The sequence below is a fragment of the Ruminiclostridium sufflavum DSM 19573 genome (assembly GCF_003208175.1).
GTDB classification, from domain to species: domain Bacteria; phylum Bacillota; class Clostridia; order Acetivibrionales; family DSM-1351; genus Ruminiclostridium; species Ruminiclostridium sufflavum.
The window spans coordinates 230,687-288,357 of record NZ_QKMR01000002.1 but is presented as its reverse complement, the minus strand read 5'-3'; the positions used below and the strand labels follow the sequence as shown (position 1 = coordinate 288,357).

Genomic DNA, 57,671 nt, shown 5'->3' with positions numbered 1-57,671 from the left:
CCCTTGTCCTTACAGCTTAACACATCAATTCCCACAGGACATGCTTTTGTGCATAGCCTGCAGCTTACACATTTATCCTTTTCAAACGTCACATACTTGTTTTTTAAACCCGACATAATTTTTGTAACATAGTATGCCATCGTCCCCATAGGGCAGAATACACACCAGGTCCTTTGATTAAAAATAATTCCTAAAATTATTGTTATAACCGTGGTTATTAAAATCATTCTTACAAATACTCCCCCGATTCTTGCCGCATCCCCCCATGCAAATGTCAGCTGTACAGCAAATGCACTCATCAGTATAATCAGAAACAGGTTTCTGAACCAATTGCTCTTCATAAATACGGGTATATTCTTCCGACGGCTGAGCCTGAACAGAATATTGTCGTTAAAGCTTCCTCTGGGGCAAAAATTTCCGCACCACATTCTCCCTCTGAAGAAAGCAACTATTGACGGAGCCAGCATACAAACCAAAGCAGCAATACCTATAACCGGATATATCACCCCGACTATGCAAAAGGCTATCAGAGCAATCCATACCCACTTGTGTACAAACCTCTTAAAATCTGCCATTCCTTACTCCTTCCAAAATTAAATTCCCTAATATAAATTATAAACACAAGCTTTATATTTGTCAAACTATATATTCAAATATTACAATATTTATTAAAAAATTCTGTATCTTATTAATATATTTATTTGTTTCTTAAAAAATCAATAAAATTATCGGTAAATTCTATTTGCCCATGCTCAAAATAAATAAAATTGAATTCACGCATAATCTTAACGCCTTCAATAGGTATAATTACCATTGTGCCAGACTCCGCCTCTCTTTTCACAGCCTCTATTGATATGACCGTATAGCCAAGGTTCGCTTGTACCAAAGACTTTATGGCACCGATACTTCCCACCTCCATATAAATTTTCAAGTCAGACAGGCTTATACCCAGCTCAAGAAGCTTATTCTCAAATACAGCTCTTGTACCAGAGCCTTTTTCCCTCATAATAAGCCCTCCGTCATTGAGTATGTCGCTTATGCTAACCCTTAATTTTTGTGATAGGCTGCTAAGAGGTGAAACAGCCAGAACCAGCTCATCCTCCTTGTACTTTTTATAATTAAATTTACTTTTATCAAAAGGGCCTTCAACTATACCCAGATCAAAATCTCCGTTTTCAAGCCTTTTACATATCTCCTCCAAATTGTAGACATGCATTATAACATCAATATTTTCATGCTGCCTTTTATATTCGCCAAGCAAGCCCGGAAGTACAAATTCTCCGATAGTAAGAGTTGCACCGATATCATATCTCTTTGCAACGGCAGATTTGTTTCTTAGCTTTCTTTCCAGCAGAAATGAATTAGCCTCCAGCTCCTTTGCATATTTAAACAAAAGCTTTCCTTCCTCCGTCAAGGATAATTGTCTTCCGTTTCTGTTTATCAGCTTTACATTATAATGCTCTTCCAGCTGCTTTATATGCTGAGACACTGCGGGCTGTGTCAGATTCAGCATTTCTGCCGCTCTGGTATAGCTTTTTAAAGCTGCTACGTTCAAAAATGTGATAAGCTTTGAATCTATCATGTGTAAACTCCTCAGGGGTTATATAATATCAACTCTAATAATACTATAATTGTACAGCAAATAAAAACCCCTCGGCGCACTTTTTTAATGTACACCAAGAGGTTTTTTATCAGCTTCATCTTTGACCATATATATTCTTAACAAAATACTCCATAGCTGCAATATTTTCATCGGATATTTTAATACACTCTTTCCCCATTGATCTTACCATATAATAAATTTGTGCGGTTACCTCAAGTACCGTTGATACTTTGAAGGCCGCTTCCATTGTCTCGCCCAGGCATACAGCTCCATGGGACATCAGCAGGCAGGCGTTTGCTTTATCTCCGAGTGCCCGTACACAATTATCCGCCAGCTCCTGTGAACCCGGAAGTGCATAAGGAGCGGTTTTTACAATGCCTCCAAGAGTTTGAGCCGCTTCGTCAATAACAGAAGGAATATCCTCACCCGCACAGGAAAACACTGTTGAATATATAGGATGTGTATGAACAATCGCATTGACCTCCGGACGTGCCTTGTATACTCCTAAATGCAGTAAGGTTTCTATTGTGGGCTTCCTTGTTCCTTCAACCGTATTACCGTCAAGGTCACATACTACAACATCCTCCTCAATAATCTTTGAATAGTCCATTCCGCTTGGAGTCAGGTATACAAGATTTTTCTCCTGATCTCTCACGCTGATATTTCCCCATGTTCCCACTGTATATCCCGAATTAAGCATACGTAATCCGGAGTCTACAATTAATTTTTTATAATTCATAACTAAATCCCTTCCCGGTTAATTATTTGTGTAAAGCATATACTGTTTTTATTAAAGCCGGTGGCTGTCCCTGTCAAAGCAACAGCCACTGCGGCTTCTTACCAAAGTCAATTACGGTTCAAAGCCTTCGCGACGATATTTATATCCGGACGATATTTATAATATCGTTTATTTAGCCGATTGTAATTGACTTTATTTATCTGCATGACTACTCGGCATATTTTTTACAATATTCCTGATGCTCTTTCACGTTCTCCGGTAAAATCAGTTTTGCTCCGGTATCTGTGCTTTCTTCCACCTTTTCACCCTTTATAAGCTTAAGAGCATTTTCAACACCCAGAATTCCCATTTCAGCAGGGAATTGAGCAACCGAAGCATACATTTCACCTGATTCTATCATATTCAGAGCTTCGGAAGTGCCGTCAAAGCCTATTACCTTGACCTGACTTTCCTTCTTTGCTTCTTTTATAGCACGGACCGCACCTATTGCCATTCCGTCGTTGCCCGCATATACCAATTCAATATCCGGATTGGCAGTAAGTATATTCTGTGTTGCGGCATAGCCCTGATCCACTTCCCAGTTTGCAGACTGTTCTGCAACAACATTAATAGCATCTCCCGCGCCTTTAATAAAGCCGTCTCTTCTGTCTGCTGCATTCTGCTGACCTGCTATACCTGTAAGAATGGCTGTCTTTGTTCCAGCCTTGAAGTTAGCCTTGACATATTCGCCCGCACTCTTCGCTCCTTCGTAATTGTTGGTGCCGTAAAACGGTACTGTTACACCGGCTTCCTTAAGAACGCTCTCATCCAGCTTTGTATCAAGATTGATAACGGGAATATTTGCATCCTTACATTTTTTAAGTGCAACGGCAAGACCTTCTGATGAGCTTGGGACAATACATATAGCATCCACACCGGATGTTATCATGTTTTCAACAATTGTCAGCTGATCTGCCGCACTTGCATGCTGATCTCCGGCCTGGACATTAAGCTCGACTCCAAGCTCCGCTGCTTTTTGCTTTGCTCCGTTTACCATTGTTATGAAGTACTCATTGTTCAATGTCATAGGAATAAAGCCGACAACGAATTTATCCTCTCCAGACTTTGCAGCACTTCCCTGATCAGAACCTGACGCAGCACTTGTCTCTCCTGAGGAACCGCTTGTGGAACAGCCTGTGAGCATTACAGATACAGAATACACCAGAACAAAAATCACCGCTAATAACTTTTTCATAGTTTTATTCCTCCATTTTTTTTATTTTAACACCAACTAAGCAGGTGTCAGAAACAACTGTTATTCTGCCTTTCTTTCCTTAGCCTTGTCCATATATACTGCTGCGATAATTACAACACCTATGATAATTGTCTGATAATAAGTAGGAACATTTAAAATCTGCAAACCGCATTTGAGCATACCGAGTATCAAAGCCCCCACCAATGTGTTAGCAACCTTTCCCTTGCCTCCCGAAAGTGCTATTCCTCCGATAACAACAGCTGCTATTGCATCCATTTCATACCCTGAACCGGCATTGGGATCTGCGTAGGACAGTCTTGACAAAAGCATCAGGCCTCCAAATGCCGAGAACAATCCTGCCAGCATATAAGTCAGCATTTCTATTTTATTCACCTTAACACCTGAAAGCTTTGCGGCATTTGGATTTCCTCCTATAGAATATATCCTTCTCCCGAACTTGGTTTTACTCAAAGTGAAAACAATCAATACATAAAATATAAAGACATAAATTATAATTATAGGAATACCGAATATCTCGAAGGAGGACAGCTTTGAGAGTGCTTCCGGGAACCCTGACACCGGCTTTCCCGAGGTCAGAACCTTTGTAAGCCCTCTGATAATCTGCATTGTACCCAAAGTAACAATGAATGCCGGCACCTTGCCGAAGCTTACGAAATAGCCGGTAGCCAGTCCGATAAGTGCACATACCACGCAGCAAATAACAATTACCGCAAATAAAGGTACACCGCTCTTAATCATTATTCCGCCGAAAATTCCCACAAAGCCCACGATAGAACCAACCGACAGATCAATTCCTCCCGTCAGTATGACAAGTGATGCACCGATTGCCACAACTGCCATAACCGAGGATTGGGAAATAATATTCTGAATATTTGACGATGTCAGAAAATCCTTTCCGTTAGCCTTGCATATAATTGTAAAAGCAAGCAGGATAACAATTGCTCCGATATAAAGTGTTATTGACTTGAGGTCTATCTTTTTTAATTTATTCACTGTATTATTCACTTTTTTCCCCTCCTGTAAGAGCATAATGCAATATTTGTTCCTGGGTCAATTCATCGGTATTTTCCAATTCCCCTGAAATTCTCCCTTCCTTTAACACAATAATCCTATTGCACATTTTCTGCACCTCAACCAAATCTGAAGATATCATAATTATTGATGCTCCGTTCTTTATCAGATCAATCATTATATTGTATATCTCATCCCGGGCACCGACATCTATTCCTCTTGTAGGCTCATCAAAGATGTATACATCTGCGTTTGAATACAGCCATTTTGCAATAACCACCTTTTGCTGGTTTCCTCCGGACAGGCTTCTGACTTCTGCCGTATGGGAGGATGTCTTTATCCTTAACCTCTGTATATAGTCCTTTGTAACATCACACATCTTTACACTTTTAAGCATAAGCTTTCCGAATTTCTTAAGATTGGGAAGCACCACATTGTCGGTAAGCGAATGCATTAACACAAGGCCCTCATCCTTACGGTCCTCACTGAGATAAACAATTCCCTTTCTTATGGAATATTCCACATCATTATCCTTAAGCTTTTCACCCATTAATTGAACAGAACCTCCTGTTCTTCTACAGGCACCTATAATACACTTTGCAAGCTCCGTCCTTCCTGCGCCTACCAGTCCGGCAAGACCCAGTATTTCGCCCTGCTTCAGCTCCAGATTAATATTTTTAAGCAAATTTTTGTAGCACAGGCTTTTAACATCCAGAACCACCTTATTCTCATCAATATAGCCGTTATGAAATCTTTTAAAGCTGACCTCCCTTCCCACCATAAGCTTTGTAAGCTCATCTATATTAGTTTCGGCAAGGCCTATTGTCTTAACGTATCTGCCGTCTCTCATTACGGTGCAGCGGTCACCGATTTCAAACAATTCGCTCATTCTGTGAGAAATATAGATAATTCCCATACCCTTCTTCTTGAGATTTCTTACGATTTCAAACAGCCTTAGAGTCTCTTTATCTGTAATGGCAGCCGTAGGTTCATCCAGAACCAAAAGCTTGACATTTGTTGAAATAGCCTTGGCTATCTCCACCATTTGCTTCTGAGCAACGCTTAATTCACTTACTAAGGTCTTAGGGTTAATATCCAATCCTATAAGATCGAGATATTTTTTTGCTTCTTTTATTGAAGCCCTTTGGTCTATCACTCCATAGCTTGCAATTTCCTTGCCAAGTAAAATGTTTTCATATATCGGGACATAGGGATTTAAATTGAACTCCTGATAAATAACGCTTACTCCCTTGTCAATCATCTGCTTCGGTGTCTGAGCACCAAGCTCCTCACCGTCAAGCACAATCTTTCCTGTTTCCTTCTGATAAGCACCTGATAAAATTTTAATGAGTGTTGACTTACCTGCACCATTCTCACCAAGCAGAACATGTACTTCACCTGACTTGACTTGAAGCTGGGCATCCTTCAGGACCTGTACTCCATAAAAACTTTTATTGATGCCACTCATATCAAGCATAAGCTTTTCCAATTATCTATCACCCCTTCTATAGCATTTTCTTATACCTTTCAACAATTTCCATGCCATTTTTTTCCCCTGAGTATTCAATTACCGGAAAAGAATTCTTTATAACCTTCCTGATTCTCTTTAAATCCATATCATTGTCAAAAAATTTAATTTGGGCTGCAATATTACCTAAAGCAGTACTTTCCTTACTGCATGCTATGACCTTTTTACCGGTTCTTTCAGCAGTAAGCCTGTTCACCATTATATTTTTTGAACCGCCTCCTACAATATAAATTTTGTCAAATTGTTTCGATACAGCCTTTTCAAGCTGTTCAACGGTTACTGCATAACAGCAGGCCATAGATTCATGAACAGCCTTTATTATTGTTCCCCAATCAAGTCCACCGCTAACCTGACCGGTATCACAGAGATAGCTCCATATCTCCCTGCTCATTTTCAACGGATTGAAAAACCTTGAATTGTTAACATCAAAGAGGGGTACCTCACCCTCATACAAATCCGCCAGAGTGTCAAGCTCGTCCCATGTGCTGGTTCTGTTCATCTCAGCATCATATTCCTTTTTTATTCTTTGAATAATAAACATACCTGCACTGTTTTTTAAAAGGGTTATTTTATTAAAGGCACCAACCTCATTGGTAAGAGAGGCTTTAAGAACCGTATCATTTATTACAGGCTCGTCAACCTCAGTTCCGATAAGAGACCATGTCCCCGAGCTTATAAAGGCATATTCGCTTTCCTGCGCAGGAATAGCAGTTACCGCAGACGCCGTGTCATGAGAAGGCACACATACCACCGGGATTTCATAGTCTGCTCCTATTTCCTCCAATATACTTCTTCTGACCATACCAATTCTTTTTCCATGCTCACCTATCTCACAAAACAGTTTTTCTGAAATATCCAGCTCCTTGCAGATTTCAGGGCTGATTTTTCTTGTTTTCGAGCTCATTAGCTGAGTAGTACTAAGCTCACTGGGTTCATTAATCATTATGCCGGTCATGAAATAATTCAGAATATCCGGTATCATTAAAACCTTATCGGCAATTGAATATATTTCAGGCATAATTTCTTTCATTGCAAGCAGGCGGTAAACAGAATTGATCTTATCGCACAGAATACCGGTTTCCTCAAACATTTTTGACTTCCGGGCTTCCGTAAGGCCATTCAGGTAAATTTCACCTGCTTCATTCCTGTATGAAAGCGGATTTCCAAGCATATTGCCCGATTTATCGAACATTGCAAAATCAACACCCCAGGTGCAAATTCCTATGGAATCAATTCTATTGACTGCCTGTACAGCTTTTTTCAGAGACACCTTAAAGCCTTCGAATATTTTCAGCATATCCCAGTAAAAATAATCTCCAATCCTTATCATGTCATTCTGAATCTGGTCAATAACCTCTGTCTTTATTGCTTGCCCGTCATATACACCAAGTAAAACCCTGAATGATGAATTTCCGCAGTCCAAGCCGACAATATTTTTAACCGACATAATATACCGACTCCTTTATTTTTTTTGAATACTCATATGCTAAACCTTTATAGAAATGTTATACTTTGCTTCATAGTCTTTTAAATAAGAAATATCCTTAAATTTTAAAGATTCAATTTCAGGCATTTCGTATTTTCTGCCAAGTCCTTGATATTTTGATTCTCCTAGCCTGTGATAAGGCAAAAAATAAACTTCCTTTACATTTTCAAGCCTGCTGACATAGTCAAGGAAGCCTTCAATCTCCCGCTTCTCATTATTGCACCCCGGTATGACGGGATATCTTACGGATAAGCTTCCTCTGAAGCTGCTGTTAAGCCATTCCAGATTTGAAAGAATAAGCTCATTTCCCATACCGGTCAAAAGCTTATGCTTTTCGGTATCAATATGCTTTATATCATAAAAGATATAATCAATACTGTCAGAACAGGCTTGAAGGTTCTCAAGGGGAATCTGTCCGCAGGTCTCAACCAGAACCGTTATTCCATAGCTTTTCAGCTTTTGGGAGCATTCCTTAATAAAATCATGGTGAAAAAACGGCTCTCCGCCGGTAAATGTTACACCTCCCCCCGACATTTTGTAATACTCCTTGTCTTTAAGCACCACATCAATTATCTGATCAACAGAATAATCCTTCCCTACTAATGAGCGGGCGTTGACGTAGCAATTATCTGCGCATTTCCCGCAATGACTGCATTTACTGCCGACAGTGATAAACCCATAGCCTTCAAGATATTCTATGCTGTTATTAGGGCAGATGCACAGGCATCTGCGGCAGCCTGTGCACAAGCTGCTTTTAAACATGACCTGCTTTTCAAAGAGCTGCGATTCAGGGTTTGCACACCATTTGCATCTTAAAGCACAGCCCTTCAAAAATATTGCTGTTCTGATACCCGGTCCATCTTCAATTCCAAAACGTTCAATATCAAAAACAGTCGCTTTATTCATATCAGTCTCCTACAAATCAATTTCAGCCCTATTTATAACATCCATCTGGCAATCATGGGCAAGAGCCGTAAACAGTGCGCTATAGCCGGATACTCTGACCATCAAGTCCTTGTAGCTTTCAGGATGCTCCATAGCGTCCTTATAGGTCTGGTTATCCACAATATTAAATTGAATTTGCTGCGCATACTTTTCAAAAAGAACCTTAATCATTGCTATAACACGTTTACGCTGTTCAACAGTGGAAACGGCATTTTTTGTCAATCTCATATTGAAGATTGCCCCTTTTTGGAACCAAATGCTGGGAAGCTTTCCAATAGAATTGCAAACAGCAGTTGCACCATTTTTCTCCGAACCGTTTGCAGGAGAAATACCGTTGTTTACAGGCTCGCCATTTTTCCTGCCGTCAGGTGTGGCGCACACAGACCGTCCGAAGGCAATATTTCCGGTTACAGGGCTCTGACTGTATGAATAGCAGCATGGGACAGGGCCCTTTCCGTATTTTGAGCTCTTATACTCATAGCGGTATCTGGAGCCTATAAAGTCTTCTATATCAACCACCCATTTATCCGCACTCTCATCATCATTTCCGAATTTTGGAGCCTTATTAAGCATAATCGCTCTTATTTCAGGACCTGCGGGCTCTGTTGACATATCCTCATAGTTTGTTTTGCAAGCATGAAGCACCTGCTCCAGCGTAAGCATCCTTTTGTTGAATACTATGTCGTCAAGGGCCGCCATTGCATCCCCTGCACTTATTGTTCCCGCTGTCGGTCCCCCGTCGGCCGAATACACCGAGCCGCCTTCCACAAGGTCAAGGCATCTTCCGATACAGTCCTCCACAAGGGATGAGCGGAAGGCATTTATATCATATATGCAATGATAATAATCATTGATATGCTCCGTAATAACCTGCAAATCCATAAAATAGGCCAGCATATCCTTGTATTCCTTGTAAATTTCATCAATGCTCGTACATTCCTCAATATTTTTACTTGTCTTTTTATGCAGTATTCCTGTATTTGGATCATAACCGTTATTCAAGGTAATATCCAATACCTTTTCGACACTCAGCCAGGGACCTTTTGCAGCAAAATCCCATTTCCCCGGAATTGATGCCTCAATACAGCCGTCCGGCGACCATTCAATCAAATCCTCCTCCGCGATTCCCATATTTCTCAGGGTTCTTATGAAGGCCAAATCATTGTAAAATGCCGGCATTCCGCCCTGATGTATTATTGCGGTCTCCAGAGCCTTTAGCATAAAGTCATCATCGGTCTTTTCAAACCATTTAACCGAAATAGAAGGTGTTACAAGTTTCAGTTCTCCGCATGCTTCCACGCACAGGTTGGACACCTCATTTGCCGCATCCTCACCATCCTTTGTCTGTCCGGCAATTGCAAGATTTATAAACATCTGATAACCGAGGAAAAATTCTGTATCAGGCCAGGAACGAAGCTTATTGAGTTCATTGCATTTTATAAAAAAGCACTCTATTATTTCCAAAGCCTCTTCACGTGTAAGCCTTCCTTCTTCAATATCTTTCTTATAAAACGGATATACATACTGGTCGAACCTGCCTAAAGATATGGCATGACCATTGGATTCCAAATGAACAGCCAGCAGGATAATATATATCGCCTGCACAGCCTCATGAAAGGTTTTTGCAGGATTCAGAGGAACATTTCTGCAAATATCACCGAGCTTAAAAAGTTCCTCCCTGCGTTTTTTGTCAATGCTTTTTTCAGCTTCCTTCAGACACTCGTCCGCAATCCTGTTTGAAAAATTCACTACTGCCATATTCCCTTTTAAAGCAGCCTCAAGAAAGAACTTCTTCTTTACATTGCCGGGCTCCCGTAAATCCAGCTCTGCCATTCTCTTCTCAATCCGGTCGATAACATCTCTCAGGCCTTTTGTAACAACCAGTCTGTAATCAGGGATTTCATTACCAAGACCGGCTGCGCTTACCCATGTATCATCTATAACTCCTGCATCCCACGCACTGTTAATTTCATCAGGCAGGGATTTTCTCAAATAGTCATATAATGCCTTGTCTTTCCAATATTCAATGCAGTCCAGCAAATCCTCTTTCACATCATCATCAATATAGAACTTATCTCCCGGTCTTTTGTCCCACTCATAAGGCTCACCGTTGATTTCATCCACTATCCATTTATTTGAGTACTCAGGATATATAGGAGCAGCTTTCGGCCATTTTGCCTGATTGCCGGCAATCAGCTCATCCTCCTTCACCCAGACAGTCATTTTATCTAAAACATTATAATATGCATTTGCACGTTGAATTGAAGTGGGCAGCCCTATATCATTTTTCATTGACTCCGTAAAAATTTTACACCGCTCTGAGCACACTCTAGGCTCCTGCTCGAATAATCTTTTTCTCAATCTCGAAATTCTGTCATTCACTATTCATACCCCCCTTTATTTTTTGTAACAAGTTTCATACTTATATTTTACTTCATATATTTTATTTGTCAACAGAATTAGACAAATTTTTATTAAAATTTAATGTTTTTTTGTGCATTTTTAATATTCTTATAGCTTATATTTCTTGAATTTACATTTTTTTAAAAAAATAATTATTTAAAATTTCATATTCAATGTAACATTTACACAATAATTTTAATAAATGTTGCTTTTAAAGCAAAAAAATATTATTATAGTATTAATAATGTAACAATAACTATAGGAATAATAAGCTATGTGCACTCAAGATCGGTTATAAAAGCATAATCCTCACTAAAACGGCAATTGCAATTAACTTTTAGTAACAGTTACACCTTAACAAATAATTGACAGTCGGGAGATTTAAAACATATTTATGAATAAAAAATATATCGGGATAAGAGAAATAGCTCAATTGGCCGGTGTTTCAATTGCAACTGTTTCACGTGTTATTAACGGGTCTTCAAAAACATCCGATGAGGTACGTGAAAGAGTTAATTCTATAATAGAAAAATATAACTACGTTCCAAATATAACGGCTAAAAACATGTTTTCCAATACCTCAAAATCCATAGCCCTGTTCATTCTTGATTTGGACAACCCGTTTTTTGTATCTCTTGTTAAATCAATAAATAAAATTGCATTTGAAAATAAGTACACCCTATTGATTTGCAACACAGAAAATAATACTGAAAAAGAAATAGAATATTTAAAGTATTGCGAGGGGATAAGGACAAAGGGTGTTATCTTTACAGAGGGGCATATTAAAAACATATCTTGGAACAAGTTACACAATCAAACCTGTGTTTTTCACGACAGACAGATGTCTGAGGCATTCTCATCTGTAAAAAGTGACAATATAAAGGGAATCAGATTGCTTGTTGACTATCTGTTCAATCTGAACCACCGGCAGATTGCTTTTGCAGGCTACGACAAGGCCACAAAATCGGTCACCGAAAGGAAGCAGGCTTATGTTACCGCACTTGGAGAAAAGGGTATAACTGTGCCTGATGAATATATTTTCAGCGGCGATTTAAAAGCTAAAACAGGAGCAAACGCTTTTGACTATTTTTGTTCATTGCCAAACCGTCCGACAGCTATTATATGCGCAAATGACCAAATCGCAATAGGCTTTAATCAAAGAGCAAACATGATAGGAATGCGGATACCTGACGATTTCTCATTGGTTGGCTTTGACGGATGTAATACAGAGTATTTTTATCCTAAGATAACTACCATTAAGCAGGATATAAATCTTATCGCGCAAAGACTGTTTGAATGTGTTGTTTCTCCGGCAGACCAGCCAAAGCATTACATTATAGATGTATCACTGGTAATAGGAAATTCCTGCAAAAAGCTGAATGAATAGTACCAGTATAAAAATCCATGCTTTTACAATATCCTTATTCAATCAGCCATTATAATTGGCTCCAGAAAGCGTTCCATAAATTTTTCTTATACAATTATAACAAATCATAATTTTTATTTATGGCAATTATACTTTATAATAATATTGCGGGCTCAGACAAGCCCGCAATACAGTAAACTAACAAAGCTATTGGAGGCATTTATATGGACTGGCTGCGAAAAAACACTGCAGGAATATTATTAACCTTTTTAATTGCACTCTTTTCTACCTTTCTGGGCAGTAAATTTCCCATTATAGGCGGATCGGTATTCGGCATAATAATAGGAATAATCATAAATAATACTATTGGCAAACCCTCATATACGGTTAACGGAGTAAAATTCACCTCAAAAAAAATTCTTCAGTATGCCATAATACTTCTGGGTACAGGTCTGAGCCTTGCTCAGGTATGGGAGACAGGTCTTGACTCTCTGGCTGTAATGCTGTGCACGATAGTCTCTGCTTTCATTGCCGCCTTTGCCCTCGGAAGACTTATGAAAATCCCCTTCAACCTTACCAGCCTGATAGGCGTAGGTACTGCAATATGCGGCGGTTCTGCAATTGCCGCTGTCTCCCCTGTCATTGAGGCAGATGAAAAGGAAGTAGCCTATTCAATATCAACCATATTTTTCTTTAATATCATAGCAGTATTGATATTTCCGCCTCTCGGACACTTGTTGGGCTTTTCAGACAATGCCTTCGGTTTATGGGCGGGAACGGCAGTAAACGACACCTCCTCGGTTGTGGCCGCAGGCTATGCTTTTAGCAACGCAGCCGGAGCCTATGCCACCATTGTGAAACTGACACGCACCACTATGATAATCCCTATATCCTTAATTTTTGCAGCGGTTACAATATTCAAAAAGAAGAAAGCCGCTAAAGCCGATGAAACAATTAATTACAGCTTCAAAAAAATTTTTCCCTGGTTTATAATGGGCTTTTTGGCAGCATCTCTTTTAAATACCTTGGGTATATTCAACCAAGGTGTTGCAGACTTTTTGTCCTCCGCAGGCAAATTTATGATTGTGATGGCTTTATCTGCCGTAGGCCTCAGTGCAAATTTCAAGGATATGATGAAAACAGGCTTCAAGCCTCTTTTCATGGGTTTACTGCTATGGTTTACTGTATCATTGGTCAGCATAGGAGTTCAGCTTGCCACAGGACAAATTTAAAAAGCCTGTTTTACTACATTAAATTTTGTTATAAGCAGAATAATAATATAATTGTGCACAAAGGTAAATATATTTTTTTGGAGGTTGAAATTTTATTATGGAACAGTTTCTATGGCTTATTCCCTTGGGCTTTATGGTTGGAACCTTCGGTACATTAATAGGTGCGGGAGGCGGTTTTATATTAGTACCGGTTCTTTTGCTGCTGTATCCTGATAAAAGTCCCGAAACTATTACAAGCATTTCTCTGGCTGTTGTATTCTTCAACTCACTGTCAGGCTCAATTGCCTACGCAAAAATGAAGAAAATAGACTATAAATCAGGTCTGCTTTTTGCCCTTGCCACACTGCCCGGCTCAATATTAGGAGCCCTCACTACTTCAATAATACCAAGAAATATTTTTAATATATTATTCGGAGCATTACTCATTGCAGCATCAATATTTTTAATGGCTAACCCGGAAAACAAAAGAACCTCAGGGAATACCCCTTCAAAAAAGCGGGTAACGCGTACCATAACAGATATTGAAGGTGTTGTACATACCTTCTCATATAATCCTGTGCTGGGTGTGATAATCAGCATATTTGTGGGATATTTATCCAGTGTTTTAGGAATAGGAGGAGGAATTATACATGTGCCTGTATTGGTACATTCTCTGAACTTTCCCGTTCATATAGCAACAGCCACTTCCCACTTTGTTCTGGCCGGAATGTCCTTATCGGGCACAATAGTTCATCTTTTTTCAGGAGCTTTATCAAAAGGAATTATTCAGACAATTGGCTTATCCATAGGAGTACTTTTCGGCGCACAGCTTGGAGCGAGGCTTTCAAAACGCTTTGGCGGCAGCTTCATAATACGGGGGCTTGCAATTGCACTAGGAATTGCAGGCATAAGAATTTTGATGCTGGCAATTTTTTAAGAAGAGACTGAAATTGCATATGTCACTAAAAGTCAATTACTATCGCCTAAAGAATCGATTATATTATCCTATAGTTTGGCAAAACAAAGTCAAATAATAGGAGCAAGCCCTCCTGCTGTCAGCAGAAGACTTTGCTCCTATTAAAAGCTGCTGTTGCCTTTAGATTAAATATTTCTGTCTAAACAGGCAGCCTGTCTATATTGCCCAGCAGATACTTCTTAACGATTGCAAAATCCAGAGCATCCACACTGCCGTCTTGGTTTACATCTGCAAGCTTCATGCCGTCTTTGCCCGGAAAAGTGCTTATCTGCCCGATAAGGTACTGTTTGATTATTGCAAAGTCAAGCGCATCTACAGCATTGTCACCGTTAACATCCCCGTAAGTTCCCGAATCAGTTCCTCCGACAAAGGTAGTTACTGAGTTCGCTGCCAAAGTAGCCGAAAAGCTTGTTCCATTAAGCGCTATTTCGGAGCCTTCGGCTAAATTCTGAGTTGCCGAAGTCGTATAAGGTGTTACCGATGCGGCTTCGAAGCCCTTCAAATTGTATGTGACAGCTTGGCTTGATGAACCGTTGTTTATAGCAACAACTGCAAACTTACCTGTTTCCGGGTCCTTGTAAGCAGTTACATATACACCTGATACCGGATTTTTAGTAGCCTCGAATCTTTTCCAGTCAGGTCTTATGAATCTTGCATATTGTCCAATGGTATACAGCCTTTTAGCAATCTTATAAGTTTTCGCATTCATATCCATCTGTATCAGGCCTTCGCCGTTCCATGTCTTATAGCATGCACCCCACCAGTAATTCCATGCATTCCCCTGTGTCACCGTCATGAAATCATAAACCTGCTTCGCCCAGTTCAAGCCGTCAGTAATTGTAAGATCATTGCCGTTCATATCCGATATTTCGGTTTGCCATATTCCTTTTCCCTTAGCCTTTGTAGTAGGGAAGGCTGCATAGGAAGAGCCATAATTATGGCATCCTACAATGTCTGTCCTTGTCAGCGCAGCAGCATCATTCAGACAGTCTATTGCCATTGCTTCGGAGCATGTCATCTTTTCTCCCATAATAACCTTTGCCGTTATGCCCTCTTTATCAAATGTAGGCACCAGATAATCCTTCATAAAGGTTTTGAACTGAGCCGCAGTCCATACACATGAGGAATAGGCAGTGGTCAGATCAGGCTCATTCTGTATTCCGATATGAGTGATTTCAATTCCGAATTTTGCTTTGTAATTTTTAATATGCTCAGCCAGATATGTGGCATAAGCCTGATATTTATCAGTGCTCAGCGAACCCCCTGCAACAGAGCCGGTTGTCTTCATCCATGCCGGAGGACTCCATACAGTATACTGAATTTTATCAATCCCGTAATCTGCCTGAATAGTCTTAATCATAGGTATCTGATCATCATTGGATTCCTTCCAGTCCCATGTTGAGGCAGAAGGCTGCATTGTCTTGTTCGGTCCGTCCTGTGCATCTCCCCAGGTTCCTCCGTCACCCAAAATTGAACGGAATATTGAGAAACCGGCTCCCTTTTCAGTTGAAAATAACAAATCATAAATTTCCTTCTGCTTTGCAGTTCCCAAAAGAGCAATATTATTTGACTGATGAAAAGCTTCCGATACACCGAAGCCGTCAATTGTCTGATATTCGGTGTCCCAGTCAAGAGTAACTGACGATGCGGCATACGAAGCTGAAGGCGCAAGCATTGTCACTAAAAGCATCGTCACTATTGCCAAGCATGTGAAACGAGTCATTCTTTTCATTGCAAAAATCCCCCTGTTCTAATAATAAAGACATTAATCAAAATACTGCGCTTCCCCTTAATTTTCCGCAGTTAATTTAATCCTTTGTTCTTAGCTCTGCTCATATTTATGTCTCTCTGCTTTAATTATGAGCGCAAATTTTTCATATGTATTTAAGTCTGAGATATCAGCAAAATGATATTATTCCGTTTTTCACTCCCCTGCAAATATTCTTAGGCCTTAAAAACACCTATGAAAGCACAGCGGCATTATTTAGGCAATGAAGTGATGCTGCCTATTAAATAACTTTTTAAAATAGCAAAGTCAATAGCATTTACGTCACCGTCATCATTTACATCCGCCGCCGACATATTTGCATTGTCGGGCTTATCCCCCAGCAATATTTTTTTCAGCAATGCAAAATCAATTGCATCAACACCGCCGTCATCGTTTATATCACCGTAAGTAAATTGCGGACTGCCTCCTGCCGGTTCTTCACCCCATAAAAGCCGTCCGTTGTCATATACCGGAATATATGGCGTCAACCCTGCGAAAGAAGTGGCATCATAGTCCGGAGGGCCGGTAAGAGTCTTATAAGACCAGTCATTTTCATTTGAACCAATACTCGCATCCTTATACTTTATGGACACCGTGGCATCCTTCTCGCATAATTCCCATTCCGCCGGCATAAGCTGTGTTCCTGTAAAGTCCACCGTAAAGTAATAAATATTGTCCTTATACTGCTTTAATCCTATAAGCTTTGCTCCCTGATTGTCTCCAAGTGTTATGGATACATCCTCCAAGCCCTTTCCTGCCTCAAATAATTCCGAAAGATCCATATAATACCGGACAGACAGCTTGTCCTTCATTGTAGGAGGCCATGACGAACGGTTATTCAGCTGGAACATGATATTTGTTGCTCCATAACCTTCATAGATTATCCAGCCTCTGCAGAAATATTCGGTTATGTCATCCTGCGGAGCTTTAAAATCCTCAGGCTGCGGCCAATTTTCCAACGGATCTCCCCCGTACATATCATACATTTTGGCTAAAGAACCGACAAAGCCGGCATTGTAGTCAGTAGCCACCTCATTGAGCATATAATCCTTGATATCATCCTTCCAGCTGTCATCCGAACCGGGGCCGCCAACCAAAGCACCATACAGAATATGCCTGTGATAATCAGGTGTTGTAAGCTGGCTTGTCCATGAACCGTGAGCCGTCCTGTGATGAGGATGTTCCGGCGCATTTTCGCCGAATCCCACTACGTAGCTTCCTTTGCGTGGATTATCACCAAGAGCGTAGTTTACCTGACTCTCTGCGAAATTATGATACTTCTGCTTTTTAGAAGCTGTGCATACAGTATCGTCATCAGACCATACAAAGGCTAAAAATGCCGCTGTTGTTGCATATCGCAGAGAACCCCACTGGGAAAGCCAAGCCAGACCTCCCGGAGTATATGTAATACTTCCGTCCGGCATCCATGAATCCAGATTCTTTTCAACCGCCTTTATATAACCCTCCTCATGAGTCAGCTGGGCCAGCTTCAGTGCGGCACCGTAGCTGACATCATCCCAGCAGTGAGTATGCCCTCCGCCTAATACGGTGGTAGGCAGTACTGACTTTGCTTTGTCCAGATAAGAAGAATCATTGGTCTTAATGTAAAGCCAAATAGCACCCCAAGCCAGATCATCCATATAGCCGCCTGACGGATACAGTGTATCAAGAGGATTTTTACCTCTGTACTTGTCACCAAAAGCAAAAATCTGCTTTGCATGTGTCAGGCATTTTTCCGCATATTCCGGATCTGTTTTCTCGAAAATAAGAGATGCAATAGCTAACGCCGCAGCAGTTGAGCCTGCAACGTCAGAGCCTGGCACCTTTGAGTTAAGTACAAAGGATTTTCTGTCAGTTCTGTAATCCAGAAGCTCATGAGGTATCCAAACAGAATGATCCGATGCCTCATAGCCGCACATGTAATATAATACCTCCGGACTCGGATGCGCTTTGATAAAGAAATCTGTAGCCCACTTAATTTCGTCAAGGATGTCATCTATCTGCCCTGACTCTTCAAATGCATCACGGTACTCATATACAGCCCATCCCAATTGACCCGCGGCATATGACATAGGATGGGTAAACTTGATACCGTCTCCTGCATCGGCCCAGCCTCCTGTCAAATCAAGACCTGCATCCTTTCCGTCAGTCATTGCGGCATCAGCCCTATACGGCAAAATATAGTCATCAGGCAAGTCTCCCAGACGGTTTGCTTTGTAGAAAAGGATAGCCTTTTGCATTACTTCACCATAATTGTAGTAAGACCCTCCGGTTCGCGGTGAAGCGGCAGATTGTGCTTCCTGAACAAAAGCAAATAAAGTCAGCACTAAAGAAGCCACAAGCATTAAAGCAGTTGATCGGAAAATTTTTTTGTGTACAAGCTCACATTTCATTTTCCCCATAATTAACATCTCCCCCTTAAAATTATTTTTTATTATAAAATTGTAAAATAATATAATAATTAATACTATTATGTAATAATCACGGGTACGAAAAATAGCATTATATATTATCATGATATGTAATAATATGCAGGTAATAATATGCAGGTAATATTATATAAAGCAATTACGGTCAGCCGCTAGCTTGAAGGGCATAACAGGCTTTAGTAATAATATGTTTATACTGTAAATCATTATTAAATTACCATTTAATTATACAATGCTGCGAGAAATCTGTACAGGCAAATCTTGCTGTATATTAAAATCTTTTAGTGAAAAATAGGATAAAATTGAGTCGTTTTTATTTGTTGGATAAATTATGTAATTAATGTTAACAATACCTATTAGAAATATGCTGAAAAATATATTGTTAAGATGAGGTGACTATAATGCGAATACCCGCACATATTGGAATTATTCCTGATGGCAACAGAAGATGGGCTGTATCCAACGGAATGAGCAAGGAAAAAGGCTATGCCACCGGTCTTGAACCAGGATTGGCTGTTTTTAAGCTATGTGAACAAATTGGTGTTAAGGAGATAACCTATTATGGCTTTACCACAGACAACAATAAACGCCCCATGACACAGCGCCAAGCCTTTACAGACGCCTGCGTCAATGCGGTTAAGCTGTTATCCGGTGAAAATGCCTCATTGCTGGTGGTAGGAAATAACGAATCAAAAATGTTCCCGGAGGAGCTAAGCAGCTATACCACCAGAAGAGCCTTCGGTAAAGGAGGAATCAAGGTTAATTTTCTTGTTAACTACGGCTGGGAATGGGATTTAGGCCACTTGGCAGCAGCGGGTACAGGAGCTTACAGAAAAAATATAATTACGGGGATGAAATCCAATGCTATTTCACGAATTGACTTAATAATCCGCTGGGGCGGAAGAAGGCGGTTAAGCGGCTTCTTACCCGTGCAATCCATCTATGCGGATTTTTACGTGGTTGATGAATATTGGCCGGATTTTAAACCCGAGCATTTTTATCAGGCCTTGGATTGGTATGATAAGCAGGACATCACCTTGGGCGGATAAAGCCGATAGTTTGGGTTTGAGGCTGCTGCGTTCAAACTTGGCTAAAAAGCTTAATTCGCCTAAAAAACAATATTATAAATATCGTCCCGAAGGCTTGAACGTAATTGGCTTTCAGCCTTCTCCTTTTATCTCTCCCCTAAGAATTCTCTCATAGGAATAGCCCCTGTCGCTTTTCATTTTCGTTTTGCTCAAATCAAAATAAATAACCCCGTTTGGTTTCAGCATAAGACTAATTTTTATCTTTGATTGAGAGCAGGAAATTCTTTCTGATTTAATAAGAGGTACGGAATGCCTCTTCAAAAGTGCTGTCTGAGCCTGTGTTAAATTAAACGGTTCCCCCATATCATGCCATAGCTTTAGAGGATTACAGCACTCCTCATCAACAGTTTCAGTCACCAGACAATATCCGGCAAACTCAGCCGGCAATTGAATTTCCAATTCCAGCGGTCTGCCTTCATATCCGAAATCTGTATTCCACAAAATTCCCCGATAGCTTCCTTCAGGCCTACGGATAATTATTGCTTCATCCGAGCGGTGAACGCATCTTCCCTGCAGCTGCTTATAAAAAGCAAAGGTCCAGAAAGTGGGCTTTGGTATACAGTTATTGGCTACCATACCGAAGCCGCCGTAAAACGGAGTATATGGCACCCCTCTCTCCTCAAAAATATCTCCGAAGGTCCAGTATGCATATGATGCATGCTTATCTCCGAAGCGTGACAGCAAGGCCGCTGTGTAGGCCGCATTTAAATTGGTATCATGAAGGGGGCAATCAGGTACATATGACGTGTTATATTCTGTTACATGTATATCCATCCCTCTGAATTCTTCAAAGCTGTCTACAAGCTCTCTTGTTTTGTCCAACGGCTGAAACCAATCATCGATACTGCTTAGCTTCACATAATTATAGCGGCCGTCTTTTTCCGGCGGATGTGATATATAATTATGTCTTGATATAAAATCCAAAGGAAGCTTTTTATATGAAACATATTCAAGAAAAGAGCGCATGCATGCCTCATCAAGTCTGCCGCTTATAGAAGGTCCGCCGATTATAAAACCCGGGTCTGTTCTCTTTACTGCAAGAGCAGTATGTTCATACAACCTGAAGTATTCATCCATATCGGCATCCTTCCAGAAATCCGGCTGATTGGGTTCATTCCATACCTCAATAGGCCACTGTATTACATTTTCTCTGCCGTATCGGTCTATCAGATGGCGTAAAGCCGCCTGCACCATATCGGTCCAGTCCTTATAATCTTTGGGGGGTGTAACATTCGCCTTCCAGTAAAATACTGTCTGCTCTCCCGAAGCCATGTGCTCAGGCATAAAGCCAAGCTCAAGAAAAGGCCTTATGCCCAAGTCTATATAGCTGTCTATTACCCTGTCCAGATATGTAAAATTGTACTCAACTGCCTGACTTCCCGATTCATCCTTATAGGTCTGAATAAGAGACATATCCGCACAGAACAGTCCATGCCCGCGTATATATTTAAAACCTATCGCTTCCTGCACCATTTTAAGCTGCTCATAGTACTCTTTATGAAGTGCCAGTCCCATTCGACCCGAGCCAACACAAAAATCCATTCTGTTATAAAAAGGTATCTCTGCTCCCTTATCAACCAAAATCTTTTTAACTTTGCTCATAATAACCTCCACGCCCAATTCAGGCACAAAAATTCAGTTAAAACTTCGTGGAGGTACGCCAATTTTTTTCACAGCTGCCTTATCTGTAAAAAGCCATTTACGGCTTTTTACAGCTCGAAAATGCACTATGTTTGTACAAACTCTGTTTTCGAGCTTTTCAAGCTAACCTCCACGCCCAATTCAGGCATTAAAATGCACTATGCTTTGTTTTCTGGCTGCAACATAATTGATTTTTATATTATGTATTTTAAAGCAATTATTTTTTCTTAAGGCTGATTACTTTTTGTTCATCAGCTTCAGATTTTCCCTTTGAAAAAGCATCCTTTGTCCAGCTCGCAATCTTTTCATATTCGTTCATATTCAGCTTTCTGACCTTCGAGTTTCCGTCATAATCCTTCTCAGTAAGATATATAGCAATTTCGTCGCTTGATAAAGCACCTTCATCAATAAATTTCACCAATCTGCGGATTAAATGCTCACTGTGGGTTTCAATGAAGAAGCTCTCATTCTCCTTCTTAATGGTCTCCACAAATAAATCCGCCAGACAGTCCTGAGACGAAGGATGCAGATAAAGCTCCGGCTGTTCTATAACAGTTAAATTCGGAGTTCTGCTGAGTCTGGAGCATTCCTTGTTATTTTTAGTTATGAAGGTCTGAACAAGAATAGGAATAAGCTGGGACAGTCCCTGTCCCATGTCTGCAAGATTATTCCTTGCATTGGTTTTTAAATCCCGAATCATTATTTTAAAAAGCTGGCCTTCAACATCCTCAACATCCAGCGCAAAATTCATATGTGACGATAACCAGTCAGATACCTTGTTTATTATATTCTTGCCGTGTCTGAATTCCTGCCCCAATATAACCGGTGCATACTCTCCGCATTTCCCTACAGAATCGACAATGCTGTCTGTATATCTATAGAACCTTTCGGGTGTTTTTCTCATAGAATCAATATAAAAAATCTTATTTGCCAGCATATTAAAATAATTCTGAAGCGTGTTGCATATCTGAGAGGCCAATTCCAAGTTGCTGTTATATCTGGCGTTATTTATCCTGTCAGTATTTGAATTATCAAGCATACATCTGATATCCGGGATAAACTTGTCAAAGAAATACTCCTCCGGATCAATCAGATGTTCCTCATATCCGTTAATATTAAATATCAAGCTGCTGGTATAATCGTTTGAGGTAAACTCAACAATGGGCTCTTCTCTTGAGGTCAAGCTGAGTACAAACCCATTCACAGCCATTTTGCCATCCTTGTGAATTATGCAGGTTTTTAAAATCATGTCTGAGTCCATAAACTTGTCAAATTGATCATCCGCAATTAACGGTCTGAGACTGGACCTTCTGAACTCATTGTAGCTGAACGTCACTTCAAACTCAATGACCTCTCCTTTTCTATGATTGAAAACCACATCCTCATAATTTCCATAATCTGTCAAACTACCATAAAGCAGTATAGGTACTGATGCCGCATCAAGAAATGTTTGCTTCAGGACTAATGGAAATCTGGAAATGCTGCTTTTCCCAGAGCTGTTTTCACCTACAATAACTGTAATAGGCTTAATTTCAATTTTGCCGGTATCTACAAAGCCTTTAATATTTTTTAGCCTAAAACTTTTCATATTGATGTTCTCCTTTTAAGTGTATAATTTTAAGTATTCAACTTGACATTATTAGTATAATTGTGAGTGATACACATAATTTCTCTGACTAAAGTCAATTACGGTTCAAGCCTTCGGGACGATATTTATAATATCGTTTTTTAGGCGAATTAAGCCTTTAAGCCAATTTTGAACACAGTTTGGGTTTGAATTTGTTTTAACTTTAGGAGGCTTCAGCCTCAAACCAAAACTATCGTCCGATATCATCGGTTCTTTAGCCGGCAGCAATTCACTTTATATTCCTACTCAGACAATTCGACATAAATGTTCAATTTCCTTCTATAAGTGGTATTAATTTATAGTTATATTATTACATAATAAACGAAAAAAAGTAAGCTCTGTATTAAAAAACAAAGCTTACTTTTTTATTTACAAATTTTATTACTGCGTGATATTAAAAATCACCTGATTTCAACAGTATACTTCCGTCGCTTGCAGACTCCGTTTCAATTCTCATGCTCTGCACTCTTTGTACCGGCAGCTTGTAACGTTCCTTCAAGATAAGCATTTATAGCCTGGTCAATATCTCCGCTTACACCTGATATAATTTCTATATTATTTTTAATCAGATTATTTTTTGCACCGTCACCCATGCTATCAGCTATAACCGCATTTATTCCTTTTACAGAAAGGAATGTCGGAAGCAGTCCATGCAGATTCCCTTCCGTACTTAGCATGGTTTTGCTTTTAATTACGGAATTCTCAATATCAAAAACCGTAAAGTCTTCACACTTTCCAAAGTGTAAAGATATGTTTGTTCCATCGGTTGGAATTGCAATTTTCAATGTTTTTATCACCTTTCCGACATCCAGTTTTTTTTCTATTGTTGAAACAGCTTCTGCAAGATAATCATTATTGAGCTTTTCGACCTCTCCCCGGTCACACAGCTCCGCCACCGAAGGATCAATCGGCATCTTTCCCAAAACCTTTATTCCCAGCTTTTCAGCAATGGAATCCACTTTACTTTCTCCAAATATTTTAATATTCTTGCCGCAGTCAGGACATCTTAAATAGCTCATATTTTCAACAATACCCAAAACAGGTATATTCATCGCCTTAGCCATATTATAGGCTTTTTTGACTATCATTGAAACAAGATCCTGCGGTGAAGAAACAATTATAATACCATCCAACGGTATGGACTGAAAAACTGTCAGCGGCACATCTCCTGTACCCGGCGGCATATCTAAGAACAAATAATCAATATCCCCCCAGATAACATCCGTCCAAAACTGCTTTACAACTCCCGCAATAACCGGCCCTCTCCATATAACAGGAGATTCATCCTTGTCCAGAAGAAGGTTTACCGACATTACAGAAATTCCTTCGGCCGATTTCTGAGGATACATCCCAAGGTCGCTTCCCTGAATCCTGTCATTAATACCAAAAACTTTAGGAATAGAAGGACCTGTAATATCAGCATCTAAAACACCCACATTATATCCCCTTCTATTCATCATCACAGCAAGCGTAGAAGTAACTAATGATTTGCCTACTCCGCCTTTTCCGCTGACAACACCAATTACTCTTTTAATAGAATTTAACTCATGAGTCTTTTCAATAAAACTCTGAGGCTCGTTTCCGCAGCCTCCTGACGAACAAGATCCTCCACAGCTTTCACTTTCGCAATTTGTCCCTCCACAGCTGCAAACTTCATCACTCATTATCTCACCTCATATTTTTTATATTCATTCAACCTGTATATTAAAACCTGCAACCTTGCCCTTGAAAAGAACTTGGTATAATTCCACCATCCTTAATACAATACTACTGTTATTTTTTACTTGTCAACGTAAATCTACAAGGTATTATTAACATTTAACATATTATTAATTACCCAAATCTGGATGATTTAAAACAAAATGGGGTGAAAGCCCAGAACTTTAATTGCCTTTAGTTAACTATGCGCCTCTGGGTACAGCCTTGAACTTATCAGAATTCATGGACTTCAATAACTTTTCCAGCTCACTTTTGGGCAGGGGTCTTGAAAAAATATATCCCTGCATCTTATCACACCGGTATTTTTTAAGATATTCCAATTGCTCCTGCATTTCAACACCTTCAGCAACAATAGATAAACCCATGTCTTTACCCATTGAAATTATATGCTTTGTAACAACAGTCTTTTCATTCTCAAGTGAAACATTATCTATAAAGCATTTATCAATTTTCAAGGTATGTATGGGCAGCTGATTCAAATAATTAAGAGACGAATATCCCTTACCGAAATCATCAAGTGCAATTCTTATTCCCATATCGCTTAAAAGCCTCAGCTTATTGTACACAGTATCAAAGGCTTCTATCAGTCTTGTTTCTGTTATTTCCAGTTCAAGATATCGAGGCTCAATATTAAAGCATTTCAAAATTTCTGTTACCCTATCCGTAAAATCCTCCTGCAAGATTTGAATTGAAGATATATTGACTGACATAACCATTTTGGGATAACCGCTTTTAAACAGGTGGCTCAAGTAATCACATGCCTGAATTAGCACCCATTCTCCTAAAGGAATAATCATATGCGTATCCTCTGCCACCTTTATAAACTTCATTGGAGAGACATTTCCCAATTCAGGGCTTTTCCACCTTACCAATGCCTCAAGGCCTATTACCTTGTTACTGCTCAAATCAAGCTGCGGCTGAAAGTATAATTCAAATTCATCCCTTTTCATTGCTGTATGAAGATACTTTTCAATATTCATTCTTTCACTGAATGCAGCATTCATACTATTATTGTATTCTGAATATATACTTTTCCCATTCTCCTTCGCCTTATACATAGCAATATCGGCAGCCTTAAGCAGGCTGTTTATATTGTCTCCATGCTCAGGATACATTGCTACTCCAATGCTGAGGCTTATATGAACAGTTTCTCCATTTATAACAAGCTCATCCTTAAAACCGGCTATTATATTTTCTAAGAAGCCTTCCGCCTCACTTTTATCAACAGCCGTCAATATAACAAATTCATCTCCTCCAAGCCTGTAGAGAGTGCCTTTCCCGTTAATAATATGCAATAGCCTTTCACTTGCCTGCTTAATTAAGTCATCTCCGAATTCATGTCCCAAAGTATCATTTATGTATTTGAAATTATCCATATCAATATAAATAAGTGCTGCCGTTCTTGTTTCTTTTTCTGAAAAAATCACCCCGGCATCATTTAGAAGTGCTTTCCTGTTAGGCAGCCCAGTTAAAACATCATGTAAATATATATATGCATATCTGCTCTTATATTCTCTCAGTTCTTTACTACAATTTGAAAGCCAATTGCCCATATTTTTCATTTTATTTATGTATTTTATTAATATAAGGAGTGTAATCAAGAACACTGCAAATATTAAAATACTCAAGCTATGCGGCTTAAAAGCTTCAAAAACAGATACCGGCTTATTATCAGCTTCGCCTTTGGTAACTCCCATGTCAAACACCTGATCACTATTTATCGAGTAATTATTCCCCTGTTGCCTGATTTGTGAAACTGATAAATAAATCATAGCAGCTAAAATAGATATTGTAATTACAGCTATAAATAGCTTAAGATTATTTTTTATTTTCATAATATTTTACCTCATGTTCCTATAATAGTCTACTTTGTTAAACTTAGAAGGATGAAGTATTACGTAGATTAGATAATTTTACTATTATTTTATAATTTTATACCAAATTCGACTTATTATCAACATAAATTCGACATTTTTCATATAATTTGGACTTTTTTTCGACAATTTATAGGTCTTGTAAAAAAAATTAAAAGCCATGTATACTCAGAAATAAAATTTCTTTATATACATGACTTTTAATTTTAAAATTTATAATATACGCTTTGAATATTACTTCAAAATCTCTTGCATATATAAAGCTAAACTCCTTTGATACTGCCTTGCATTAATCACTTTTTTACTTCCAGTCCATGAGCCTTGGCAATAGCAGTAAGTTCATTAACAAAAGCTGTGTATTCCGTATTTGCTTCTGATATTATTTGACTGCCGCTTGTTACCGCCTTCTCATTATTATTCTGAAGTCCTTCCAGCATCTTGGCCAATCCGCTGTTTTGCTTTGTCATTGCTGATATATACTTGCCATGAAGAGCCTTTATTTCTTCTGTTGCAGGAATAACCTTTTCTGCCGCTTCAATAAGCCGGTCAGAAAGCGGAATAACCTCATCCTTTAATTCGGAGGCCACAGCTTTAGCGTCACTTCCTCCTGCCTCACTGATTGTATTCAAAGCTGATAAATATTCGTTCTGCAATTCAATAACAGACGGCATCTGATTATTCATATAGCTTGTTATATCCTCGGCTATAGGATCGGCACCGCAGCCTGCAAGCATAAAAAAAACAATTCCAAGTATTGCAATAGCACTAATGAGCTCCAATTTTTTTATCATAACAGCTACTATTCCTTTCTCTGTGCTTCAAGCACAAAAGTGATGAATTTATCCCAAGTTTTACGGCCTTTTCTATTTCCTGCACACATTATAATTTTCCTTATGTTAAATACTACTCTGCTATAGCTCCTGTTCCGGCACCTATAAAGCTTATCAAATCCTGAGGCGGCAGCTCTACCTGAAAGCCGATCTTCCCTGCGCTGAATATAATTGTATCAATATTTTCACAGGAGCTGTCTATTACAGTCTTATAATCCTTCTTCATACCTATAGGTGAACATCCTCCTCTGATATAACCGGTTACCTTGTTTATTTCATCCATTCTGATCATTTCAATAGACTTTTCACCCACAGACCTTGCCGCAGCCTTCAAATTAAGTTCCTTGCTTACAGGAATCACAAAAACAAAAAAGCTTTTGCTGGCTCCCCTCGTAACAAGTGTTTTATAAACCCTTTCAACCGGCTGCCCTATTTTATTGGCTACAGACACGCCGTCCACCGCTCCGTCCGTATTTTCATAAGTATATATATTATATTCCATATGGGCACTGTCCAAAATCCTCATAACATTTGTTTTTACTGCTGCCATTGCTGATAACCTTCTTCCTGATGTTTAAAATGTTAAAGCCTTTTCTATTATAATATGTTTTTATCTTAAGAAACAATAAAATATTAGAATCTTGCCAAAAATACTTATTCCAGCAAAGCCTCCGGTACTGGAAAACGGAAATGACCGATAATCCTTTTTTCCTTGCTCCACTTGAGCAGTAAATCCTCTTCCATAGGATAAGTACTTGAATTGTGTATTATATACGGAACTCCGTCTTTTCTTCTTCTATCCGACACAACCGCAACATGATCGCTTTTATTTAATACCACGATATCCCCTGCCTGCCATTTGTACAAATTCTTCTTATTATACGGCTTGACCTCTGTTGTCAAGCTGACCGCATACTTATTAAAAAAAACATATTGATTTTTGACACGTCTGAAGTCGATATTTGAATCAGGAACAACTACACCTTTAATGTAATCCTTTGTATTCTTTAAAATATCCTTATCCATATTTGCTTTCAGATCATAACCGGCATTCTTGAGGGCTCTCCATATGACATCGGTGCATACTCCTTCGCTTTTCGGAGGATAGCCGCCCTCATAGTAATTGCTGCAATATTTTGTATGGTTTAAAACCTCCAGCCATGCTCCCTGAAGAATATCATCCATATCACAAATCCCGTCACCATCCATGTCTCCTTGACAAATCACCTTATCAACAGTCACTTTCCCTTTAATAAAGAAAAAAGCGTCTTGAAAAGCAATAAAGTTGTAGCTTAGCAACACTACTATACCTATTGTTATTGCAATTGACGCTATTAATAATTTTTTATTCATTTAATCACTCCAACTGCTTTACGACAGCTAAATGCCGATGCTACATAGCAAGAATAATTTTAAACATAATAATTATTATAAGCTTAAAATTGGTGCCTTACAATATACAATAATTTCTTCCCGATATTTTGCCGAGGCTCTTGTTACTCAATTATCTGTCCCTCATCAATATAATATATCCTATCCTCTATGCTGCTTTCTTCATATTCAATACTTGCTGCTTTAATCCATGAATTACTTCCAATAATAGTTCTGTTAATATCAACATTATCTTCCACCCTGACATTTGACATTATAACGGAATCCTTTATATGTGCTCCCCTTCCAATGAAAACCCCCGGAAATATTACTGAATTAGTTACCTCCCCCAGAATATAGCATCCCTCTCCAATCATAGAAGAATTGACCTTAGCCGTATGATTTATATATAAAGGAGGTACGGCAATATGTTCACAATAAATTTTCCATGTAGGGTCATAGAGGTTTAATTTATTATTCTCTTCAAGTAAATCCATATGTGCTTTCCAAAAGCTGTATACTGTACCCACATCCCTCCAGTACCCGTCAAATTTGTATGCATTAAGTTTAGCACCTGAATTCATTAATTTGGGAAGTATGTTTTTCCCGAAATCGTTAGCTGAATTTTTATCGTTTTCATCCTCTATAATGCATTTCTTTAAAAATTCAGTATTAAAAATATATATTCCCATAGATGCAAGATTACTCTTGGGCTGCTTTGGCTTTTCTTCAAATTTAACAATCCTTCCTGTATCCTCCACCTCCATAATACCAAATCTGCATGCTTCATCCCAATCAACACCTGTAACAGCAATCGTAACATCTGCCGCCTTTTTGACATGCTCATCAAGCATTAAGGAATAGTCCATTTTATACACCTGATCAGCTGAAAGTATTATAATATACTCCGGATTATACATATCTATATACTCAAGATTCTGGTATATGGCATTTGCCGTTCCCTTATACCAGCAGCCTCCGTTTTCATTCATATAAGGAGGAAGTATGGTTATTTGTCCTCTGCCGTTATGCATATCCCATATACCTCCGGAATTAATATGTGAATTTAAAATCAAGGGCTCATATTGAACAACTATTCCAACTGTATATATTCCGGAATTAATACAGTTACTTAAAGCAAAATCAATAATCCTGTATTTACCGCCAAAAAGCACTGCCGGTTTTGCCAACTTCTTTGTAAGAGGCTTTAGTCTTTCACCCCCGCCTCCTGCTAATACCATAGCCAAACATCTTTTATTCATATTCACTATCTTCCTTTGTAGTTATTTTTTAATCCGTAATTGACTTTTAGTCAAATAAAAATTTATCTCCCCAAAAAATAATTTCCTTAAGAAAATAAATTTTATATATTATAAAAGTCAATTACTATCGGCTAAAGCCCCCTAAAGTCAAAACAAATTCAATACTCCTTATTAGTATTTCTGATCTTGTTATTTAATGTATTGCAATTTTCAACACCTGCTAATTGCACCGGTTTTTCCGAACAGTGATTTGCATATTTATAAAGCACCTTTCGGTCGCTCTCATTCAGTACTGTACTCTTCTTCCGTTTTTCCGTTTCATCCATATACTTTAATCACCTCGAAACATTATATGTTCTGAAATTCTAAACTATTACTTTTAAAATTTTATTCCCTGCGGTTTTGCTGCTGAACTACTTTTAAGATTTTATCTATTTTCTATTTCATTATCCCCATTAAGAGTAGAAAACAATTTTTAAAAATTTGTCAGCAGACATCAGACTTTCAAAAAAAGACTGCCGCAAAAGAACAGCTTAATTACATATAATGAACGGTTATTAATAACCTGAACCTTTATTGTAACTAAGCTATACTATGCAGCAGTCCCTGTTTTTAAATTAAAATGCTATTAACAAGTCTGAATAACAACATATATCGTCACGAAGCCTTTACAGCTCGTATATATTCTGTTCAATACAAATTCTGGCACGCTCGGAAGTTTTACAATCTGATTTAAGTGAATTGTCCAAGAACTCGGGATGCTCTTGCAAGAAGGCCTTCATAGTTCCTGTGGGATCCTCCAGATATTTCATCAGCATATGATGCTGCGGTGCTGTTATACAGCCTTCCTCCAAGGCACCATCAAACAAATCTCCATTAACCTTCATGAGAGCATATGATTCCACCCCTGCATTTTTAAGCTTATCAGCTCCGCCCTGCAGCCTGTCAACAACGACAAGACTGTATTTCAAATTACCGTTAAGCGCCTTTACAGCCGGTATCCACGCTCTTATATAGCTTGATGCCTCAGTAATAATATCGGCTATATGTAATACATTTGCATTTTTTATGTCTGTTATTTCTGAAGAAATCCCGTCACTATACATAACGGCTGATAAATCCTTAAATATTGTAATATGGGGTAATTTGAGCATATTTGCAATTATTAAGGAAAAGAACCAATCCCTTCTCTCCCCCCCGGATATATAGCCAATATTTTTCAGATCAATATTTTTTCTTATGTACTCACACATTGACGTTATAAGACCTCTATAAATTTCATCCGACTCAAAATTCTTATATGCCAGCTCAAGAATAACCTCCGAGCACTCCATTATGTTTTCCTTGCAAACATCAATGACCTTCAGCAGACTGTCAGCTTTCTCTTCACTGCCATAAAGAAAATGAGTGTTTATATAGTAAGGGCCTATTTTTGATGAGGTATACCAAAAAGGGTTATTTTCAGGACATACTTTAACTGCCTTTGTCTTGAAAAGCCAGGTTATCAATTTATTATTATCCATTTTTTCTCTCCTCCCGGACAACTCGCCGCTTTCACAAATTAAAACTTATCAATCTTCTTTTGCTTTCTCTTTTCTTCCATAAAAGCCTGCCACCATTCCTGATTCTGAACGGTACTTAATTCAAAATCAAGATGCTCGGCGTCACCCTCCATTAAAACCTCAAATCCATCCTTTTCATCATCATAGTCCACAACAGTAACCGATGTGTTATCATGCCAATAAATATTTTTCATATGCTCAAGAGAGCATCCATAAAATCTGCATAGCATTGTTCGTATTGCTCCGCCATGTGTAACAATGCAAATGTTTTTGCCTGAATTTTTTGATATTATGCTCTTTACTTCTTTTATAAGCCTGTCATTTAATTCAACGGTGCTCTCACCGTTTGGCATCTTGTGCAGATGCGGTTCATTCTCCCAGGTATAATTTTCCTTTGGAAATAATTTGGGAATATCATCAAATGAAATATTTTCCCAATCTCCCCCGTTTATTTCCTTCATTTTATCTGTCCTTATTACAGGAAGCTGCTTTACATCAGCAATATATTGAGCAGTTTGCAGCGTGCGCGTCAAACTGCTTGAATAAATTACATCAATAGGTATATCCGCCAATCGCTCCGCTACCTTCTTGGCTTGTTTATGTCCTTTTTCCGTAATGCTGCTGTCATACCATCCATGAAATACTCTGTTCAAATTTCCCTCTGCTTCCGCATGGCGTACAAATATCAGTCTTGTTTTCATATTACCTCCGCACCGACATATATACCGGATTTTAAGTCAATTGCCATCACATAAATTAATTTAATTCCAGCTTTCCGATTATATCATTTATACTATTATACTTATATCTTTTAAAGTATTCCTTAATTCCTTTTAATATTTCAGCAGGAACTGCAGGATTAACAAAATTAGCAGTCCCAACCATCACAGCTGATGCGCCTGCCAGTAAAAATTCAATTGCATCATCACCGGAAGAAATTCCGCCCATCCCTATAACAGGTATTTTAACCGCATGAGCCGCTTCATATACCATTCTGAGTGCTATCGGCTTAACTGCGGGGCCTGACATTCCACCAAAATTATTTGCCAGAACAGGCTTTCTTTTATGAATATCTACCGCCAAAGCCAATATTGTATTTATCAGCGAGATACTGTCGGCTCCTGCCGCTTCAGCCGCCATAGCTATTGACCTTATATCGGACACATTAGGAGTAAGCTTGACAATCAGAGGCTGCCTGCAATACTTCTTTACGGCAGAAGTTATCTCCTCTATTCCCTTTGGCGTGGTTCCGAAAGCCAGACAGCCGGCTTTCACATTCGGGCAGGAAACATTCATTTCAATCGCATCTATTTCCGAAGCACCCAGAATTTCTGCCATCTGACAATATTCCTCCACTGTATTTCCGGCAATATTTGCAATTATTTTTGTTTTATATTTTTTCAGAAAAGGCATATCCTCATTGATAAAAGCATGAACACCCGGATTTTGCAATCCTACGCTGTTTATAATACCGGCAGGAGTCTCGGCAATTCTCGGCGGCGGATTTCCCTTTCTTTCCTGCAAGGTCAGACCCTTGACCGATATGCCCCCAAGCTCATTCAAATCTATATATTCAGCGTATTCCTTCCCAAAGCCGTATGTGCCAGATGCCATTATAAGCGGGTTTTCAAAACCGATTCCTGCTATATCCACACTTAAATCTATTTCATTCATAATTTTTATTCAGCCTCCCATGACATAGCCAAGCTTGCATGGCATGTTTATTTTTCTCAAAGCCTTACCTGCCATAATAATTTTTAACGGTTTATATCTATTCCCAGCAGACATCCGTACTCCAGAATACCGGTCCGTCCTTGCAAACATGGCTGAATCCCCAGTCATCATTGCCGCCTTTCTTTGTTTTGCAGGCACATACCAGACAGGCACCGATGCCGCAGCCCATTCTCTGCTCCATAGACACCTGGCAAGCTATATCACTTTTTTCTGCAATGGCAGCAACCTTCCTCATCATTGGCGCAGGCCCGCAGGTATAAACTATATCGGGCTTTTGCTCAAGTATGCGCTGTTCAAGCAGCTCCGTTACAAAAGCCTTCTTTCCGTATGTTCCATCATCAGTGACCACTTCAACGGTATTTGCCGCAGCCTTAAACTGTTCCTCCAGCACTACAGCGGATTCTGACCTGAAGCCCATCAATGCTGTTTTTTCAGAAGCTGTACTGCTTTTCAGCAGATACAGAAGAGGAAAGGTACCTATTCCTCCGCCAACCACACATATGCTTTTATATTTGTCATCAAGGGAAAACGGGTTCCCCAAGGGAGCCATTATATCAACCTCACCGGCACATTTATGGCATAGCTTTTCCGTTCCCTTGCCCTTTATCTGAAATACTATGTCAAAGGTGTTATTTTCCCTGTCAACATCACAAATGCTTATAGGCCTTCTCAATAAAGCATCTATGCCGCCGCACCTAATATTTACAAATTGACCGGGCTTTGCGTTTAAGGAAACATACTCCGATTTTATCTTCATCCTGTATACATCCTCGCAAAGCATTTGCATATCAGAAATCTGCTCTTTTAAAAGTTTAGACATACTAACCTCCATTTGGGCACAAAAAATTTGGTAAAGCCTTTCGTTAAAAATCTCTGTCTCGCAAAAGCATTATGTTTGTACAACTCTGTTTTCGAGCTTTTGAAGCTATTCAAAAATGCTTAAGTTCAGCACCTCCAGCTCATCCTCGGTTTTGCCCAGCTTGAGGCACTTTAATATCGCATTTGCCGTATCAAGAGAAGTAAGGCAGGGTATTGAAATTTCAGCAGCCTTTCTTCTTATCTTAAAGCCATCCCTGTCAGGCTTTCTGCCCTTTGTTGGAGTATTAATTATCAAGCCGATTTTTTCTGACTGAATTAAATCCAAAATATTCGGTGAGTCCTCATCAAGCTTTTTGACCGCATTAGTTGCTATTCCCTTGTGATTGAGCATATTTGCCGTCTTACCGGTTCCATACAGTGTGAAGCCCAGCTTTTCAAAGCCTTCTGCAATTTCTACCAATTCAGGCTTATCAGTATCCCGGACTGTCATTAATATTCCGTCACCCTTTTTAGGCAATTTTATTCCAGAAGCAATTATACCCTTGTACAGAGCCTCCGGAAAATTATCAGCTATACCCAAAACCTCGCCTGTAGACTTCATTTCAGGGCCAAGAGTAGTATCCACTCCCTGCAGCTTTTCAAAGGAAAATACCGGAACCTTTACGGAAACATATTTCGGCTCTTTAAACAAGCCTGTTCCATATTTAAAATCACTCAGCTTTTTCCCCATCATAACCTTTGTTGCCAGATCCACCATAGGAATGCCTGTAACCTTGCTTATATAAGGTACTGTACGGCTTGAACGCGGATTAACCTCAATAACATAAACCTCATCATTATACAAAACATACTGAATATTTACCAAGCCTATAACATTAAGAGCCTTTGCCAGCTTTTCGGTATAATCAACGATAACGGCTTTTGTCTTATCACTCAGTGTCTGTGAAGGGTAGACTGAAATACTGTCACCCGAATGAACTCCGGCTCTTTCCAGATGCTCCATTATTCCCGGAATCAGCATATTTTCTCCGTCACATATTGCATCCACCTCAATTTCCTTGCCCATCATATATTTGTCTATAAGTATCGGATGCTCCTGCACAGTCCTATTTATAATTTCCATAAATTCAGTGACATCCTTATCGCTGAAGGCTATTTCCATCCCCTGTCCGCCCAGTACATAGGACGGCCTTACAAGTACGGGGTATCCCAATTCATTTGCAGCCGTTAATGCCTCCTCAAGCGTAAAAATTGTTCTTCCCTGAGGTCTTGGGATGCCTGTCCTTTCGAGTATCTCGTCAAACTTCTCTCTGTCCTCTGCAGCATCAACATCCTTTGCTTCTGTTCCGAATAATTTTACACCGATATCATCAAGAGTTTTTGTCAGCTTGATTGCAGTCTGTCCTCCAAACTGTACTATGGCACCCTTTGGCTTTTCCGCCTCGACAATATTGATGACATCCTCCGGAGTCAGCGGCTCAAAATACAGCCTGTCCGCAGTATCAAAGTCTGTACTTACCGTCTCTGGGTTGTTGTTTGCTATTATGGTCTCATATCCCATTTCTTTTAACGCCCATACCGAATGAACAGAACAATAATCAAATTCTATCCCCTGACCGATTCTTATGGGACCTGAGCCTAATACCAGAATTTTTTCCCTGTCCGAAGGCTTTACCTCGGAATAATTATCATAGGTTGAATAGTAGTACGGGGTCTGGGCTTCAAACTCAGCCGCACAGGTATCAACCATCTTGTAGGTGGCAACAATTCCAAGCCTTTTCCTTATGGCTGTGATCTCATCCTTTGATGTGCCGGTAAATTTTGCAATCACTGCATCAGTAAAGCCCAGTTTCTTTGCTCTTTTTAAAGCTTCCTTATCCGGCTGCTCACCCTTCATGGATTTAAGCTTTTCTTCCATAAGCACCAGTTCCTTTATCTTGCAAAGGAAGAAGTAATCTATCTTAGTTATATTATGAATTTCTTCAAGCTCAACTGAACGGCGGATTGCTTCCGCTATTACAAAAATTCTTTCATCATTTACATCCTCAAGCTTTTTTACAATTTCATTTCCGTCAAGCTGCTTGTATATATTCTGTTCAAGTGTATATATCCCCAGTTCAAGCGAACGGATGGCTTTCATAAGAGCAGCTTCAAAGGAGCTGCTTATAGACATTACCTCACCGGTTGCTTTCATTTGCGTGCCTAAAGTCCTCTGTGCCTTTACAAACTTGTCAAAGGGCCATTTCGGTATCTTTACCACCACATAGTCCAAGGTAGGCTCAAAGCAGGCATAGGTCTTGCCTGTAACAGCATTCTTTATTTCATCAAGCCCATATCCTATAGCTATTTTTGAGGCAACCTTTGCAATAGGATACCCTGTTGCCTTTGATGCCAAGGCCGAGGACCTGCTTACTCTTGGATTCACCTCAATAACCGCATACTCATAGCTGGTAGGGTGCAGTGCATACTGTACATTACAGCCTCCCTGTATTCCAAGTGCGGAAATTATTTTCAGTGCCGAGCTTCTGAGCATTTGATACTCCTTATCAGCCAAGGTCTGTGAAGGAGCGACAACTATACTGTCTCCCGTATGTACACCCACAGGGTCAATATTTTCCATGTTACAGACAGTTATTACATTTCCCTTGCTGTCCCTCATTACCTCATACTCAATTTCCTTCCAACCGGATATGCACTTTTCGATAAGCACCTGATGAACGCGGCTTAGCCTCAGTCCGTTCCCGCCGATTTCTCTAAGCTCACACTCATTATTTACTATACCGCCGCCTGTTCCGCCTAAGGTATAGGCAGGCCTTACAATAACCGGATAATCTATCTCCTTTGCAAAGGCTATTGCATCCTCAATAGTTGTTACCACCTTGCTGGCAATACAAGGCTCACCTATGCGTTCCATTGTATCCTTGAAATCCTGTCTGTCCTCAGCCATTTTTATAGCCTCGGTTGCAGTACCCAAAAGCTTGACACCCTGTTCCTGCAAAAAACCTGACTCAGCTAATTCCATCGCCAGATTCAAGCCTGTCTGGCCTCCAAGTGTAGGTAATATACTGTCAGGTTTTTCAGCTATAATTATATTTTTTACAACTTCAGCCTTAAGAGGCTCTATATATACTTTATCAGCTATATTTGTATCTGTCATGATTGTTGCAGGATTACTGTTCACCAGCACAACCTCTATTCCTTCTTCTCTGAGTGCTTGACATGCCTGTGTACCGGCATAGTCAAACTCCGCGGCTTGTCCTATGATAATCGGGCCTGACCCGATGACAAGTACCTTGTGTATATCTTGACGTTTAGGCATTTATATTTCCTCCAACCTTAAAAGTTTATTATATATAAACGTATCCATTTCCCGAGCATTTTCAAAAACATGGATTCAATATATCATGAATTACGCACCCTTTTTATGCTTTTTAACCATCTCTATGAATTCATCAAATAGGTATGCGGTATCACCGGGTCCCGGTGAAGCCTCCGGATGAAACTGAACTGTAAACAGGGGCGAATTTTTATACCTGATGCCCTCAATAGTTCCGTCATTCATATTAATATGGCTTACGCTCATAACCTCCTTGTCAAGGGAATCCTCCAAAATGGTATATCCATGGTTTTGTGATGTTATATAGGTCATATCCTTTTCTACATCTTTAACAGGATGGTTGCAGCCTCTGTGGCCGTATTTGAGTTTTTCCGTATCCGCACCGTTAGCCAGAGCTGTCAGCTGGTGTCCCAGACAGATTCCAAAAATAGGCCTTTTGCCTATCAGCTTCTTTATATTATCAATTTGAAACCTGCAGTCCTTAGGGTCTCCGGGCCCGTTAGACAGCATAATTCCATCGGGATTGACAGCCAGTATCTCCTCTGCGGTTGCTGTGGCAGGAAAAACTGTCACATCGCAATTTCTCCTTACAAGTGACCTTACAATGTTTTTCTTGAGACCATAATCTATTAGGGCTATCCTCAGCCCGTTTCCGGCAGTATGAACTATTTCAGGTGTAGTTACCTGAAGAACCGGATTATCTATAGTGTATTTTTTCAGCTTATCCAGCTTTTCTTCAACCTCTGTAAGCTTTTCAGCAGTAACTATCGTACCCTTCATGGTACCCTTGTCTCTTAAAATTATTGTAAGCTCTCTGGTATCAATTCCTTCAAGGCCTATGATTTCATTTCGTCTGAGATATTCATTCAGTGATTCGATTGACCTCCAGTTGCTTGGCGTCTGGCAGAGCTCTCTTACAATAAAGCCCTTTACCTGAGGCTTTACTGATTCAATATCATCCAGATTCACACCGTAATTACCAATGAGAGGATAAGTCATACAAACTATCTGCCCGCAATATGAGGGATCTGTGAGAACCTCCTGATATCCAGTCATTCCGGTGTTAAAAACAACCTCGCCAACCACATCGCCTTCCATTCCAAAGCTGTTTCCTTCAAAAACAGTTCCGTCTTCCAGTAGTAAAAAAGCCTTCATAATTCCACCTCTATAAACTTTATTTGATCAAACCCTTCATAAATTAAACAGCATTTCTAAAATTATGATTTCTCTGAAAAGCTTGATTTATTTTCTGGTATAATAACCTCAAAACAAATCCTAACCCGCTCTTTCCCCCAATACCGCATTGAGGTCATTTTTCATTCTGATTACCTCGGCTCTTGAAGCCTCGGCGAATTTTTCTTCACTGTACTCACTTTTCCATATATCCGATTTATATGCGCACATTATACTTCTTGAGGCATTCACTATAGCTCCCAGCCCGTCCTTTTTAAAGGAATTTGCACAGTCTCTGGCTGTCCCCCCCTGAGCGCCGTAACCGGGTACTAATATATAAGCTCTCTTCATAATGGATCTGAGCAGCTTAGCCTGATTTGGGTAAGTTGCCCCAACAACAGCACCGACACTGCTGTATCCGTATTTGCCAGTAACCGGCTTTCCCCATTCATTTACATACTCGGCAATTATCTCGTAGATGCTTTTGCAATTCTGAGTTACAAGATCCTGAAGCTGACCTGACGATTTATTGGAGGTTTTTACAAGTACAAAAATCCCTTTTTCATTATTTATGCAATCATTTATAAACGGCTTTATTCCATCCTCGCCCAAATATGGATTAACAGTCAGGGCATCCACCTGAAAAGCCTGCTGCATAATTTGCTTATCAATTTCAGTTGAACCTAAAAATGCTTTTGAATAAGCCTCGGCAGTTGTACCTATATCGTTTCTTTTACCGTCTGCTATAACTATCAGGCCCTTATTTCCAGCATATCTGCAGGTTTCATCAAAAGCATATATGCCATCAACCCCATACATTTCATAATATGCCAGCTGTGGCTTTACAGCAGGAATCTGATCATATATTGAATCTATTATCAGCCTGTTAAACTCAATAATTGCCTCTGCACAGCCCTTCAGATTTGCACCGTATTCCTTGAAGCATTTGTCTTTTATAAACGAAGGTATATATTCCATTTTAGGATCAAGACCTACTACTGTAGGATTGTCCTTTTCCTGAATACTATCTATCAATCTGTCTATAAACATCTCAATCTCCTCCATATTTATACAATATTAAATAATTTATAAAAGTACCTTTTCTCTTACAATCGGATTACCGCCCACAATTGTATACTGCGGCTGACCATATAGCTTGAATCCGTTAAACGGTGAATTTTTGCTTTTGGATTCAAATGTACTTATGTCTACGGTATATTGCTCATTTATGTCAAAAATTAAAATGTCGGCAACTTTTCCAGCTTCAATCGTCCCTTTATTAAGTCCCAGCATTTTTGATGGGTTCAGGCACATTTTTTTAACCAATTCCTCAACTGTGAGATGCCCGGGCTTTACCAAATTTGTTACAGCTAACGGGAAGGCTGTTTCAAAGCCTACCATTCCATTGGCGGCAAGCTTGAATTCAACATTTTTCTCATCAAAATGATGAGGTGCATGGTCAGTAGATATGATATCAATTGTGCCATCCTTCAAGCCTTCAATAATAGCAGCTACATCCTTCTCTGTCCTAAGCGGAGGGTTTACCTTTGCATTTGTATTAAAGCCTTCGCAGGCTTTGTCTGTAAGGGAAAAATAATGGGGACAGGTTTCCGCGGTAACATTGACGCCTCGCCTCTTTGCATTTCTAATCAAATCCACACCCAGCTCGGTGCTTACATGTGCAATATGGACACTTGCCCTTGTGTATTCTGCAAGTATTAAATCCCTTGCAATCATTACCTCCTCGGCAGGTGCCGGATTGCCCTTCAATCCCAGTATGGAAGAGTAATAGCCTTCATTCATAAGTCCTTCATCAACAAGCTCCAAATCCTCGCAGTGGGAAATTATGGTTATATCAAACATAGACGCATACTGCATAGCCTTTTTCATCAGAGAGGAATTGTTAACCGGCCTTCCGTCATCTGAAAGCGCAACCGCACCCGCAAACTTCAGCTCGCCGATCTCACTCAGCTCTTCCCCCTTCAAGCCTTTTGATACTGCTCCGATTGGATACACATTGACAATCCCGTCGGTTTTCGCTTTATTGAGAATGTACATAATCATTGCTTCATTATCCAGTACAGGATTTGTGTTCGGCATACATGCTATGGATGTAAAGCCCCCCTTTGCAGCGCTTCTGGTTCCTGACTCTATATCCTCCTTGTATTCAAAGCCGGGAGCTCTCAAATGGCAGTGTGCATCAACAAGTCCCGGTACTACATACATTCCTTTTGCTTCTATTATTTCGCAGCCTGAGGAATCAATATCCTCCTCAATTTCAGCTATAATTCCGTCATCTATCAGAATATCTGAGATTTTTTCAATTCCGGCTTTCCCGTCAATTATTTGTCCGTTTTTAATCAACAATTTCATTATTTGAGCCCCTCCTGGTTAAAAGATATAGCAGAGCCATTCTGACTGCAACTCCGTTTGTTACCTGCTCATTTATATAAGACTGTTCACCGTCTATAACAGAGGATGAAAGCTCCACCCCCCTGTTTACAGGCCCCGGATGCAAAACAACAGCATCCTCCCTTGCCAGCTTCAGCCGCTTGTCATCAATTCCAAAAAATCTTGAATACTCCCTTATTGTAGGAAACAGTCCTTTCTTCTGGCGTTCCAGCTGTATTCTGAGCCCTATTACCACATCGGCATCCAGTATCGCTTCCTGAACAGTGCTGTAAACCTTTACTCCCAGCATTTCAATATCGCGTGGAATTAATGTGGCAGGCCCTGAAACACTGACCTCTGCTCCCAGCTTGGTCAGACCCCAAATATTGCTTCTCGCCACTCTGCTGTGCAGTATATCTCCTACAATTGAAACCTTCAGCCCTTTTATCGTGCCCTTTTTATCAAGTATAGTAAACATATCCAGCAAAGCCTGTGTAGGATGCTCGTTCATGCCATCACCGGCATTGATTACCGAGGACCTTACATTTTTGGCAAGAAGATGCGGCGCTCCCGACATGGGGTGTCTCATTATAATTATATCCGAGCCCATCATATCAATAGTTTTTCCTGTATCAAGCAGTGTCTCACCCTTTGATACACTGCTGCTTGAAGCCGAGATATTTGCAGCACTTGCACCCATATATTTGGAAGCAAGCTCAAAAGACAGCCTTGTTCTTGTACTGTTCTCATAAAAAAGAGTTATTATTGATTTCCCCTGCAAATGAGCAGTTTTTTTATTGTTTGAGGTCACAATATATTTCATTGTCTTTGCCGTGTCTAAGATATATTGTATCTCCTCAGCCGATATGTCTCTGAGGCCAAGTAAATCCTTAGATTTCAAATTCATAATTACATCCATGCCCTGCATTTCGGTGAAAGCAACCTTTGACTGCCGGCGTGGACTCGATCCCCCTTTTTTTATTAGCATAAGCATGCCGGCCTTACGGATACCGGCATTATTCCTTGCTTGTTATGGAAACACTGTTAACGCCATCTATTTCCTTTACATTTACATGAACTATTTCACTTCTTGAGGTCGGTACATTTTTGCCCACATAGTCTGCCCTGATAGGCAGCTCTCTGTGCCCTCTGTCAATTATTACGGCTAATTGAATCATCTGAGGCCTGTTAATATCCATAATTGCATCAATTGCCGCTCTTACTGTCCTTCCGGTGTATATGACATCATCGACCAGAACCACCTTTTTATCGGCAATATCAAAATTTATTTCTGTTCCGTTAATAACCGGATGTTCATTAAGCAAGCTTAAATCATCACGGTAGAGAGTAATATCCAGTATGCCGACAGGAATTTCAGTGCTCTCAACTTCCTTAATTTTTGCGGCAATTCTTCGTGCAAGCGGAACACCTCTTCTTTGTATCCCCATTAATACAAGATTTTCAACACCCTTGTTTTTTTCTATTATCTCATGAGAAATTCTTGTAATAGCCCTTATTATTGCGTTTTCATCCATTATTTCTGTCATTTGCATTGTCAAGCTCCTTTCCTCACTACCTATGATAATTTCCAAAAGCTATAAACTTATGTATCTTTACACTAAAAAAGCTTCCTACCAAAGGTAAGAAGCCTAGACATATCAATGTACAACCATATAAATCATATAATGTTTACAGGTATACTGCATCTGCTCAATATCTCACCTTATAGCCTCTCTGGACAAATTTAAAGGTAAACTTATTTAATTAATTATGATAATAGCACAACAGTTTAGGATTGTCTATAGATTAATTAAATTTGCAAATATTTATTTTGAGGCTTTATTCAATGTGTTTTCCTCAATTCCTCCATCAGCTTTTGAAAATAATCCGGTACCTCTGTTTCAAACTGGAGCTTTTCACCTGTAATGGGATGTTCGAACTGCAGTCTGATTGCATGCAGAACCTGTCCGTGGGTTTTAAACCGCTGTTTTTTTCTGCCATACACCGTATCTCCCATTATAGGGTGATTTATATAGGATAAGTGTACTCTGATCTGATGAGTTCTCCCCGTTTCAAGCTTAAGCTGCAAATAAGTTGCATCATGAAACCTTTCAAGCACTGTAAAATGAGTTATAGCCTCTCTTCCGTTTTTCAGGTTTACGCTCATCTTTTTTCTGTCAACGTGATGCCTGCCAATTGGGGCATCAATTTTGCCGTTGTTTTCATATATAATACCCTCTGCCAAAGCGATATACTCTCTTTTAATTTCATGTGTTTTCAGCTTATCGGAAAGTATTTCATGCGCCTTATTGCTTTTTGCCACTACAAGCAGTCCTGAAGTGTCCTTATCAATTCTGTGAACAATTCCGGGTCTGATTATTCCGTTAATGTCCGACAAGCTGTCACCGCAGTACTTCATCAAGGCATTGACCAGAGTTCCTGTATAATTTCCTGCTGCAGGATGCACCACCATACCCTTCGGTTTATTGATTACTATGATATGTTCATCCTCATAAACAATATCCAAGGGGATATCCTCTGCCAGAATATTCAGCATTTCCGGCTCCGGTACATTAAGAACTATGTTGTCTCCTGCCTTCAGCTTGAAATTCTGTCTTGCTCTTTCACCGTTTACAAATATATTTCCGTCCTGGCAAAGCTTTTGAATATAAGATCTGGAATAATCCTCTAAGCTTGAGGAAAGCCATGCATCGATTCTTACTTCATCAGTATCACATTCTAATATTATTTCTTTCAAGGGTTGCCTCCAATTTTATTAGTTTTTTGCAAAATTAAATGCTTTATTGCTGTTTTTATTCAGGGTCTTTGCTTGGTGCTTCTGCGGGCTTCTCCTCCTTATAAAAAAAGAGGATATATATTGCAAGCAAAATGGTGCCTATAACAACAAATATATCTGCCGCATTAAATATCGGAAACACATATGAACCAAAATGGAATTCAATAAAATCCGTCACGCTTCCTTTAGTGGCCCTATCATACAAATTTCCCGCTGCCCCGCTGAATATCAAGCACAGCGCAGTACGCATGAATTTATCTTTAAACCTTATAATAATGAAAAGTATTGCTAAGGATACAAGTGAAGTCATTATTACAAGAAATACAGTTTTTCCCTGTAAAATACTAAAGGCTGCTCCCTTATTTTCGAGATAACGGAGATAAAAAAAATTATCTATGACAGTAACAGGCTCATGAGACAATGAGTCAAATGCCCATATTTTTGTTAATCTGTCCAAAATAAATCCCGCAATAATAATTAATGCCCAAATCATAATAGCTATGTCCCCTTTTTTCTCATATCGTTTTTAGTCAGGACCCTGTCCTGTTACCGGCTTGCCCTGTTTCAGTCAATTACTTAAAATTTTCTACGGTAAATACCATTTTGATATATCATTATACTTATCCCAAATATAAGGATTAATGGCTCCTCTTATACTTTTTCCATACATAACGCTTTCGTTTAAAAAATACAGTCCTATATACGGCCTATCCTCAGTAATAATATCCAAAAGCTTTATGAAGCTGGCTTTCTGCTCTTCAGAATTATTTTCGCTTAAAATACTTTTAAGAAGATTGTCCACATTAGGATTACTGTATCCTGCAACATTCAACCCGCTGCTAATCCCATCCGCAGAATATGCAAAGGACAAATCCGGTATTGATGAAAGCCTATACCCCATTAAAGCCATATCATAGTTACCGTTTTTCATGGTTTTGCTGACATCAGCCCAGGGAATTTTTGAGATCTCCACGGCTATGCCTTTTTTACTCAGCTGAGAGGCAACCTCTTTTGCAGCATTATATCTCAGGCTGTTATCATCATTAACTATCAATTTCAGCTCCAACGGTTTTTTTGTGGTCTTCTTTAAATAAGCATTTTTGTCGGAATCAAATACATATCCGCTTTGACTCAGTAATTCCTGTGCCTTTTTAAAATCATTCCCCTGTTCGAAGTCTTTGAGCTGATAAATCCATGAGCTTGGCATAACAGGTATTTCGGCAGCTACTGCAATACCTGATGCCGCAGTATCTATAAGCTGCTTTTTATTTATCAAAATGTTAAGAGCATTTCTCACACGCTTATCAGATAACGGGCCCCTTTTTAAATTAAGAGACAAAAACTCATAATTTTTTCCTGTATACCTTTTTAATGTAATATCCGTACGTCCGATATATTTTCTGAATTCATTGTAATCAGCAGGCAAAACATCTATATCCCTTGTTTGAAATGCATTATTTGCAGCGTTGAGGTTGCTTAATATTTTAATCTCAACTGTTGAAATATAAGGCGTGGAAATGACAGCAGAACTTGTGTCATTACTGTCACCTCCTCCCGAGGAATTCCACCAATTTTCATTTTGCCTCAGCTTCAAACTGCTTTCAGTGTCATAGGAGCCAAAGCTGTATGGACCTGTTCCTATTGGCAATAGATTCACCTTTGATTTTTTATCACTGATTTTCTCATTAATAAAACGGTGCATTGGAATAATCGGAAAGGTCAGTTCATTTTTAATAAAGGAATACGGCTGTTTTAACCTTATTACAACTGAATTCTGCTCTCCCGCCGATACAGAGGATATATTTCTTACGTTTTCAATATAAACGCTCCCATTTTTGGAATCCATTATTGTATTTATTGTAAAAACAACATCTTCAGGCTTGAGAGACATATCATCATGCCATTTTATATCATCCTTAAGATAAACCGTCATTGTCAAGCCATCTTCAGACAGAACAGAGCTTTTAGCCAGAACAGGCACAGGCTGTCCGGTTGTGTCAAGCTTATACAGTCCTTCAAATATCAGTCCTAAAAAGTCCTGAACATACCTGTTATTAGTCAGTATAGGATTCAGCGTATCTATAGGAGTAGTAAACAGCTTGACTGCTCCGCCCTTTACCGGGCCATTGTCAATAACCTCATATTTATCTTCATAAGGCTCTTCTTCGGTTTCGGATGTTTTTTGGGCATTAAATGTACATGCACTTAGCAGCATACTGATTAAAAACAACAGTATTATAATTCTAATTTCCTTTTTCATCTATATTCTCCGTACCTAAATTTATAAACTATTTTAACATCATTATTGCAGCCAGACTTCCCGTTTTCCCCTTATCACCTCTATATGAGAAAAAAATGTCCTTATTGCATTTTGTACAAATATTGCTTATCACAAGGTTTTGTTCCAAAACCCCTGCATCAATCATAACCTGCCGGATTATCTGCTGCAGATCAATGTAATATTTGCCGTTTCTATAGCCGGTGAACCTATTGCACCAGCTGAACGTATCAATAAAGCAATTGTAAACCTCAATATCCACCTCAAAGCAATTCTTACAGATTGATGGGCCTATAGCCACCTGTATATCCTTAAAATTGCTGTTGTAAGTATCCTTCATAAGCATTAAAGCATGATACGCAATGTTTTTTACAGTGCTCTTCCAGCCCGAATGCACCGCAGTAACAGCCTTTTTTACAGGATCCAGCATAAGCACCGGAACGCAATCGGCATAAAAGGTTACCAGCGGAATTCCGGCATGGTTTGTGGAAAGCCCGTCAAAGCCAATAATATCACTTTCTTTTATCAGTCCCTTGCCCGCATCTTCAGGCTGAACCAACCTTATCCTGTTATCGTGAATCTGATTGGATAAAACCATTTTATCAAAATCAACACCGATTGCATCGGCAATTAATCCGTAGTTTTTCAGTATATTTTCTTTGCTGTCATTTCTGTTGAAGCTCAGGTTCAGCGAGGAGCATTCACCTCCGCTTACACCTCCGAGCCTTGTTGTAAAGCAATGGGTTAATATATCACTATACTTCTTCAGATTTTTAAACTCAATGTATAACAAGTCTCCTGCCTTATTCAAAATGATATTTTCATTGTTAACTTTATTCGCAGCCTCCGGCTTAAAAATATCGGAAAGAAATGACACGAACTTATCGCCTCCTTTTCACAGCTATTAAAATAATCTGAAATTAAGCCGTCAATTACTATCGGCTAAAAACCAGCGAATATTATTAATTAAGCTCAAGCACCCTTGATATGCGCTCTATTTTCAAACACTTCCCTGTTTTTTCATCAACCTCAAGATAAACAGCATTAAACTGTACTTTTCCCTTGGCTACCTCGAATTTCTGGGGCATCCTGTTAATAAATCTTTCTATAATCAGTTCCTTCTCTACTCCGATTACTCCATCATATGGCCCGGTCATTCCGGCATCGGATATCATTCCCGTTCCAAAGGGCAAAATTCTCTCATCCGCCGTCTGGACATGCGTATGCGTACCGGCAAGGCAGCATACTCTGCCGTCTAAATACCATGCAAGTGCAATTTTTTCTGATGTCGCCTCGGCATGCATATCTACAAAAATAACCTTTGTTTTCCTTTTGATTTCCTGAATTTCTCTGTCGGCGGTTAAAAACGGACATTCAATACTATCCATATACACTCTTCCCATAAGATTTAAAACAGCAAGCTCCATTCCCTTTGATTTTAATACGGTATGTCCTCTACCCGGAACATTTGCAGGATAATTGGCAGGTCTGACTATTTTATCGTCAGAATCTATAAAGTTCAAAATTTCTTTTTTAGACCAGGTATGATTTCCCATTGTTATACAATCCACACCCGATTTATAAAGCTCTTGTGCGATTATATATGTTATACCGCTTCCGGCAGCAGAATTTTCCCCGTTCGCAATGCAAAAATCAATTTCCAGTTCCTTTCTTAGCTGCGGAACACACTCTTTTACAGCTTTCCTTCCGGGATTGCCATATATGTCTCCTATAAAAAGTATATTCAAGTTATTTCCTCCATGTTTGTTCAGTTCTTTTAGCCAACTCCGCTTTTCATTGACAAGTTAAATACCTGAAATTTTCAACCGGAAAAGTTAAGCTGCTTAATTACTATTTTTCTATTCTATATAGTATTATAATACATATACGCATAAAAAGTCATTGCAAATTTAAATAAACAAAAAAGCGTGATTTTCACGCTTTTTTGTTTATTTAAATTAATTATTTAGCATATTCAATAGTTCTTGTTTCTCTAAGCATAGTAACCTTGATTTGTCCAGGATACTCAAGCTCATCTTCAATCTTCTTTGTAATCTCTCTTGCCTTGAGAATCATATCTGCATCATTCACAACCTCAGGCTTAACCATAATCCTTATTTCCCTGCCCGCTTGAATTGCAAAGCACTTATCAACTCCCTCAAAGGAATTTGCAATTTCTTCGAGCTTTTCCAACCGTTTGATATATGATTCCAGAGTTTCTCTTCTTGCTCCCGGTCTTGCAGCCGAAATTGAATCTGCGGCCTGAACCAGCACAGAAATAATGCTTGTAGCCTCAACATCTCCATGATGAGACAGTATCGCATTAATTACCTCAGTGCCTTCCTTGTACTTCTTAACTATATCAGCACCAATAGTGACATGAGAACCTTCAACTTCATGGTCAATTGCTTTTCCTATGTCATGGAGCAAACCTGCTCTTTTTGCAAGAGGAACATCCGCCCCCAGCTCAGCAGCCATAACCCCTGCCAAGTATGACACCTCTATTGAATGGTTAAGTACATTTTGTCCGTAACTGGTTCTGAACTTCAACTTCCCAAGCAATCTTATAAGCTCAGGATGCAAACCATGTACACCTGTTTCAAATGCAGCATTATCACCGGCCTCACGGATTGTATTGTCTACTTCCTTTTTAGACTTTTCAACCATTTCTTCTATTCTGGCCGGATGAATTCGACCGTCAAGAATCAACTTTTCAAGCGTCAGCCTTGCAACCTCTCTGCGTATTGGATCAAACCCCGATAAAATCACAGCTTCGGGTGTATCATCAATAATCAAATCAATTCCTGTTAAAGTCTCAAGAGTCCTGATATTTCTTCCCTCACGACCTATTATTCTTCCCTTCATCTCATCGTTAGGCAAAGGTACAACAGAAACTGTAGCCTCAGATACATGATCAGCTGCACATTTCTGTATTGCTGTAGCCAAAATATCCTTGGCTCTTCTATCTGCTTCCTGTTTTGTATTCATTTCAATCTCTTTGATAAGAGCAGCAGATTCATGTTTCACTTCATTTTCTACATTTCTCAATAAATACTCTTTCGCATCCTCAACAGTCAAGCCTGAAATTCTCTCAAGCTCTTCCGTCTGCTTTTTAACAAGCTCTTCTGTGCGCTCCTGCATAAGCTCAAGCTCTTTTGTCTTCTTATTAAGAGTCTCTTCCTTATGCTCAAGTGCCTCAACCTTCTTGTCAAGGGATTCTTCCTTCTGAACGAGTCTTCTCTCCTGCCTCTGAAATTCATTCCTTCTGTCCTTGATATCCCTGTCAATTTCTATTCTGGTTTTATGAATTTCTTCTTTTGCTTCAAGAAGGGTCTCTCTCTTCTTGTTTTCCCCTTGCTTCAAGGCTTCACCGACAATCCTCTGAGCTTCCTGCTCAGCACTGCCTATTGTGGCTTCTGCTTGCTTCTTCCTAGCCTCAAATCCTCTTTTGTAAAATATAAATGAAGCAATAACTGCAATAACTATTCCAATAGCTAATCCAAGAAATAAATCACCTATTTCGCACACCTCCTCCTTATTCAGTTTTCAAAGCACAAATTTCACAATTCATATTCATTTTAATTAATTTTTGGAATTAAAGTTGGAAAAAAACACAGGAAACCTTTTCTGTATCGCAATAACCAGTATTATTATTAAAAACTAAGCATCTTTGCTTGGCTATTTCCAGTACAATCATATGTGTACTTATTTGATATGAGATGTAAAAACAAACTGCATATATAAACTAGCCTAAAAAAGCTTAATACTTCAATGATAACTTCTACAATACAAAACCAACTTAATGCCGTATCAACTTAATTTTAATCGTTTTTGATTTTTATGTCAAGAATTAAAAAAGCAAGCCCAATTTATCAAGTTTTTTTGTGACATTTTCATAAAAATCCTTTTTTACGCATGCAAAATAAGCTGTTGGCATATATAATATTTCCCAATGAATCCAACGCTTATTTACATAATACAAGCTCAAGCACAAATTTTACCGGCAGGGTTTACATATCGTTTTGCATAAGCGTTGCTTTAACGGTATTTTGCATAAGCATCGCCCTTGTCATCGGGCCGACTCCTCCAGTAACCCTTGTAACAGCCGAAGCTATTTCCGAAACCGCTTCAAACTGGACATCACCAACTAATTTGCCATCGGAGCCGCGTGATACTCCTACATCAATTACAACAGCGCCCGGTTTTACAAAATCCGGTTTTATAAACTCAGCCTTACCGATTGCGCAGACCAAAATATCAGCGTTCCTGCATATTTCCTGAATACCTGCAGTTTTTGAATGGCATATTGTTACTGTAGCATTTTTTGACAATAGTAAAATTGCCTGAGGCTTACCTACAATATTACTTCTGCCGACAACAACACAATGCTTGCCTTCAATTTGTATATCATTTGCCACAAGCAGCTCAACCACACCGGCAGGAGTGCAAGGCAGGAATGTGGGCTTGCCGATCATAAGATTTCCGACATTTACAGGGTTAAAGCAATCCGCATCCTTTATGGGATTTATCGCCTGAATTATGTTGTCTTCATTGATGTGCTTTGGTACAGGTGACTGAACCAATATTCCATTTACGCTGCTGTCCCTGTTCAAAGTATCTATAAGCCCCAGTAATTCCTCCTCTGAGGTAGCTGCAGGAAGTGCGTACTCAAACGACTTAATTCCTATCTCCTCGCAATCCTTTTTTTTAAGGTCTACATATACTCTTGAAGCCGGATCGTCACCTACGATAACAACTGCCAGACCGGCATTTATTCCCTTTTGTTTCAATTCACTGATCTCTTGTTTTAATTTAGCTTTAACCCTTCCTGCAAGTTCTGTTCCATTTAATACTTTAGCTGACATATATTTTCCCTTTCCGTAGCAAAGGAGCAGCAAAAATTTCTTATTATTTGCTATTCCTAAGTATTTTTAGATAAATTTACTAATATATTTTAATTTATCGCCTTTTCCTTGTCAATGATTTAACCTCTTGCACCAGTTAATTTTGTACCTGTTTTATATAATTTATCAAAATTGCTATATAATGTAAATAGTATAATGCCGGTTTTATATCTGCTCATTTCTTTGACCCTTTAGGCTTCCTTCTGCTATCCCTTGCTTTTTTATAATTATTGCCTTTCACAGCCTTCTTTCCTTCCACATTTCTGCTGTCCTTTATCCCGTTTTCAGCGCTGCCTTTTCCCTTTCCCCTCATAGGCTTGACAAGACAATTGGGGGAAAATCCTATTAAGTCCTCTCTGTGAGCCTCCTTCAAAGCCTCTACTATAAGATGGTAATTTTCTTTCCTTCTGTACTGCAATAAAGCTCTCTGCATGGCTTTTTCCTTCACAGCCTTGGGAACATATACCTTTTTCATATTTCGTATATCATAGCCCGTATAAAACATACAGGTGGACAGTGTGCCCGGAGTAGGATAAAAATCCTGCACCTGCTCAGGCATAATATGGTGTTCCTTTAAATATTCCGCCAGCTCCACAGCAGCATTCAAATCGCTTCCCGGATGGCTTGACATCAGATACGGAACAAGGTACTGCTCTTTATTTATACTTTTATTAATGTCATAAAACTTTTTTACAAATTTATCATAGAGCTGGCGCTTTGATTTGCCCATTTTTTCCAGAACCCTGTCCACAACATGCTCGGGAGCAACCTTCAGCTGTCCGCTCACATGATGCTCACAAAGCTCTTTAAAAAAGGTATCCTCTTTATCATACATCAGATAATCATACCGTATACCCGAACGGATAAACACCTTCTTTACATTCGGAAGCTCTCTCAGCTTTCTCAGAAGGCTTAGATACTCAGAATGGTCCACAATAAGATTTTTGCAGGGTTCAGGATACAAGCACTGCCTGTCCTTACACACACCGTATTTAACCTGCTTTTCACAGGCTATATTTCTGAAATTTGCCGTAGGCCCTCCTACGTCATGAATATAGCCTTTAAAGCCTTCAGTCCATGTCAGTTTTCTGGCTTCATTAATAATTGAAGCCTGACTTCTCTTCTGAATAACTCTTCCCTGATGGAAATTCAGCGCACAAAAAGAACATCCCCCATAACAGCCTCTATGGCTGGTAATACTGAATTCAACCTCAGTAATTGCAGATATTCCTCCCTTGCTTTCATATGACGGGTGATAAGTCCTCTCATACGGCAAAGCATAAACCTTGTCTAATTCGCTGACCGACATAGGCAACGCAGGCGGATTTTGTACCAAATATCTGTCTCCGTGCCTCTGAACAAGTGTCCTGCCGTTTATTGCATCCTGCTCATTATATTGAATTTTAAATGCCTCCGCATATATCTTCTTATCCTCAGCCACCTCTTCAAAGGACGGCAATATTGCTATTTTCTTTGTACCCCTTGATGCAACAGCACTTTTTATATCCTCCGGAAGCTCCTCGTAGCTTGCCATATATGCACTTCCGCGTATATTTTTCAGGCTTTGGATAGGGATATCCTTTTTTAACAGCTTACTCATCTCAATAATAGATTTTTCACCCATGCCATAAAGGAGTAAATCTGCTTTTGAGTCAACAAGAATTGATCTTCTGACCTTATCGTCCCAGTAATCGTAATGGGCAAATCTTCTAAGGCTTGCCTCTATCCCGCCTATAATAACAGGGGTATCCTTAAATATCTCTTTAATTTTGTTAGCATATACTATTACAGCTCTGTCAGGCCTGTATCCGGCTTTCCCTCCGGGAGAATATATATCCTCGGATCTTTTTTTCTTGCTTGACGTATAGTGATTAACCATAGAATCAATTACACCGGACGAAATAAGGACACCATATTTAGGCCGTCCCAGCCTTTTGAAATCTTCACTGCTTTTCCAGCTGGGCTGTGCTATTATTCCAACCTTGAATCCTTCACTCTCAAGCAATCTGGTTATTATGGCATGTCCGAAGCTTGGATGATCCACATACGCATCACCGCTTATATACAAAAAATCAAGCTGTTCCCAGCCCCTTTCATTCATATCCTCAAAACTTATAGGTAAAAAACTCATTTATCTCCCCGTACTTTCCAAAATATAAATATCGTCGTGAAGGCTGAACAATAACTTGCACTTGTCAATTACTGCCGGCTAAATACCGAAAAAATCAGCCACTACCATTCTAGCACAAATTTTGAGCGAATAAACCCTCAGGGAGAATTAAAAGCTTAATAAAGTTATTTTTAAGATATCAGCTCCATAAAATCCGAATTCATAAGTATGTAATCAAATACTCTGTTCTGAAAAATCTCCTGCTTTATATCCGGATCTATGTTGATTGCCTTCTTCAAATTATCAATTGCAATATCCTGCTTTTTCATTAAGGCATATACTGCGGCTATATTATAGTATAAATCCCCGTCGCTCATATTTTCATTTAAAGCCCTGCTGTATGCCTTTATTGCTTCATCATATTTTTTCAGCTCAGTTAATGCCGCACCAAGATAATAATATACCTCATTGTCTTCCGGATTAATTTCAATTGCCCGCTTGAACGCATCCGCAGCATCCTCATATCTCCTAAGCTCAAACAGTACAACTCCCATGTTATAGTATAGCTTGAAATTGCTCGGACTTTCTTTTATACCCTTTGAATATACTGCCAAGGCCTCAAACTGCCTTTGCTGCTTTGAAAACAGAATACCCAGATTGTTATACGCATCAACGAAATCCTTCTTTATGGATATTGCATTTTCATAGCATTCTATTGCCTTGTCATATTCCTTTATTTCTTCATAAATAAGTGCCATGTTAAACAAGCTGTTATAGCTTGCGGAATTCAGCATAATGGCCTTTTGATACTCTGTAACGGCCTTTTTGAATTCTCCCGTCTGATAGCAGCAGCCTGCAAGATTATAATGCCCTGTAAAATCATCATCCCTTATACTTATATATTTCTTATATAGCTTAGCCGCTTCCTGATAATTCTTCTCTGACATATAAAGCTTTCCCAGCTCCGTATACGCATCCGGTATGTCGGGCTTGTTCCTTATACACTGTTCAAGGCATTTCCGCGCCCTGCCGGTATCATTTAATTCAACAAAAAGCTTTCCGAGCAGAAGGCCTATTATATAGTTGTTACTGTCCTTTTCGAGGATTTCCTCATAGTAGCTTACAGCCTCTGCATTTCTTCCATTCTGCACCAGCACTCGTCCTACACCCTCTTTTGCATTGACAAAGGAAGAATTGATTGCTAAAGATTTTTCAAAATTTTCAAGTGCAAAATCCGCCTTGCCTATATTTAAATATGTTACTCCGATATTATAATAAACAAGGTATTCTTTAAACCTTATACTTGAAATAGCATCATTGACCGCAGTCTTTGAATGACTGGATTTCTGAAGCTTTTGAAGAAGCTGTTCGTTCAGCTCCAATACCTTTCTGTAATGTGAAAGAGCTTCTCCAAGCTGTCCTTTTTTAAAGCAGATATTTCCGTAATTAAAATATAAATTTGAAGATGTACCGCATATTCCAATCAGGCTGTTGTTTATTTCACAGGCGGCATCATAATTACTTTCCCTGTAGTATTCCTCTGCCTGTACCAGTTTTTTCTTTATTCCTTTGAACAGCTCATCACTAAGCTGACTGATTTCCGCTAAAGTTTCCCCGACAAAAGCATCATTTGATGCAACACTCATTATCTCAACAGTATTATAACTCTTTACCTTAATATTTTTATCAGCTGTAATCAAGCCTTCATAGCTTCCCTTTTCCTTAACCTTTTTTATCATTAAGTAATAATCGTAAGCTGCTATGCAGCATGGTACAATAATTCCAAAAGAAATATAGAAAAGCTCCACTCCTGTACTTGTCTGAACTCTGTTTACCACAGAAAGCAAAACAATTGTTAAAGCTGATAATTGCAGCGTAAAAGAAATAAGAGTTACAATAGTCTTTGTCTTAATAAGCCTGTAAAATACATAAGCAATCAGCAAAACCAATATAATCATATTAAATGCAGTTAAAAGTAACATAAGCACCCCCGCGTATTTTATTAAATTCTTTTGCAAATTACACAAGTCAATTAATACCGCCTAAAAACGATATCCATCATCCTTGATATAAATATCGCCGCGAAGGCTTGAACCATAATTGACTCTGGTAAAACCATATTATAATTTATATTCCGCAGGCATGGATATTATTAATATTCGGGAAATAGCCTTATTATTACCTTCAAGCAATTTTATTTTTCAAGCAATAATTCCGAAAGCCTTCTATTGCTGCTGTGAGCCCTGTTTATCATCCTTTTTGTCGCCCATCTGCATTTCAATCCACTGCTGCTTGGATATAAGCACCTGACGTGGCTTGCTGCCTTCAAAACGTCCTACAATATTTCTTGCCTCCATCTGGTCAATTATCCTTGCCGCCCTTGAATACCCCACCTTGAACTTTCTCTGGACAAGAGAAACAGATGCCTGTCCTGCATCAACAACCATATCTATCGCCTGATTCAAAAGAGCGTCATTGTCACCTGAATTAGTATCACTTCCTACACTGCTGTCATTTATTTTCTCTATAATATTTTCGTCATATAGAGAATATCCCTGTGTTTTTATATACTCAACAACTCTTTCAACCTCAGTGTCAGATACAAACGAGCCCTTTACCCGCTGGGGCTTCGGCTCACCGACAGGATAGAAGAGCATATCTCCTCTGCCTAACAGCTTTTCTGCGCCTCCCATGTCAAGTATAGTTCTTGAATCCACCTGTGACGAAACTGCAAAGGATATTCTGGATGGAATATTTGCTTTTATTACACCTGTTATTACATCTACGGAAGGCCTCTGCGTCGCTATAACCAAATGCATTCCGGCTGCTCTTGCCATCTGAGCCAACCGGCATATTGCATCCTCAACATCATTCGGCGCAGCCATCATAAGGTCTGCAAGCTCATCTACAATTATAACAATCTGAGGCAGCATGCCTTGCTCATTATTTGCTTTGAGCATAGCATTATATCCCTTCAAATCTCTTACTCCCTTATCTGCAAACAGCTTGTATCTGTTAATCATTTCCTGCACAGCCCAGTTCAATGCCCCGGCTGCCTTTTTCGGATCTGTAACCACAGGTATGAGCAAATGGGGAATTCCGTTATATATACCCAGCTCAACGACCTTTGGATCAACCAGTAAAAGCTTGACTTCTTCCGGTGAGGCTTTAAATAAAATACTCATAATAAGACTGTTTATACATACACTCTTGCCTGAACCGGTGGCACCCGCAACCAGCAGGTGAGGCATCTTGCCTATATCCGCCACTACTGTCTCTCCCGAAATATCCTTTCCGACAGAAAAAGCAAGCTTTGAGGGATGATTTATAAAATCCTTTGATTCAAGAATATCTCTCAGCAGTACCGCCGACATCTCTTTATTAGGAACCTCAATGCCAACTGCTGCCTTTCCCGGGATAGGTGCTTCTATCCTCACTCCGGCAGCGGCAAGATTCAGGGCTATGTCATCTGACAGGCTTACTATCTTACTAACCTTGACACCGGGGCTTGGCTGCAGCTCATACCTTGTAACCGCAGGCCCGCGGCTGATATTTATAACTCTCACCTCAACACCGAAGCTTTTAAGTGTATCCTCAAGCTTTTTGGCACCCTCAAGGGCAATATTTTTTAATGCCTTAATATTAGTTACATCTTCCTTGCTTTCATCCAGCAAATCAATTGAAGGATAATTATATATTATCGGCTTCACTTCAACAGGCGGTATAATAATTTCACTGTCCTCCTGAACACCCTTATTATCAGTCTGAGCAAGAGCTTCTGTACCGCAGGTATTTTCAACGGCAGCTGTTTCTGAAGAATCCGCCCCCTCTTCCTTTTCAATATCACATTGATATGTATCTATATTTTCATCATTAATAAAATTGCCGTTTGTTATATCGGACATGGCCAACTCATCGGCAAGCTCATTAAATCCGGTAAAGCTCACAGTAAATTCTTCCTGCTCATTGCTTTGAGCAGCCTCAGCTTCTGCCTCCTTGGCAAATTTGCCAGCCTCCTCTTCTGCCGGCAAATCATCTCCCGCTTCAGCGGCCTCATTATTACCCAGCCTTCTTGGCTTCTTATTTGCTCTGCTTTCACGTTCAATCTTGAAGTTAATTACTTTTTTCTTATCAGCAGAGCTTTCATCACTTGTCTCCTCATCTCCAGCCTCATTTTGCTCTTCCAGCTCCTTCAATCTTTCAGCCTTTTTAAGCCTTCTGTTTTCCTTTGAAGTCCTTATCCTCGTAGAAAAACAGGCCGAAACCTTTCTGAGGAAAGCAGCCATAGAAACATTAGTCAATAAAATAATATCAATAATTGAAATTGTAGTAAGTATGATGATCGTTCCCAGCACCTGAAAGGTCATTAAAAACGGCAGGCTGATCAATCCTCCAAGTACACCGCCTCCGGCATGCTTTGCACCTTCGGTATAG

Annotated in this window: 44 protein-coding genes (2 of these 44 running past the window's edge); 4 read left to right on the top strand and 40 right to left on the bottom strand. The window is 39.4% G+C overall.

Annotated features, from left to right (window positions below; all coding sequences use genetic code 11):
- From LY28_RS02650 to LY28_RS02610, 9 genes are all read right to left on the bottom strand, one after another.
- Nucleotides 1-575: the 5' portion of a 4Fe-4S binding protein gene (locus LY28_RS02650; protein WP_110460619.1), read on the bottom strand. Its footprint begins 79 nt before the window's first position; the window shows 575 of its 654 coding nt (coding positions 1-575); the start codon lies at nt 573-575; its stop codon lies beyond the left edge, outside the window.
- A 122-nt stretch (nt 576-697) separates the two neighbouring features.
- On the bottom strand, nt 698-1,582 hold the full coding sequence (locus LY28_RS02645) for a LysR family transcriptional regulator (RefSeq protein ID WP_110460618.1): 885 nt from the start codon (nt 1,580-1,582) through the stop codon (nt 698-700).
- 115 nt (nt 1,583-1,697) lie between these two features.
- Nucleotides 1,698-2,342: a class II aldolase/adducin family protein gene (locus tag LY28_RS02640; RefSeq protein WP_110460617.1), complete on the bottom strand. Its 645-nt coding sequence runs from the start codon at nt 2,340-2,342 to the stop codon at nt 1,698-1,700.
- Between the two features lie 208 nt (nt 2,343-2,550).
- Nucleotides 2,551-3,576, bottom strand: coding sequence for a sugar ABC transporter substrate-binding protein (locus LY28_RS02635; protein ID WP_110460616.1), 1,026 nt, complete (start codon nt 3,574-3,576; stop codon nt 2,551-2,553).
- A 60-nt stretch (nt 3,577-3,636) separates the two neighbouring features.
- Nucleotides 3,637-4,602 carry an ABC transporter permease gene (locus tag LY28_RS02630; protein WP_242981127.1) on the bottom strand — a complete coding sequence of 322 codons (966 nt, stop codon included), beginning with the start codon at nt 4,600-4,602 and terminating at the stop codon, nt 3,637-3,639.
- Nucleotides 4,595-6,097: a sugar ABC transporter ATP-binding protein gene (locus LY28_RS02625; protein WP_110460614.1), complete on the bottom strand. Its 1,503-nt coding sequence runs from the start codon at nt 6,095-6,097 to the stop codon at nt 4,595-4,597. The genes LY28_RS02630 and LY28_RS02625 overlap by 8 nt, the downstream gene beginning before the upstream one ends.
- A gap of 16 nt (nt 6,098-6,113) precedes the next feature.
- Nucleotides 6,114-7,583 carry a rhamnulokinase gene (locus LY28_RS02620; protein WP_242981126.1) on the bottom strand — a complete coding sequence of 490 codons (1,470 nt, stop codon included), beginning with the start codon at nt 7,581-7,583 and terminating at the stop codon, nt 6,114-6,116.
- Between the two features lie 39 nt (nt 7,584-7,622).
- On the bottom strand, nt 7,623-8,528 hold the full coding sequence (locus LY28_RS02615; RefSeq protein WP_110460612.1) for a glycyl-radical enzyme activating protein: 906 nt from the start codon (nt 8,526-8,528) through the stop codon (nt 7,623-7,625).
- A 9-nt stretch (nt 8,529-8,537) separates the two neighbouring features.
- Nucleotides 8,538-10,949, bottom strand: coding sequence for a glycyl radical protein (locus LY28_RS02610; protein WP_110460611.1), 2,412 nt, complete (start codon nt 10,947-10,949; stop codon nt 8,538-8,540).
- Between the two features lie 415 nt (nt 10,950-11,364).
- Between LY28_RS02610 and LY28_RS02605 the strand changes: the two genes are divergently transcribed.
- The 3 genes from LY28_RS02605 to LY28_RS02595 all read left to right on the top strand — a co-directional run bounded on the left by LY28_RS02605 (nt 11,365) and on the right by LY28_RS02595 (nt 14,484).
- Complete coding sequence (locus LY28_RS02605; protein WP_110460610.1) at nt 11,365-12,357, top strand: LacI family DNA-binding transcriptional regulator; 993 nt, start codon at nt 11,365-11,367, stop codon at nt 12,355-12,357.
- A 203-nt stretch (nt 12,358-12,560) separates the two neighbouring features.
- Entirely contained in the window at nt 12,561-13,568 is a 1,008-nt protein-coding gene (locus LY28_RS02600) for a YeiH family protein (RefSeq protein ID WP_110460609.1), read from the top strand.
- A 97-nt stretch (nt 13,569-13,665) separates the two neighbouring features.
- Complete coding sequence (locus LY28_RS02595; RefSeq protein ID WP_110460608.1) at nt 13,666-14,484, top strand: sulfite exporter TauE/SafE family protein; 819 nt, start codon at nt 13,666-13,668, stop codon at nt 14,482-14,484.
- Nucleotides 14,485-14,662: 178 nt separating this feature from the next.
- On the opposite strand, the gene LY28_RS02590 is transcribed toward LY28_RS02595, so the two are convergent.
- Together LY28_RS02590 and LY28_RS02585 are read right to left on the bottom strand one after the other, a co-directional pair.
- A complete protein-coding gene (locus LY28_RS02590) occupies nt 14,663-16,255 on the bottom strand; it encodes a dockerin type I domain-containing protein (RefSeq protein ID WP_110460607.1) in 1,593 nt (530 codons plus the stop codon).
- A 248-nt stretch (nt 16,256-16,503) separates the two neighbouring features.
- Nucleotides 16,504-18,693, bottom strand: coding sequence for a glycoside hydrolase family 9 protein (locus LY28_RS02585; protein WP_110460606.1), 2,190 nt, complete (start codon nt 18,691-18,693; stop codon nt 16,504-16,506).
- A gap of 428 nt (nt 18,694-19,121) precedes the next feature.
- Here LY28_RS02585 and LY28_RS02580 point away from each other — a divergent pair, with 428 nt between their 5' ends.
- On the top strand, nt 19,122-19,769 hold the full coding sequence (locus tag LY28_RS02580; RefSeq protein ID WP_110460605.1) for an undecaprenyl diphosphate synthase family protein: 648 nt from the start codon (nt 19,122-19,124) through the stop codon (nt 19,767-19,769).
- A 111-nt stretch (nt 19,770-19,880) separates the two neighbouring features.
- Here LY28_RS02580 and LY28_RS02575 read toward each other — a convergent pair whose 3' ends face one another.
- The 29 genes from LY28_RS02575 to LY28_RS02440 all read right to left on the bottom strand — a co-directional run.
- The gene (locus tag LY28_RS02575; protein ID WP_110460604.1) at nt 19,881-21,410 is read right to left on the bottom strand and encodes a GH39 family glycosyl hydrolase; all 1,530 of its coding nucleotides are present in this window, start codon (nt 21,408-21,410) and stop codon (nt 19,881-19,883) included.
- Between the two features lie 256 nt (nt 21,411-21,666).
- Nucleotides 21,667-23,037, bottom strand: coding sequence for an AAA family ATPase (locus LY28_RS02570; protein ID WP_110460603.1), 1,371 nt, complete (start codon nt 23,035-23,037; stop codon nt 21,667-21,669).
- Between the two features lie 485 nt (nt 23,038-23,522).
- Entirely contained in the window at nt 23,523-24,740 is a 1,218-nt protein-coding gene (locus tag LY28_RS02565; protein WP_110460602.1) for a P-loop NTPase, read from the bottom strand.
- A gap of 237 nt (nt 24,741-24,977) precedes the next feature.
- Nucleotides 24,978-26,630: a putative bifunctional diguanylate cyclase/phosphodiesterase gene (locus tag LY28_RS02560; protein ID WP_110460601.1), complete on the bottom strand. Its 1,653-nt coding sequence runs from the start codon at nt 26,628-26,630 to the stop codon at nt 24,978-24,980.
- Between the two features lie 332 nt (nt 26,631-26,962).
- Nucleotides 26,963-27,460, bottom strand: a complete 498-nt coding sequence (locus tag LY28_RS02555) for a hypothetical protein (protein ID WP_110460600.1) — start codon at nt 27,458-27,460, stop codon at nt 26,963-26,965.
- Nucleotides 27,461-27,572: 112 nt separating this feature from the next.
- The gene (gene ybaK / locus LY28_RS02550) at nt 27,573-28,049 is read right to left on the bottom strand and encodes a Cys-tRNA(Pro) deacylase (protein ID WP_110460599.1); all 477 of its coding nucleotides are present in this window, start codon (nt 28,047-28,049) and stop codon (nt 27,573-27,575) included.
- Between the two features lie 104 nt (nt 28,050-28,153).
- Nucleotides 28,154-28,852, bottom strand: coding sequence for a DUF1287 domain-containing protein (locus LY28_RS02545; RefSeq protein WP_110460598.1), 699 nt, complete (start codon nt 28,850-28,852; stop codon nt 28,154-28,156).
- 143 nt (nt 28,853-28,995) lie between these two features.
- On the bottom strand, nt 28,996-30,132 hold the full coding sequence (locus tag LY28_RS02540) for a glucose-1-phosphate adenylyltransferase (RefSeq protein WP_278302449.1): 1,137 nt from the start codon (nt 30,130-30,132) through the stop codon (nt 28,996-28,998).
- Between the two features lie 158 nt (nt 30,133-30,290).
- The gene (locus tag LY28_RS19010) at nt 30,291-30,458 is read right to left on the bottom strand and encodes a hypothetical protein (RefSeq protein ID WP_165835468.1); all 168 of its coding nucleotides are present in this window, start codon (nt 30,456-30,458) and stop codon (nt 30,291-30,293) included.
- Between the two features lie 342 nt (nt 30,459-30,800).
- On the bottom strand, nt 30,801-31,655 hold the full coding sequence (locus LY28_RS02535; protein WP_110460596.1) for a phosphoribosyltransferase: 855 nt from the start codon (nt 31,653-31,655) through the stop codon (nt 30,801-30,803).
- 38 nt (nt 31,656-31,693) lie between these two features.
- A complete protein-coding gene (locus LY28_RS02530) occupies nt 31,694-32,395 on the bottom strand; it encodes a histidine phosphatase family protein (protein WP_110460595.1) in 702 nt (233 codons plus the stop codon).
- A 55-nt stretch (nt 32,396-32,450) separates the two neighbouring features.
- Entirely contained in the window at nt 32,451-33,371 is a 921-nt protein-coding gene (locus LY28_RS02525; RefSeq protein WP_110460594.1) for a dihydroorotate dehydrogenase, read from the bottom strand.
- Nucleotides 33,372-33,465: 94 nt separating this feature from the next.
- Nucleotides 33,466-34,248 (bottom strand): dihydroorotate dehydrogenase electron transfer subunit, encoded by a 783-nt coding sequence (locus LY28_RS02520; protein ID WP_110460593.1) that lies wholly within the window; start codon nt 34,246-34,248, stop codon nt 33,466-33,468.
- A 105-nt stretch (nt 34,249-34,353) separates the two neighbouring features.
- Entirely contained in the window at nt 34,354-37,566 is a 3,213-nt protein-coding gene (gene carB, locus LY28_RS02515; RefSeq protein ID WP_110460592.1) for a carbamoyl-phosphate synthase large subunit, read from the bottom strand.
- Between the two features lie 90 nt (nt 37,567-37,656).
- On the bottom strand, nt 37,657-38,739 hold the full coding sequence (locus tag LY28_RS02510) for a carbamoyl phosphate synthase small subunit (RefSeq protein WP_110460591.1): 1,083 nt from the start codon (nt 38,737-38,739) through the stop codon (nt 37,657-37,659).
- A 120-nt stretch (nt 38,740-38,859) separates the two neighbouring features.
- A complete protein-coding gene (pyrF, locus tag LY28_RS02505) occupies nt 38,860-39,807 on the bottom strand; it encodes an orotidine-5'-phosphate decarboxylase (RefSeq protein ID WP_110460590.1) in 948 nt (315 codons plus the stop codon).
- 36 nt (nt 39,808-39,843) lie between these two features.
- Nucleotides 39,844-41,130 (bottom strand): dihydroorotase, encoded by a 1,287-nt coding sequence (locus LY28_RS02500; protein WP_110460589.1) that lies wholly within the window; start codon nt 41,128-41,130, stop codon nt 39,844-39,846.
- The gene (locus tag LY28_RS02495; RefSeq protein ID WP_110460645.1) at nt 41,114-42,055 is read right to left on the bottom strand and encodes an aspartate carbamoyltransferase catalytic subunit; all 942 of its coding nucleotides are present in this window, start codon (nt 42,053-42,055) and stop codon (nt 41,114-41,116) included. The genes LY28_RS02500 and LY28_RS02495 overlap by 17 nt, the downstream gene beginning before the upstream one ends.
- Before the next feature lie 109 nt (nt 42,056-42,164).
- Complete coding sequence (gene pyrR, locus LY28_RS02490) at nt 42,165-42,701, bottom strand: bifunctional pyr operon transcriptional regulator/uracil phosphoribosyltransferase PyrR (RefSeq protein ID WP_110460588.1); 537 nt, start codon at nt 42,699-42,701, stop codon at nt 42,165-42,167.
- 290 nt (nt 42,702-42,991) lie between these two features.
- The gene (locus tag LY28_RS02485; protein WP_110460587.1) at nt 42,992-43,906 is read right to left on the bottom strand and encodes an RluA family pseudouridine synthase; all 915 of its coding nucleotides are present in this window, start codon (nt 43,904-43,906) and stop codon (nt 42,992-42,994) included.
- Nucleotides 43,907-43,961: 55 nt separating this feature from the next.
- Nucleotides 43,962-44,438 (bottom strand): signal peptidase II, encoded by a 477-nt coding sequence (gene lspA / locus LY28_RS02480; RefSeq protein WP_110460586.1) that lies wholly within the window; start codon nt 44,436-44,438, stop codon nt 43,962-43,964.
- Nucleotides 44,439-44,531: 93 nt separating this feature from the next.
- A complete protein-coding gene (locus LY28_RS02475) occupies nt 44,532-46,205 on the bottom strand; it encodes a peptide ABC transporter substrate-binding protein (RefSeq protein WP_110460585.1) in 1,674 nt (557 codons plus the stop codon).
- Nucleotides 46,206-46,233: 28 nt separating this feature from the next.
- Nucleotides 46,234-47,100, bottom strand: coding sequence for a peptidoglycan editing factor PgeF (gene pgeF, locus LY28_RS02470; RefSeq protein ID WP_242981125.1), 867 nt, complete (start codon nt 47,098-47,100; stop codon nt 46,234-46,236).
- Nucleotides 47,101-47,185: 85 nt separating this feature from the next.
- On the bottom strand, nt 47,186-47,971 hold the full coding sequence (locus LY28_RS02465; RefSeq protein ID WP_110460584.1) for a TIGR00282 family metallophosphoesterase: 786 nt from the start codon (nt 47,969-47,971) through the stop codon (nt 47,186-47,188).
- A gap of 214 nt (nt 47,972-48,185) precedes the next feature.
- On the bottom strand, nt 48,186-49,751 hold the full coding sequence (gene rny, locus LY28_RS02460; protein ID WP_110460583.1) for a ribonuclease Y: 1,566 nt from the start codon (nt 49,749-49,751) through the stop codon (nt 48,186-48,188).
- Nucleotides 49,752-50,233: 482 nt separating this feature from the next.
- Nucleotides 50,234-51,088, bottom strand: a complete 855-nt coding sequence (gene folD, locus LY28_RS02455; protein ID WP_110460582.1) for a bifunctional methylenetetrahydrofolate dehydrogenase/methenyltetrahydrofolate cyclohydrolase FolD — start codon at nt 51,086-51,088, stop codon at nt 50,234-50,236.
- 214 nt (nt 51,089-51,302) lie between these two features.
- Nucleotides 51,303-53,258 (bottom strand): YgiQ family radical SAM protein, encoded by a 1,956-nt coding sequence (locus tag LY28_RS02450; RefSeq protein ID WP_110460581.1) that lies wholly within the window; start codon nt 53,256-53,258, stop codon nt 51,303-51,305.
- Nucleotides 53,259-53,428: 170 nt separating this feature from the next.
- Nucleotides 53,429-55,219 carry a tetratricopeptide repeat protein gene (locus tag LY28_RS02445; RefSeq protein ID WP_110460580.1) on the bottom strand — a complete coding sequence of 597 codons (1,791 nt, stop codon included), beginning with the start codon at nt 55,217-55,219 and terminating at the stop codon, nt 53,429-53,431.
- A gap of 243 nt (nt 55,220-55,462) precedes the next feature.
- Nucleotides 55,463-57,671, bottom strand: partial view of an FtsK/SpoIIIE family DNA translocase gene (locus LY28_RS02440; RefSeq protein ID WP_110460579.1) — the 3' portion only. The gene runs 389 nt beyond the window's last position; only the last 2,209 of its 2,598 coding nucleotides appear in the window; its start codon lies beyond the right edge, outside the window; the stop codon is at nt 55,463-55,465.

Bases quoted from the DNA above. Each gene is read 5' to 3' on its own strand.
- LY28_RS02645 (WP_110460618.1), bottom strand. From the start codon at position 1,582: ATGATAGATTCAAAGCTTATCACATTTTTGAACGTAGCAGCTTTAAAA.
- LY28_RS02640 (WP_110460617.1), bottom strand. From the start codon at position 2,342: ATGAATTATAAAAAATTAATTGTAGACTCCGGATTACGTATGCTTAAT.
- LY28_RS02635 (WP_110460616.1), bottom strand. From the start codon at position 3,576: ATGAAAAAGTTATTAGCGGTGATTTTTGTTCTGGTGTATTCTGTATCT.
- LY28_RS02620 (WP_242981126.1), bottom strand. From the start codon at position 7,583: ATGTCGGTTAAAAATATTGTCGGCTTGGACTGCGGAAATTCATCATTC.
- LY28_RS02615 (WP_110460612.1), bottom strand. From the start codon at position 8,528: ATGAATAAAGCGACTGTTTTTGATATTGAACGTTTTGGAATTGAAGAT.
- LY28_RS02605 (WP_110460610.1), top strand. From the start codon at position 11,365: ATGAATAAAAAATATATCGGGATAAGAGAAATAGCTCAATTGGCCGGT.
- LY28_RS02600 (WP_110460609.1), top strand. From the start codon at position 12,561: ATGGACTGGCTGCGAAAAAACACTGCAGGAATATTATTAACCTTTTTA.
- LY28_RS02595 (WP_110460608.1), top strand. From the start codon at position 13,666: ATGGAACAGTTTCTATGGCTTATTCCCTTGGGCTTTATGGTTGGAACC.
- LY28_RS02590 (WP_110460607.1), bottom strand. From the start codon at position 16,255: ATGAAAAGAATGACTCGTTTCACATGCTTGGCAATAGTGACGATGCTT.
- LY28_RS02585 (WP_110460606.1), bottom strand. From the start codon at position 18,693: ATGGGGAAAATGAAATGTGAGCTTGTACACAAAAAAATTTTCCGATCA.
- LY28_RS02580 (WP_110460605.1), top strand. From the start codon at position 19,122: ATGCGAATACCCGCACATATTGGAATTATTCCTGATGGCAACAGAAGA.
- LY28_RS02575 (WP_110460604.1), bottom strand. From the start codon at position 21,410: ATGAGCAAAGTTAAAAAGATTTTGGTTGATAAGGGAGCAGAGATACCT.
- LY28_RS02570 (WP_110460603.1), bottom strand. From the start codon at position 23,037: ATGAAAAGTTTTAGGCTAAAAAATATTAAAGGCTTTGTAGATACCGGC.
- LY28_RS02565 (WP_110460602.1), bottom strand. From the start codon at position 24,740: ATGAGTGATGAAGTTTGCAGCTGTGGAGGGACAAATTGCGAAAGTGAA.
- LY28_RS02560 (WP_110460601.1), bottom strand. From the start codon at position 26,630: ATGAAAATAAAAAATAATCTTAAGCTATTTATAGCTGTAATTACAATA.
- LY28_RS02555 (WP_110460600.1), bottom strand. From the start codon at position 27,460: ATGATAAAAAAATTGGAGCTCATTAGTGCTATTGCAATACTTGGAATT.
- ybaK (WP_110460599.1), bottom strand. From the start codon at position 28,049: ATGGCAGCAGTAAAAACAAATGTTATGAGGATTTTGGACAGTGCCCAT.
- LY28_RS02545 (WP_110460598.1), bottom strand. From the start codon at position 28,852: ATGAATAAAAAATTATTAATAGCGTCAATTGCAATAACAATAGGTATA.
- LY28_RS02540 (WP_278302449.1), bottom strand. From the start codon at position 30,132: ATGAATAAAAGATGTTTGGCTATGGTATTAGCAGGAGGCGGGGGTGAA.
- LY28_RS19010 (WP_165835468.1), bottom strand. From the start codon at position 30,458: ATGGATGAAACGGAAAAACGGAAGAAGAGTACAGTACTGAATGAGAGC.
- LY28_RS02535 (WP_110460596.1), bottom strand. From the start codon at position 31,655: ATGGATAATAATAAATTGATAACCTGGCTTTTCAAGACAAAGGCAGTT.
- LY28_RS02530 (WP_110460595.1), bottom strand. From the start codon at position 32,395: ATGAAAACAAGACTGATATTTGTACGCCATGCGGAAGCAGAGGGAAAT.
- LY28_RS02520 (WP_110460593.1), bottom strand. From the start codon at position 34,248: ATGTCTAAACTTTTAAAAGAGCAGATTTCTGATATGCAAATGCTTTGC.
- carB (WP_110460592.1), bottom strand. From the start codon at position 37,566: ATGCCTAAACGTCAAGATATACACAAGGTACTTGTCATCGGGTCAGGC.
- LY28_RS02510 (WP_110460591.1), bottom strand. From the start codon at position 38,739: ATGAAGGCTTTTTTACTACTGGAAGACGGAACTGTTTTTGAAGGAAAC.
- pyrF (WP_110460590.1), bottom strand. From the start codon at position 39,807: ATGTTTATAGACAGATTGATAGATAGTATTCAGGAAAAGGACAATCCT.
- LY28_RS02500 (WP_110460589.1), bottom strand. From the start codon at position 41,130: ATGAAATTGTTGATTAAAAACGGACAAATAATTGACGGGAAAGCCGGA.
- LY28_RS02495 (WP_110460645.1), bottom strand. From the start codon at position 42,055: ATGAATTTGAAATCTAAGGATTTACTTGGCCTCAGAGACATATCGGCT.
- pyrR (WP_110460588.1), bottom strand. From the start codon at position 42,701: ATGCAAATGACAGAAATAATGGATGAAAACGCAATAATAAGGGCTATT.
- lspA (WP_110460586.1), bottom strand. From the start codon at position 44,438: ATGATTTGGGCATTAATTATTATTGCGGGATTTATTTTGGACAGATTA.
- LY28_RS02475 (WP_110460585.1), bottom strand. From the start codon at position 46,205: ATGAAAAAGGAAATTAGAATTATAATACTGTTGTTTTTAATCAGTATG.
- folD (WP_110460582.1), bottom strand. From the start codon at position 51,088: ATGTCAGCTAAAGTATTAAATGGAACAGAACTTGCAGGAAGGGTTAAA.
- LY28_RS02450 (WP_110460581.1), bottom strand. From the start codon at position 53,258: ATGAGTTTTTTACCTATAAGTTTTGAGGATATGAATGAAAGGGGCTGG.
- LY28_RS02445 (WP_110460580.1), bottom strand. From the start codon at position 55,219: ATGTTACTTTTAACTGCATTTAATATGATTATATTGGTTTTGCTGATT.